We start from the raw sequence: 57,671 nt of genomic DNA on the forward strand, positions 1-57,671 counted from the left end.
GCGCAGGTCCTAGAGATGATGGTGGTATAAAACCAGATATTTCTGCTCCGGGCACCGATGTCTGGATGGCTTCTACAGCAGAAAATACAACAGGAAGTATAACTTGGCAAATTAATAGCGGAACCTCAATGGCAGCCCCTCAGGTAGCTGGGATTATTGGACTTTGGATGCAGATTTATAAATCGTTATTCAACAATGCTCAGCTTATTGCTTCTGCTTCAAAAACTTTAATGGTGCATTCTGCTCTTGAAGCTGGTCAAATAGGTCCAGATCCATGGTACGGCTGGGGATACATTAATGCCAAAAAAGGTGCTGAACTTCTTGTAGGAAAATCCAACAACACCATCATATTTAATGATGAAACATTAAATAATGGTAGTATTAATACTAAAACAGTTAAAGCATCAGGATCTGAACCCTTAAAAGTAACCATATCCTGGATTGATCCGGAATATACCAATATTACGAATCAATGGGATAATTTATACAACAACAGAGTCTCAAGATTAATTAATGATTTAGATGTAAAGATTATCAATACAGCAAACAATACAACATACCTTCCTTGGAAACTGAATGCAAACAATCCTATGTTGCCTGCAACAAAAGGGGATAACACAGTAGACAACGTAGAACAGGTAGTTATTGACAACCCAACACCAGGAGCTGTTTATAGAATTGAAATTTCCCATAAAGGAACATTAAAAAATAACGCTTCCCCAAGTGTTACTTCTCCCCAAAACTACTCTGTCATCGTAACAGGATTTACCGAAGTACTGGGAGCTAAAGAGACCGGATTTGCAATGAATGCTGTAACAGTAGCTCCAACTGTGGTAAAAGACTTTACCAATATATTGAAAGCTCCTAAAAAGTCGACTTTTAATGTTTATGATCTTTCAGGTAAAAAACTAAAAACAGGTATTATTAACAATGATAAAGAAGCAGTAGATTTATCCGCCTACACAAAAGGAATTTACATCATTGAAATAAAAACAGACAAAGATGTTATTTCTAAAAAAGTGATCAAGGAATAACCTTTATAAACAAAGATTTTTCACAAAATACTAACAGTTGTTAGTATTTTGTTTTTTTATGTATATTTGCTTCCTATGGAAAATGCAATTCACGAAAAAGTTTCTCAGGATATATTACTCAAAGCGTATAATCATATGATGCTGGCCAAAGCCATGGCAGACATTTACGAAGAAAACCGAAACGTATGCAAATACGTTCACAGTACTTCCAGAGGTCATGAAGCTATTCAGCTTGCAACAGCTTATCAGCTCAGGAAAGAAGACTGGGTTTCTCCTTATTACAGAGATGAAAGTATTCTTTTGGGAATCGGTTTTGAACCCTATCAGTTAATGCTTCAATTACTGGCTAAAGCAGATGATCCTTTTTCAGGAGGAAGATCTTATTACTCACACCCTTCAAGCAGGGATGAAAATAAACCCAAAATTGTTCACCAGAGTTCTGCTACAGGAATGCAGACCATTCCTACAACAGGAGTAGCACAGGGAATTAAATACATTCAGGATTTTAATCTTCAGGAATTTGAAAACAATCCTGTTGTGGTTTGCAGCCTTGGAGACAATTCCGTTACGGAAGGTGAAGTGAGTGAAGCTTTACAGTTTGCCGCTTTACACCAGCTTCCTATTATCTTCCTGGTTCAGGATAATGAATGGGGAATTTCTGTAACTAAAGACGAAGCAAGAACATGTGACGCTTATGATTTTGTAGCAGGATTCACCGGATTAAGCAGAATGAGAGTAGACGGAACTGATTTTGTGGAAAGTTTCGAAGCCATGAAAAAAGCCGTAGACTTTGTAAGAACAGAAAGAAAACCTTTGGTTGTCTGTGCAAAAACGGTATTGATTGGTCATCACACTTCCGGAGTAAGAAGAGAATTCTATAGAGACGAAGAAGATTTAACAAAACATAGAGCTAAAGATCCGGGAGAAATCCTTAGAAAACATTTACTGGAAACAGGTACTGATGAGGATCTTTTAAAGCAAATCACTAAAAAAGCACGTCTTGAAGCAGAAGAAGCTTTCGAAAAAGCTAAAAATGCTGAAGATCCAAAGCCTGAAAGCGTAATGCAGCACGTTTTCGCTCCTACTCCAATTACAGAGGAAACAGGAACACGCGAGCCTGCCAACGGAGAAAAAATTGTCATGGTAGATGCTGCCATCCACGCTATACAGGAATTGATGTGGAAACATCCGGAAGCGCTTCTTTACGGACAGGATGTAGGAGAAAGAATTGGTGGAGTTTTTCGTGAAACGGTGACGTTAGGAAAAAAATTCGGAAGCAAAAGAGTATTCAATACAGCCATTCAGGAAGCTTATATCATTGGATCTACAGCAGGAATGAGTGCTGTTGGGCTTAAGCCAATTGTTGAGGTTCAGTTTGCAGATTATATTTATCCGGGAATCAACCAGTTAATTACAGAAATCTCAAAATCCAGTTATTTAAGTGGTGGAAAATTCCCTGTAAGCAATATCATCCGTGTTCCTATCGGAGCCTATGGCGGCGGCGGTCCTTATCATAGCGGAAGTGTTGAAAGTATCTTAGCCAATATTAAAGGAATCAAAATAGCATACCCAAGTAACGCTGCCGATTTTAAAGGATTATTAAAAGCAGCATATTATGATCCGAACCCTGTAGTAATGCTGGAACATAAAGGATTATACTGGAGTAAAGTTCCGGGAACTGAAGATGCTAAAACGATAGAACCTGCTGAAGATTATGTTCTTCCATTCGGAAAAGGTAAAGTGATCATTGAAGCTGATAAAGATGAAACTGAAAAAGGCAGAACTTTATTAGTGGTTACTTATGGTATGGGAGTTTACTGGGCTAAAGAAGCAGCCAAAAACTTCAATGGAAGAGTTGAAGTAATTGATTTAAGAACATTAATCCCTCTGGATGAAGAACTTGTTTTTGAAAGAGTGAAAGCCCACGGAAAATGTATCGTTCTAACCGAAGAACAGCTTAACAACTCTTTTGCAGAAGCTTTTGCACACCGTATTTCTAAAAACTGCTTCAAATATCTTGATGCTCCGGTAGAAACAATGGGATCGCTGGATGTACCTGCCGTTCCGATCAATCTGGTGCTGGAAAAAGAAATGCTCCCAAATGCTGAAAAGCTCAGCAGTAAAATCGAAGAAATGCTTAAATATTAATTTTACATAAACTTAAAACCTCTACATATTAGAGGTTTTTTTATGCAATTTTTTCACTACTTTTATTTAAGATTATCAATCTAAATTTTAGTCTATTATAAATCAGCAAAACTCAATTATCCATTATCTGACAGATATACGAAATAGAATTAATCCCAGTTTGGTACTTATTTTGTCTATACACGCAAAACACATCTATCTTTATGATTACAACCAAATACGTCAATTACAAACAGGTTCTCAATTTATCAGGTTTTCATCTTATACTGATTTCTATCTGGTGTACTCTGATAGCTGTCTTATTCTATTTTTTCAATTGGCAGTGGATGACAATTCCATGGGTTCCTGTAGCTCTGATTGGTACAGCAGAAGCATTCCTTGTGGGTTTCAAAAACAACCAGGCCTATGACAGACTTTGGGAAGCCAGAAAAATCTGGGGAGGAATTGTGAATTCCAGCCGCTCATTTGCTTCTATGGTGTATGCTTTTGATACGAAAAATGAAGAAATTGGTGTTTTTGATCTTGAAGACCGTAAAAGAAGAATCGTTTATCGTCATATTGCATGGTTATATACTTTCCGTGAACAGCTTCTGATTCCCACAGAATGGGAACATATCAGTACAGAAAATAATAAATTCGGGAATATCAACCTGCGAAGAAACAGATTGATTAAGGCTGGTTTTCCTGATTATGGGAGAGCGCCAATTTTCCTGCACAAATATCTTTCAGAAGAAGAATACGAGCTAAAAAATGATTATAAAAACTTTGCTACATATCTGATTGCCCAGCAGGCCAAAGATATCAATGAACTGAAAAACATGAATGCCATTACAGAATTCAACCAGACTCAGCTTCAAAACGCTTTGAATGAATTCTACAATTTTCAGGGACAGGCAGAAAGAATCAAGAAATTCCCTTCTCCAAGACAGTTTGCCAGCACAGCCTTTGTTTTCAACATTCTGTTCATTATGCTTCTTCCGCTTGGATTGGTCAATGAATTTGCAAAACTTGGCGATTGGGGAATCTGGACCTCTATTCCGTTTTGCATCATCATCGGATGGATTTACATTATTATGGAGCTGGTAGGAGATTATTCTGAAAATCCTTTTGCAGGATTAATGTTTGATGTTCCGATGCTTTCAATCTGCAGAACGATTGAAATAGACCTCCTTCAGATGAGTGGAGAAACAGAGCTTCCTGATCCTATTGCTTCCAAAAACGGAGTCTTAGTGTAATTTCTGAGTTCATTCTATAAAAAAAGAATTTAAGAATTTCGATAAAAACCAGAAATATTCAGTAAAATATGTTTTAAAGTTCATTGTTTTTCATAATTTAGAAGCATTGAAAGCATAAGCTATATTGATTCATCCGAATTGATTTAGCTTTTACTTTTTTCATCAGCTAATAATTTTATCCTTCCTTTTGTAAACAATGAGATCCAAGCAATTCCTGCAGGCTATGACAATGCTATGTCTTATCCTGTTCTGCTCTAAACTGAAGTCACAGGCTGCCTTCAACAAAGAATTACCTAAAGACTTTACAGACCAATTCACCCAAGAAATTAACGACAGTATTCCTTCCATAGGCTCTTTCATTGTTTCACAAAACAATAAGGTAATTTATGAGCAGTATTTTCATGGAGCCAACAAAGAAACGATCTTCAGTATAAAATCTGTAACCAAAAGTATCGTCTCTGTTCTGGCAGGCATTGCACAGGATAAAAACATCCTTCCCAACCTCAATACTCCGGTTTTAAAAATTCTTCCGGAATATAATGTCTCAAGAAGCAGTTTCAAAAACATTTCCAATATTGAAGGAAAGGCAGCTCATGACTCTATCAGAAATACATTAACGCTAAAAAATCTTCTGACCATGCAGGGTGGTTTTGACTGGATTGAAAATTCAAAAATTTCAACAGCCATGTCTTTTTCCGGTGATCCTGTCAAATTTGTCCTGGATCTTCCTTTTGAAGAATATCCGGGAACCGTATTCAACTATAACAGTGGTGAAACCCATCTTTTCGGAGCTGCTTTGGCAAAGGTGGTAAAGACCAGCCTGAAACAATTTGCAGCTGACAATCTTTTTAAACCATTAAAGATAAATACCCCAAGATGGGACACGGATTCTATGAACAGGAATATTGGCGGTTCGGAAATGTTTATGAAACCTGAAGACATGCTGAAATTTGGTTTGATGATTCTCAATAACGGAAAATTGGGCGGCAAACAGATCGTCTCTTCAAAATGGATTCAGGAATCTACTTTAGAACATGTAAAACTGGATTCCTGGGATGTAATGCCGGATGCCAACGGATACGGCTATTACTGGTGGCGAAGAAAAACAAACGGACATCAGGCTTTCGTAGCCACCGGATATGGCGGACAACTTATCTGCATCATTCCTGACCTAAAAATAGTCATCGTAACAACCTGTTTTTTGAATGATAAAAATAAAGGCAGAACTGAGATTAAAAGACTTCATTATTTTATCGACAAAATGACCAAAAGAAATTGATAACTGATTGAAAATTGATCAATAATCTATAGTACAATCGCTGTCGTATTTTTCACTTCAGAAATCATAAAAGAGCTGTGTGTACTTGCAATGTGCTGAAGCGTCGTAAGTTTCGTCAGCATAAAGCTGCGGTAATCTTCGATATCTTTCACCCCTATTTTAAGGATATAATCATAATCTCCGCTTACATGAAAACACTCTGTTACTTCCTGAAGATCCATCACTTCTTTTTCAAACTGAAGGACAAATTCTTTCTTATGCTGGCTTAGTTTCACATGACACAAAACGATAAAATTTTTCTTAACTTTATTCTTGTCCAGTAAAGCCACATATTTTGAAATAACTCCTGAATTTTCAAGCTTCTTTACACGCTCATAAATTGCTGTAACAGATAAACCAAGCTTGCCGGACAGTTCTTTGGTGGTTTGTTTACAGTCTTCCTGTAAAAAAGACAAAAGTTTCTTATCAGTTTCGTCAAGTTCCATAGATATTTTTTTGGTAAAAGTTTAACAATATCGAAGATACTAAATATTTTTTCTAAATAAACAAAATTTTACAGTTTTATATTCTATAAATTCAAATTTATATTGTAATTATTAGGAAATTAACGCAAATTGGAGCGATAAAATAAAAACAATTTTTATGGAAAACTTTAACGCAGCCAACGAGATCCAGGATCTTCAGTATTTTGGTGAATTCGGAGGAGTGAATCCTTCTATCTCAGACAGCTCTACCTATACGTTCCTTTCTGCAAAGACCATGTTTGATACTTTCGAAGGAAATGCAGAAGGATGCTATCTGTATTCCAGACATTCATCACCAATGAATCTTTATCTGGCGCAGGCTCTTGCCAAGATGGAAAACACAGAATCCGCCAACGTTACAGCATCCGGAATGGGAGCGATCTCTTCTGTTTTGATGCAGGTGTGCAAAAGTGGAGACCATATTATTTCAAGCCGCACCATTTACGGAGGAACTTATGCTTTTCTTAAAAATTTCTTCCCTCAATTCAATGTAGCTACCACTTTTGTTGACATCAACAATTTTGAGTCGATAGAAAAAGCAATCACGCCCACTACTAAAGTTATATACTGCGAAAGTGTGAGCAACCCGCTTCTTGAAGTGGCAGATCTTAGAAAGCTTTCCGAAATCTGTAAAAAACACAACCTGAAACTGATTGTAGACAATACCTTCTCGCCTCTTTCTATCTCTCCGACATTATTCGGGGCTGATGTGGTGATTCACAGTTTGACAAAGTTCATCAACGGAAGCAGTGATACGGTAGGAGGAGTATATTGTGCTACTCAGGCCTTTATTGATGACACCAAAAATGTAAATTCCGGTGCGTGTATGCTTCTTGGCCCAACCATGGACAGTTTACGGTCTTCAAGTATCTTGAAAAACCTGAGAACCTTGCATATCAGAATCAAACAACATAGTCACAATGCCATGTATCTGGCTGAAAGATTCGAAAAAGACGGACTAAAGATCTCTTATCCGGGTTTACCTTCCCATAAAAACCATGAATTAATGAAAAGCATGATTCATGAAGAATACGGATATGGAGGACTACTGACTCTGGATGCCGGAACAACAGAAAAAGCAAACGAACTGATGGAACTGATGCAGGCCGAAAACCTGGGCTATCTTGCCGTAAGCTTAGGGTTTTATAAAACCCTATTCTCATGCTCTGGAAAATCTACCTCATCTGAGATCCCTGAAGAAGAAAGGGCTTCCATAGGCATTTCTGACGGACTGATAAGATTCTCCATTGGTCTTGACCATGATATCAAAAGAACTTACCAAAAAATGAAGGAGTGTATGCTGAAAGTAGGAGTTCTTAACCACCATGAAAACATTTCCATTTCCTAAATTTATTGTAAAAAGGCTGTTTCATTTTCGAGAAACAGCCTTTTTTATTTATCAACCTACCTGTTTTGATATTGATTAACAAATGTTGTGTGTAATCTTTTATATGTTTAGGCTAAAGCCATTGGAAGATTTTATTGATTTGATGAATGGGCTAAAGCCCATTCCTATTGATATTCCTTTACAAATAATTATCCCTGCTATTTCTTATAATAATGATGCGGAAAAGCATCTTCAGGCTTCATTCTGAAAACATTCAGCAGGATCCAGGATTTCAGGAAACCATAACCGTAAGAAAACATCTGAATATAAGTAGAAATAACCGCCATACCGGCAATGCTGATGTTTTTTGTCAGCAATAAAGCATGAAACAGCACTAAAAAAGTATACAATCCATAAAAAGCAAGAATTATCCCTCTTCCCATTATAAAATATTCCAGAAAGCCCATCACATATCCCAGCATAAATAAAGTAGGAAATGCAAAGGAAATTTTCACATAATTCGGGTGTCTCTGATTAAGAATTGGTCTTGCACAGCCAAATTGGTAGACCTGCCTGGAGAACTTTCCAAAATCAACCCTACGTTTATGATATACGGCAATATCATCAAAAAAAGCTGTGGTAAAACCGTTTTCCCAAAGGGTCATGGACAGATCCGGATCCTCTCCTATTCTCATTTCTGAAAATCCACCTACTTTTTCAAAAACAGTTTTTTTCACGCCCATATTAAAACTTCTGGGCTGAAATTTCGAAACGGCTTTCTTACTTCCTCTGATTCCTCCGGTGGTAAAAACAGAAGTCATAGAATATGAAATAGCCTTCTGCATCAGATTAAATCCTTTATGCGCTTTATCTGCTCCTCCAAAAGCATCACAAGGAATGGCCAGGATATCTTTTTTAATATGTTCGATATAATCTTTTTCAACGATGACATCACTGTCTACAAATACCAGCCATTCATTAGTTGCTCTTGCTGCGCCATAATTTCTTGTCAGTCCCGGTCCTGAGTTATCTTTTCTGAAATATTTAATATTCAGGATTCCATCAAAATTTTTAATAACAGGTTTCAGATCGATTAAAGAACCGTCATCCACGATAATCATCTCAAACTCCTTATCTGTTTGCTGAGTAAGGGAAGTCAGCAGCTCAAAAAGTTCGTCTTTTCGGTTGTAAATGGCAACGACAATGGAAATAGTAGGCTTCAAATTAAAAATTTTTCAAAATTACTTATTCGCAGGACAACCTACAAACAGTTTAACAGCTTATTCAGATAAATTAACGATAGAGAATTTTATCTACCTTAATACATGGAGATTACAAATGAAATTCTGAGCCAAGTCATTTGACATTTTAAACAAAATGAACACAAAAAATCCCTCCTAATTTTGCTATAGAAATTTAAACCAATAAAAAATGAAACCTATTATCAACTCATTGCAACAACCTATTCAATCAGGCTTTAATGCTTATTCAACAGCTCAGGAAGTTATTCAAGGAATCAATCTTACCGGAAAAACAGTCATTATTACCGGTGGCTATGCGGGAATTGGTCTTGAAACCACAAAAGTCCTTACTTCAGCCGGAGCCCATGTCATTATTCCCGCCAGAGATATTGAAAAAGCAGGAAAAAACCTTACAGGAATTGAAAATTTTGAACTTGAAAAAATGGATCTTATGAATCCGGCCTCTATTGATGCTTTTGCAGAAAGGTTTATATCATCAAGCAGAAGTCTGGATCTTCTCATTAATAACGCAGGAATCATGTGGGTGCCGCTTCGAAGAGACAAGAGAGGCTTTGAATCTCAGCTGGCAACCAATTACCTTGGGCAGTTTCACCTTACCTCTAAATTATGGCCAGCTCTGAAAAAAGCAAATGGAGCAAGAGTTATCAGTGTTTCCTCTTACGGACATCAGATGGCATCTTTTAATTTTGAAGATCCTAATTTCGAAAAAAGAGATTACGATACCCTTTCCGGATACGGACAATCCAAAACAGCCTGCAATCTGTTTGCCGTAGAACTTGATGAAAGAGGAAAAAAGTTCAATATCAGAGCGTATTCTCTTCACCCAGGATCTGTATACGGAACTGATTTGGGCAGAGAAGAACCTACTGAACTTTTTAAACAATTAGGAACCCATGATGAAAACGGAAACATCAAGCCTGAAGTGGAAGCACGATTGAAAACCATCCCACAAGGCGCTGCTACAACAGCCTGGTGTGCTGTAAGCCCTCAACTTAACGAAATTGGCGGCGTGTATTGCGAAAACTGTGATGTTGCAGAAATAGACAAAGGGCAAATTGAACACACGTTTGATGAACCCGCAACCATCCGAGGAGTACAAGCCTACTCTGTTGATAAAAATAATGCTGAATGCTTATGGAAACTGAGTGAAGAAATGCTGGGATTTCAGTTTGATGCTCAATAACCGTTTTTTAAATACATTTGTAATGAAAACTTTTGACAATGGACTTCCAGATACACTACCTGACACCGGATATCAAAATTTCCAGTTATGACGATAAGCTGTTCAAAACGGAAACGGTTTTTGAATATCATATGCTGGTATGGTTCATATCAGGAGAAACGAAAATTATTCAGGCAGACAAAACCTATCTGTTCAAAGCAGGAGATATTTTTCTGATTCCTAGAAATCATCTTGCCACGATTATCAATTATCCCAAAGACGGACTTCCTCATAAAGCAGTAGTGATGCACCTTACCACACAACGGCTTAAAGAATTTTACAGTTCTGTTGATGAGCAAAAGAAAAACGGGCAGAGAGAATCCACCATTCACAGTTTTAGCAGCCACCCGCTTTTAAAGAGCTTTCTTGCTTCTCTCATTCCTTATTTTGAGATAGAAGGTCCGCTTCCTGAAAATATAGCCCATTTAAAGATTACAGAAGCCATCAGTATTTTAAGGGAAATTGATCCGGATATCGATACTTTACTCGCAGATTTTGATGAGCCGGGAAAAGTGGATCTGATCAATTTTATGGAAAAAAATTATATGTTTAATATGCCATTGGAGCGATTCGGGTATCTTACGGGAAGGAGCTTATCTACATTCAACCGTGATTTCAGAAAAATTTTTCAAACAACACCACAACGCTGGCTTACCCAAAGACGTCTTGAATTGGCTTATTATCATTTATCAGAAAAAAATAAAAAACCTTCCGACGTTTTTCTGGAAGTAGGTTTTGAGGATCTTTCCCATTTTTCGCATGCCTTTAAAAAACAGTATGGTTTTGCCCCTTCTTTAGCACGATAAAACAAAATAGGTTGTACAGTGTGTACAACCTATTTTGTTTTATGATTTTAATTACTCCTAAAGCTATTTTTTCTTTAAAGTATCTAAATCTTTTGATTCTTTCTTTTGAGATATTACATTATGATTTAATGCTTTTCTTTCAGGTTTTGCCTGTGATGACCGTGACGATTTTGATCCAGAACCAAACAAATCCAGTAGATCAAAAATTACATCAAATATGTCAAAAAAATTCCAGAATATTTCTAATATCAGAAGTTATTATTTATGATCCTCCAATTTATAAACTTTCTTCGTTCCTTCATACTATTTTGTCCTATTATATAAAAAATCCCGACCTAAAGTAGATATATAATATTGCCGAAATAAAAAAAACAATTACTGAGCAGCTGAAAAGAATCAGTTTAAAAAGGGTTTTAAAATAATAAAGCTCCAAAACGTGCAAAATAAAAAATACTATAAGTGAAATACCAGTTCCTATTAAAGAAGCTATGACTAAGGTTTGTGTATAATTTTGTACAGGTAAAGGATCTTTAAAAACAATAAAAAAAGAAAATGCGGCCAATACCAAAGCTACAGCACTTACTTTCTCTGTGAAGTATTTTGATCTCTTAGATTCTTTCTTTTGAGGTTTCTCGTCATAATGCAGACTCTTTCTGTCAGCTTTTGAACGTGATGATTCCGAACCACTCTGAAACAGCCCGGATACACTAAATAGAGTGTCTAACAGATCAAAAAAATCCCCTAACAATTTTTATTGCTATTTATGATCCTCCAATTTATGTACTTTCTTCGTTCCTTCATACATTTCGTATTGTAAGAATCTCGTTTCCAGCTTTCCGTTGAAAAGTTTGATCTTTCTTGAAGGACGTAGCCCTATTTTCTTCACCGCTTCCAGATCGGAAGAGATCAGCCAGGCCAGTGTATTGGGGTAATGCGTTTTGAAGGTATCTCCTATTTTCTTATAGAAATCATCATCATTAATGGAAATTCTCTCGTCATAAGGAGGGTTGAATACCATCAACAATGGGAAAAGCTCTTTTTTAGAATCAAAGAAGTTCTGTTTTTTAATCTCGATAACATCTTCCATTTCAGCTGCTTCTACGTTCATTCTTGCAGCATTCAGCATTCTTGCATCAATATCATATCCAACAATTTTCCCATCAAACTGTCTCACTCTATTGATTCTGAATTCTTTGATTTTTGCAAACAGATCAGCATCATAGTTATTCCAGTTCTGGAATCCGAATCTTTTTCTGAAAATCTGAGCCGGAAGATCCATCGCAATCATCGCCGCTTCAATCAGCAATGTTCCAGAGCCACACATGGGATCAAGGAAATTTCCTTTTCCGTCCCAGCCTGCCAGCTGAAGCATTCCGCTCGCCAGCACTTCATTGATAGGAGCCTCGCCCTGTTCTCTTCTGTATCCTCTTTTAAACAAAGGATCTCCTGAAGAATCCATAGAAATCATCACCAATTCTCTGTCAATATGAAGGTGGAATTTGATATCCGGATTTCTCGTTTCTACATTCGGGCGTCTTTTGAATTTTTCCTGAAAATAATCCACAATAGCATCCTTCATTTTTAAAGTCACAAACTGAGAATGTTTGAATGTTTCGGAATTCACCGTTGAATCAATAGAGAAAGACTGGTCAACATCCATGAAGTTTTCCCATTCAAACTTAAATAATCTGTCATAAAACTGATGTTGATTAAAAGCTTTGAATTCATGGATGGGTACCAGAATTTTCAATGCTGTTCTCGCAGAATAGTTGATTTTATAAAGAAAGCCAAGATCTCCTTCACAATTTACTGCTCTGTTTTTAATTTCAACATTTCTTCCGCCTAATTTCTTGATTTCTTCTGCCAGAATCTGCTCCAATCCGAAGAATGTCTTTATCTGTATTTTAATATTTTCTGTATCCATAAGTTTGAATTAAAAGATTTAAAGCTTTAAAAATTAAAAGATTAGCTATCCAAATTCTTACCTAATTGAATTTTTCAATCTCTTAATGTTGTAAAATACTTTGCTTTTAACCGCACAAATTTAGTTATTTTTGCATTATGGAATGGTTTGAATCTTGGTTTGATACCCCTTATTATCATTTGCTTTATAGCAACAGAGACTATACTGAAGCAGAAAACTTCATTACAAAGCTCACAGCGGACCTTCAGTTGCCGCCTCAGTCGAAAATCATAGATCTTGCCTGCGGAAAGGGAAGACACTCTGTTTTCCTTAATAAATTAGGATATGATGTTTTGGGACTTGATCTTTCAAGACAAAGTATTGAATCTGACAAGCAATATGAAAATCAAACGCTGCTTTTTGAAGTTCATGATATGAGAAACCCGATTGATGCAGATCCTATGGATGCGGTATTCAACTTATTTACAAGTTTCGGGTATTTTGATAATGAAAGTGACGATAAAAAAGTATTCCAATCTGTTTACAACGTGCTGAAGCCCGGAGGATATTTTGTACTGGATTATCTGAATGAAGAATTTGTAAGAAATACTTTAGTTCCTGAAACTACCATCACCCGTGGTGATATTGATTTTAAGATCCTGAAAAAGATTGAGGGCAGACACGTTATCAAAGACATCCGTTTTGAAGCAGACGGTAAACCGTTTCATTTCTTTGAAAAGGTAAAGCTTCACACACTGGAAGCTATTCACAATTATGCTTCCGAATGTGGTTTTGAAAGAATAAAAATCTGGGGAGATTATCAGCTGAATGAATTTAAAAAAGAAAACTCCCCGCGTTGCATCAATTTATTTAAGAAAAAATAATGACAACAGTACTTTTACTGATTTTAAGTGTTGTAACAGGAGTATTCCTTGGGAAACACTTTGGTAAAAAAGAAAAGCTGGCCAAAAATCTACTGATATTAAGTGCCGGTTTTTTGATTACGATCTGTCTCAATGAGGTCTTTCCACAGGTTTACACCTCTGCAGGAAGCAGCAGTCTTGGGATATTCGTCATCGGGGGAGTTCTTCTGCAGATGATTCTGGAAGTCCTTACCAAAGGCTTTGAACATGGCCACTTCCATCATCACAGTGAACATAATATCCTTCCCGTTGCTTTAATGGTGGGGTTATTCATCCATGCTTTTATTGAAGGAATTCCTCTAGCCAATGAAACACACGAGATGTCACCTTACCTTTGGGGAATTGTATTTCATAATCTTCCCATTTCATTTATTCTGGGAGCATTTTTATTTAACAGAAAAGGAGAATCCAAAAGTTCTTCATCCTATCCATCTATTCTCATTGTAGCCTTATTTGCATTGGCTTCTCCAATGGGAATGCTATTAGGTAATTATTTCAATCCCGATCTTCAGCCTTATTTTCTGGCTATCGTAGGAGGAATTTTCCTTCATATTTCATCCGTAATCATTTTTGAAAGCAATAAAAATCACAATATAGACTGGATAAAAATCGGGATGGTTATTTTGGGAGTTTCACTTGCATTGATGATGCATGTTGTCCATCAACATCCCACTGCTCATTCTCACTAAATACAAAAAAGCTTCGAAATCCGGAGCTTTTTTATTTCCATTTTGTATTAATGGCCATGTTTTCCACGATCATTATCCTTAATCTTCACTCATAACACTTTAGACAAATAAGTTAAAATTCATTTTTTTAAAAATATTTTACATACAAAAATAAATAAAAATTAAATGTTTACGTCATAAAATAAAATTAAACATTTTGTTTAACATTTTTTAACATATATGTAACAACCATACATTGTTTTTTGTACATTAGCCACATTACCATCACTTAAAAATGTATGAAAAGACAAAAAAGATTTACAACATCAGTCTGTTTTTTTTTGATGACCGGTTTTATAGCGGCTCAGACCACGAAGAAAACAGATTCTTTAGAAGAAAAAAAAATTGATGACATTGTAATTATCGGTTACAAGGCACAGAAAAAATCCAGCCTTACAGCTGCTGTTTCTGTTATTTCCGACAAAAAACTCCAGGATTCCAATACCCCAAGCGTATCCGGTCTTCTGCAGGGAAAAGCTGCCGGAGTTCAGGTTTTGCCTGGCGGAGGTGCTGCAGGTTCTGTAGCTACTGTAAAAATCAGGGGTACTTCTACTATCAATGGTCCCAGTTCTGCCCTCTGGGTGGTGGATGGTGTAGTAATGCCCTATGCCCCCAACCTGGATCCTAATCAGATTGAAAGTATCAATATCTTAAAAGACGCTGCCTCTACAGCCTTGTATGGATCCAAAGCCGCCAATGGTATTGTACAGGTGTTTACCAAATCGGGAAATTCAGGAAAAGGAACATTAAGTGTTTCTCTTACTAATTCTTTTAATGTGTTTAACAACGGGCGCTTCAAACTTATGAACGGAACGCAGCTCTATGATTATTTCACCTCATTAAAAGACGCACCGAAAATCCCTGAAACACTTAGAAACGATGGCTACAACTGGCTGAAAGATGGCACACAAACAGGAGCGGTACAAAGTTATACTATTGATTTCAAAGGTGGGTCAGATCATTCCAAAACCTATATTTCAGGAAATTATTATAATGAAACCGGAACAGTGAAAGGAGATGAATATAACAGGCTCTCGTTCAGAATCAATCATGAACAGACCATAAAACCGTGGCTGATACTGAAACCCAAAGTCAGCTTATCCTATACCACAGGAAAAGACACTCAGGCTTCACTGTATCAAATGTACCTTAATATGCCATGGGACAATCCCAGAGATGCCAATGGAAATCTGATCGGGGTGGATGAGGATTACACAGATTGGTATGGAAGGGACAAAAGTAATTATCTTTATGACCTTCAATGGAACTATGGTAAAAGCAACCGGCTGGATCTCATAGGAAATCTGGATGCCGAAATCAGGTTTACCGATTATCTCAAATTCATCACTACGAACAATGTTACCTACAAAAACTATGATGACATGTACTATACCGATCCCAGATCGATCAGTGGAACAAGTAATAAAGGGAAACTAACAGAAAATTACCAAAAAGATATCAGCAAATTTTTCAATCAGATGCTGAGATTTGATAAAGATTTTGGAAGTCATAACATCAATGCATTAGCTGCGTATGAATATACCGACAGATTCTATAAGGAATCAAAAGCAGGTGTTTACGGTGTAGTACCTGATACAGAAATTTTTAATACCGGAGCCACCACAGGAGAAAAACCCAAGGGAAGAAAGCTTGACCGCGCCTATAATGCTTTCCTGTTTAACGCCGAATATGTATATAACAAAAAATATTTTATCCAGGGATCTTTAAGAAGCGAATCATCTTCTGCATTCGGTGCCAGCAAAAGAAACGGCTTATTCTATGCATATAGTGTAGGATGGAATATTCATAAAGAAAAATTTTTCAAAGTAAAGCCTGTTAACGAGTGGAAATTACGAGCAAGCAGGGGACTTGTAGGAAACACCCCATATCCGGATTACGGATGGCAGGACCTATACAGACTTACAGAGAAATATAACGGACAGATAGGAGCAACATGGTACCAGCTGGGTAACTCTGAACTAACCTGGGAATCTATCTATCAGAATAATATCGGGACGGATATCAGAGCGTTTAACAACAGGCTGACTTTAAACATTGATTATTTTAGTAATAAAACGAAAAACTTACTGATGCTTGTTCCTTTATCCTCACTGACAGGTGTTGACAAACAGTACCTGAATATAGGTGATGTTAAAAACCAAGGCTGGGAGTTCAATGTAAATTATTCCATTATCCGCTCAAAAGATGTCAGCTGGGATTTGGGATTCAATATCAGCACTTATAAAAACCACGTGCTTTCAACCCGAAACAACGGTACACAGATATTGGACAACTACCAAGTAGCAATGCCCGGATATGATGTATCCTCTTTCTATATGAGAAAGTGGCTGGGGGTAAATCCGGACAATGGCGAAGGCCAGTGGGAAGTGATAAATCCGGACGGAAGCAGAAGTGCAACTTCAAAATACAATCTGGCTACCATACAGGTAGTAGGAGCTACCACACCGGATTATTATGGTTCTGTAAGCACCAATCTGAATGTTAAAAATTTCTATCTTGCCGCGAATCTTTATTTCTCACAGGGCGGGCAGGTATATAACTCGTACAGGGAATTGTTTGATTCAGATGGCGCCTATCCTTATTATAACCAGATGGAATTACAGAATGGATGGACAAGATGGGAAAAGCCGGGAGATATCGCAACCCATCCGACTGCTGTATATAACAATAACTCATTAACCAATAAGACTTCGTCACGTTATCTGGAAGATGCCAGCTTCGTCAAATTAAGATCCCTCAGAATAGGATATAATTTACCGGCATCCCTAACAGAAAAGATGAAAATAAAATCAGCGAATATCTATATTATGGGTGAGAATTTGTTTACCATCACCAAATTCTCCGGTGTGGATCCGGAAATTGGTAATGCAGATGATCAAAACAGCTATTCCGGCAATGCAGGAGCCATATATCCTATCCCAAGAAGATTTTCCTTAGGCTTAAACTTTTCTTTTTAAAAAATAATTATGAAAAAAATACTTATTCCCCTTCTCATAGTAGCATTGACGGCATGTAATATAGACCGCTCACCATATGATTCAAAAGAATCTGATGTTATCCTGGCGGATGCAACAGGACTGAAGACCATCACATTAGGAAATTATGCATTGCTTAAAGGTGATGCCGACGGCGGTGGCTTTTACAACAACCTCTATAGAATCAGTGAATATGGAGGTGATAATATTAATATCAGCGGAACCACCAGTGATTCATTCTTTTATTATTACAACTATAAAAGTATTAAAAACAATGACCGTACCAATATCATCTGGAACTCAGGGTATAAAGCTATCATTGGCTGCAACAGAGTTATTTCAAAGACCACTGAGGGAAAAGATGCACAAACAGATCACCTCATAGGCGAAAACTATTTCCTGAGAGCCTATGTATACTTTTCTATGGTCAATGTATTCGGAAGACCTTATAATCAGGGGACAGGCAATGCCGGAATACCTCTAAAATTATCTGATGACGTCAACGATTTGCCTGCCAGAGCCACTGTGGGAGAAATATACAATCAGGTAATAAGCGACCTTCTGAAGGCTGAGAAACTCATGACAGTTGATAAAGCCAATATCTATGGATCAAAAGAAACAGCACAGGCTTTACTTTCCAGGGTCTATCTTTACATGGAAAATAATGATAAAGCGATAGAATATGCAGATAAAGTTATCAATTCCGGGAGATACGCACTTCTGTCTAAAGCTGAACTGCCTTCTTATGCTACCAAAACACCAGAAAACAATAAAGAAACCATTTTTGCATTTAAATATAATAAAGATGGTGACTACAGCAATGGCTGGTACACTATAGGCTCTATGTATGCCACCATACAGAATGTAGGCTGGGGTGAAATGTACGCTTCTTCCACTTATCTGGATCTTATCAATCAGAATCCTGAGGATGCAAGACTGAAGTTTATTTCTCCAAAATACAGCAGTCCGGCAGTTCCTGTAGCATACTGGGTACAAAAAGGAATCAGCTCATCAGGTTCCGCAACCTACAGCTATCAATTCCAAAATACTTTCCAGCAGAACGGAAATACTTATTTCACGATGAATAATATCAATTACCTGGTACAATCTGAGGCAGCGCCCAATAAAACAAACTATTATTTCGTTAACGCAGCCGGTGAAAAAACTTATGTATATCTGGATAATGACATGGATAAAAGAAACGGCTATCCTAAATTTTATGTTTTAAAATGTTCATTACAGGAAGGTGTTCCGCAATTGTGGTCTCCGGTCATTATAAGACTGGCCGAAATATATCTGAACAGAGCCGAAGCCTATGCGAAAAAAGGAAATATAGCTTCTGCACTTGCAGATGTAAATACCATCAGAACAAGAGCCGGAATACCTGTATATAATTCAGTTCCTGCAGGACAGACCATTCTGGACGCTGTTCTACAGGAAAGAAGGCTGGAAATGGCTTTTGAAGGACATAGAAGATACGATGTCTTCCGAAATAAACTGGATCTGGACAGACAATATCCCGGCACCCATTTAAGCGGAAATAACGCCTTTTATACGGTACCTTATACCCATAACAGAGTGGTAGAATATATTCCTGAGCAGCAGATCCAGATCCAGCCAAATCTTGTGCAAAATCCGGATTAAAAAATGGATATACATATATTTTTATTGTATATGAACATGAGACAAAATCAACAAAGAACAGGCTGTCCAAAATTTTAGGACAGCCTGTTTGTATATTTGATATTTTTAAAGCATCAGACTAGAATTTCCATCCTAAAGTAAGGAAGAAATTATTTCTGTTGTTTTTCACATTACTTACAGCATAATCCGGACTTTCAATAATTTTACTCGAAGAATAATATGATGAATCAAAATTATCTCCCATATATCCTCTCATAAAAGGATTTACATATTTGGAAGAGATATTCTGATAAGATGCATCGATATAGAATGATTTGAAATCATATCCAATACCGAAAGAAAGTGTATTTCTGTCACTTAGCATAAGATTGTCGTAAGACTCATCTCCCACAGTGCCTGCATCATTAAATCTACTGATTGTAAGGGCATCAAAAGGACTTGATTGGTAAGAGTATCCTCCTCTCAGTCTGAACTGCTGTACTCTGTACTCAGCTCCCACTCTTACTTCTGAAAGATTCTTGTAGTTTTCTTTGAAGAAATCATTCAACTCTCTTTCTGCTCCTCCATATACTTTATAATCAGGTTTTGTAAGTCCAAGGGTATAATCAACATTCAATGAGAAGTTTTTACTTGCTACGAAGGCAGCACTCACCGTTGCTTTAAGCGGTGAAGTAAACTTTCTATTCTCAGCTCCTATATCATCTCCGTAAACAGCATCATTATAGAAATAATAATTTCTGTCTATCGTCCAGAAAGTAGGAGTTTCAAGAGAAGCTCCGACTCTGAAGTTAGGACTCAACTTTCCGATCACCCCTAATGAAGCAGAAAAACCAGAAGATCTTTCTGAGTACGGAGTATCCTGCTTACTGAATGCTTCTGTAGAACCATTGGCAATGTTTCGGTACAATAAAGTATCATACTGATCCAATGAAGCATTGAAAAAATTGAAACCTGCTCCTAAATATAAATTATGATTATAGTTCGCTCCAACCCCAAAACTCATCTTTGACAAGTTACCATATCTTTCATACATATGCCCCGCTAATGCAGCATCTTTGGTAATATCATCCTTGTCAAAAGCATAAACAATATTATTATTTCCCGGAGACTGGATTACATTATCCAGTGTCTGGTTAGAAAAATTAATACCAATATTGATAAACTTCCATCCGGTTTCTGTCATCAAAGGAAAAGCAATTACACCTCCTGCATTCCCAAGGTCTCCTCTGGTTTTGCTATAATCTATTGTAGATCCTCCTAAAGTACTTTTGTTTTTATTTCCTAAAATAGATAAAGTTCCTGAAACCTCACCTGAAATAGCTACTCCTAAACCTGCCGGGTTCGTAAGCAAAGAGTTTGCATCACCACCCAGCGCACCATTAGCTCCAGCCATCGCATTAAACTTAGCTGATCCCACCATAGGAGTACTTGAATAAACCTCTACCGTATTTCTTATGACAGAAACATCCTGAGCCTGCGCATAAAATGCAGCAGAAATGCTCATTAATACTAAAGATTTTTTTAACATTATTTTTTAATAGTTTATTAATTTAAGAAATTATCTGAAGCCACCTCTGCCTCCGCCGCCGGATCTCATTCCGCCGCCTGAAGAACCACCTCTGAAGCCGCCGCCACCGGAGTTGAAGCCGCCACTAGATCTGAAACCTCCTGAATCATTAGATCTGAAGCCTCCGTTATTATTGTTATATCTTGGCTGTGGCTGCTGATAATTGTAATTAGGTCTTGTTTGTGGCGCAGAGTTACGGAATCCGCCGTTAGATTGTGTATTTCTGAAACCTCCTGAATTACCGTTTCTAAAGCCTCCTGAATTGCTGTTTCTGAATCCGCCGTTACTGTTTCTGAAACCACCATTTGAGTTAGAATCTCTGAAACCACCGTTATTATTAGTGTTTCTGAAGCCTCCATTATTATTTCTGAAACCTGAGTTAGCAGTATTAGTCCTGTAAACTGCATTGGCTACGCCTGTATTCTGGAATCCGCCTCCGCTGATACCGCTTCTTCTGTAAACAGGTCTGTTGTAGTAGCCACCACCCCAGTAACCTCCTCCGTATCCCCAATATGGGTTTCCGTAGTATCCGCCCCAGAATGGATCATAATATCCTCCATAACCATATCCCCAGTATGGGCTTCCCCATCCGTAAGAGCCTCCCCAGCCCCATCCGAATGATCCGCCCCAACCCCAGGACATGCTTGCTCCCCAGCCCCAGCCACGGTTCATACCCCAACCCCAATATGGGCTGTAACCACCATACCATCCCCAAGGAGAACCCCATCCCCATGAGTTATCATAGTAGTTCGTCTGAGAACCTGCATAAAGTCCCCAATCTGAGTCTGTAGCATTGGTATTCCAGTTTGTATTGGTACCACTCCAGTCGTTATATCTGTTTTCCTGCTCTCTGGAATTCGTTTGTGCATTCTGAATTACATTGGAATCCTGATAGTAGTCATAATATTCTCCTACTCTGTTTCCGCTATCATTAATGATAACTCCTTCAGGTAGCGTATCCTTATTGGGGTCGTAATACACCCCGTCTGTCTCGCTATACCCTCCCATCTGAGCACCACAAGACACAAGCAATAATCCGCCTGATATGGCTAATATCCCTTTGGATCTTAGCAGACCAAGCAAATTTTTATGTATATTTCTTTTCATGATAACGTAAAAATTTTTAATTTAAATTATATTTGCAATCTGTACCAAAAATGTACCAAAATACTGGTAAAAAAATCTATCAAAAATAGATTTTTATTTTTAGATAACAATAATGTACAAAAGTTAAAAAAATTTAAAAAAATAATGGCAAAATTAACCTCAAGAAGCGAAGATTACAGCAAATGGTATAATGAGCTGGTTGTAAAAGCTGATTTAGCTGAAAACTCAGGCGTGCGTGGATGTATGGTGATCAAACCGTATGGCTATGCAATCTGGGAAAAAATGCGTGATGAAATGGATAAAAAGTTCAAAGAAACAGGTCACGTTAACGCATACTTCCCGCTTTTTGTGCCCAAAAGCTTGTTTGAGGCTGAGGAAAAAAATGCAGAAGGTTTTGCAAAAGAATGTGCTGTTGTTACCCACTACAGGTTAAAAACCGATCCGGACAATCCATCCAAACTGATTGTTGATCCGGATGCGAAACTGGAAGAAGAACTTATTGTTCGCCCTACTTCAGAAGCAATTATCTGGAATACCTATAAAAACTGGATTCAGTCTTACAGAGACTTACCGATACTAATCAACCAATGGGCGAATGTAGTTCGTTGGGAAATGAGAACACGCCTTTTCCTGAGAACTGCAGAATTCTTATGGCAGGAAGGACACACTGCTCACGCTACAAAAGATGAAGCAATTGAAGAAGCAGAAAAGATGAATAAAGTATATGCAGATTTTGCAGAAAACTTTATGGCTATTCCTGTGATTCAAGGGTTGAAAACTCCTTCTGAAAGATTTGCAGGAGCTGATGAAACTTATTGTATTGAAGCATTAATGCAGGACGGAAAAGCTTTACAGGCCGGAACATCTCACTTCTTAGGTCAGAATTTTGCAAAAGCATTTGACGTAAAATTCACCAACAAAGAAGGAAAAATAGAACATGCATGGGCTACATCATGGGGAACTTCTACCCGTCTGATGGGTGCTTTAATTATGACGCACTCTGATGATTTCGGATTGGTATTGCCTCCTACCCTTGCCCCAATTCAGGTGGTGATTGTTCCTATCTTTAAAGGAGAAGAGCAACTGGAACAAATCAGTGAAGTGGCTTTAGATATTCAGGCTAAACTGAGAGCAAAAGGAATTTCAGTGAAGTTTGACAATGATACCCAGAACAAACCAGGATGGAAATTTGCAGAATATGAATTGAAAGGAGTTCCTGTAAGAATCGCAATGGGACCAAGAGACCTTGAAAATAAATCTGTAGAAATTGCGAGAAGAGACAACCTGACTAAAGAAGTTCGTTCTATTGAAGGAATTGATTCTTATATCGAAGATCTATTGAAAACGATTCAGCAGGATATTTATAACAAAGCATTTGAATTCAGAAAAAATAATATCACGAAAGTGGATACTTATGAAGAATTCAAAAAAGTTCTGGAAGAGAAAGGTGGCTTCATCTATGCTCACTGGGATGGTACTGCTGAAGAAGAGGAGCAAATCAAGGATGAAACAAAGGCAACCATCAGATGTATTCCTTTAGATGATGACATAGAAGAAGGAATTTCATTGATCTCAGGAAAACCATCTAAGAGACGTGTATTATTTGCAAAAGCTTATTAAACTTTTTAATGATTTAGAAAAAAATCGTTAATTTTTAAAGAAATATTCAAAAAAAAATGACATTTGGACAGATTTTTGTTTAAATTTATATCAACATTAATCAAAAAAATTTATTTATTATGTCTTTAAATGTCATTGATTTAATTAAAGGACAATTAGGTCCCGCTTTGGTTTCACAGGCTGCATCGCAGTTTGGAGAAAGTGAATCCGGTATTTCTAAAGCAATTGGCGGATTATTACCTGCTGTAGTAGGTGGATTAGCCAATAACGCAGATAAGCCTGGCGTTGTGGATGCTATTACACAAGCCTCTTCAAGTGGAATTTTAGGAAATTTATTAGGCAGCTCGTCTAGCAATCCTATTATTTCAAACTTGTTATCTTCCATTTTTGGGGATAAAGTAAGTGCATTAGTCAATTCCATTGCCAGTTTTTCAGGAGTCAGCAATACGTCTGCTGGTTCTTTGTTAAACCTGGTAACTGGGGCTACAGTAGGTACTGTTGGAAAATATGCCGCAGACAATAATTTGGGTGCTTCAGGTATTTCCAGCTTACTGAATGATCAGAAAGGCATTATTTCTTCTTTATTGCCGGCAGGTCTTTCTTTGGCTTCCTTCGGATTAGGAGCTGAAAATTGGTTTGGTCAGGCAAAAGAAACAGTTGCTTCAGTAACTTCTACTGCTAAAGATAACATCGCTGAAGGTGTTGCTACTGCAAGAGAAAATGTTTCAGAAGGAGCCAGAGAAGTAAGAGAAAGATTTGAAAATAATAACAATAATAATCAAGGCGGAGGTTCAATCTGGAAATGGTTGCTTCCGCTTTTATTATTGATTGCTGCTGCTTATTTCTTATGGAAACAGTGCGAGAAAAAACAGACTACTACAACCACTACCACTACATCTGACTCAGCAGCAATGGGTTCAACTGCAGATACAGCTGCTACAACAGGAACAGCAACCCCTGCTCCTGCAACAGCTAAAACAGATGAAGATATTGAGCTTAATGGGGTAATGTTAAAAGGTTACAAAGGAGGAATGGAAGATCAGATGATTACCTTCCTGAAATCCGGTGGTTACAAAAATGCTGCTGATGATTCTGCATTGAAAGATAAGTGGTACGATTTCGATCACGTAAATTTCAAAATGGGAAGTTCTACTGAGCTTGAAGCAGGTTCACAAGGACAATTGGATAACTTAGTGGCTATCCTTAAAGCTTTCCCTGAAGCAAAAATCAAAGTTGGAGGTTACACTGATAAAACAGGAAACGAAGCTTCTAACGTAAAATTATCAAAAGCAAGAGCTGAATTTATCAAAGCTGCTTTAGCTAAAGCTGGCGTTGGCGCACAGGTAATTGCTGCTGACGGTTACGGAAGTCAATTTGCTAAAGTAGATGCAAAAGCTTCCGACGCTGAAAGAGCTGCTGACAGAAAAATGTCTATCAGATTTGCGAAATAATTTTTAGACTTAATAAAAATTAGATCCCGGGAATGAATTTCCGGGATTTTTTTGTGTCATGATTTTTCTGTTTACATTTATTTAATTAAATTTGTTAGTCATTCCTAACATTTATGAGTTTCAATATAAAAAGCGCCTGGCGAAAAGATAAAACAAACCATTCCTTATCAGAGGTTTATTCATCAATCAAAGTACCTAAAAATGCAACTTTCTGGAGAAAATATCTTGCCTTTGCAGGACCAGGTCTGATGATTGCCGTAGGATATATGGATCCGGGAAACTGGGCAACAGATATTGCCGGAGGAGCTCAATTCGGGTATACACTCCTTTCAGTTATCCTTATTTCCAATATTTTCGCAATGGTTTTACAACACTTATCTGTGAAACTGGGAGTGGTTGCAGAAAGAGACCTTGCGCAAGCCTGTAGAGATCACTTCAGTCCTACCACTAATTTTATTCTCTGGATATTCTGTGAAATCGCGATTGCCGCCTGTGACCTCGCTGAAGTCATCGGATCAGCCATTGCACTTAATCTATTATTCCATATCCCGTTGACGTGGGGCATTGTCATAACCACAGTAGATGTTCTGATTATCCTTTTACTTCAGGCTAAAGGTTTCCGATGGATTGAGAGTATTGTAGGTGGCCTTATATTTATCATTCTGGCTTGTTTCGTGTATGAAATTGTCATTTCTCAACCTGCTTTTAATGAAATTCTCGGAGGTTTGGTTCCTCAAAAAGAAATTATTCAGAATCCTGCTATGCTTTACATTGCAATCGGGATCCTGGGGGCTACCGTAATGCCGCACAACCTATATCTGCACAGCAGTATAGTACAGACCAGAGATTATACCCGTGATACCCAAGGAAAAAAAGAAGCCATAAAATTTGCCACCATAGACAGTACCGTTTCATTAATGCTGGCATTCTTCATCAATGCTGCAATCCTTATTCTGGCTGCTGCTACATTCCATACAACAGGAAACGAACATGTTGCAGACATTCATGATGCTTATAAAATGCTGACACCTATTTTAGGAGCTTCCATGGCAAGTATTGCGTTTGCTATTGCTTTATTGGCATCCGGACAAAACTCTACGCTGACAGGAACTCTTGCCGGGCAGATCGTAATGGAAGGATTCCTGAACATCAGATTAAAACCATGGCTGAGAAGATTAATTACCAGACTTATTGCTGTAATCCCGGCACTTATTGTCGCTATTCTTTATGGCGAACAGGGAACCACTGAATTATTAGTTTTAAGCCAGGTAATTCTATCCATGCAGCTGAGTTTTGCTGTTGTTCCGCTGGTAATGTTTACCAATGATAAAGCCAAAATGGGTGATTTTGTCAACAAGCCGTTCCTGAAAATCTGTGTATGGATTATTTCCATCATTATCATTGTTTTAAATCTGTATCTGTTGTATCAGACATTTACGGGAGAATAAAAAATACAACTATAGTTTTTTAAATGGACTATTGGACATTATTAAATGAATGGTGAATAGTCAATTTTTTTGCTTCGCAAAGTCAATGTTTAAAATTACACACCTACAAATTCGCAAGCGAGGCGGATTGATTTATTCACTATTCAATGCTATCTATTTTTCTGCCTTAATGTCCAGATTTTGGATTTGGCAGGCTCTTTGTCAAACAATCAGTAAATAAATATTGAATTATGGAAAACCAGGATATTAACGAAGAAAGCATCAATAATCAGCAAGAAAACAATGTTCAGAATGACGCATCGTCTCAAGACAATGTGACAGTTGCTCCTTCTCCAGAGGAACTTTTGGCAGAAGAAAAAGACCGTTACATCAGATTGTATGCTGAATTCGAAAATTATAAAAAAAGAACGAGCAAAGAGAAGATGGAATTCTTCCAGTATGCCAACCAGGAAATGATGGTTTCAATGTTAGGAGTTTTGGATGATTTTGAAAGAGCTTTAAAAGAAATCGCTAAAAACGGAAATCCAGCTGACCTGCAAGGTGTAGAACTTATCTATCAGAAATTCAAGAATAAACTTACCGAAAAAGGCTTACAAACAATGGAAGTAAAGGCTGGTGACAGCTTTAATGTTGATTTCCATGAAGCGATTACTCAGATCCCTGCTCCAACGGAAGATTTGAAAGGAAAAATCGTAGACGTTATTGAAACAGGATACACTTTGAATGATAAGGTAATCCGTTTTGCAAAAGTAGTAACAGGAAATTAAAATTCATAAATGATAAATGATGAGTGATAATTGAATGTTTCACTTATTAGCTTTAGAATATCTTTTATCATTTATCAACAATCAATTATAAAATTGTCATGTCAAAAAGAGATTATTACGAGGTTCTTGAGATCAGCAAATCTGCATCTGCCGACGAAATAAAGAAAGCATACCGTAAAATGGCCATCAAATTTCACCCGGATAAAAACCCAGGGGATAAAGAGGCTGAAGAAAAATTTAAAGAAGCAGCTGAGGCTTATGAAGTTCTGAGCGACGATCAGAAACGTGCCAGATACGACCAGTTCGGACATGCCGGAATGGGAGGAAATGGTGGTTTCGGAGGCGGTGGCTTCGGAGGCGGAATGAACATGGAAGATATTTTCAGCCAGTTTGGAGATATTTTCGGTGGTGGTTTCGGAGGATTCGGCGGCGGTGGTGGTGGCCGCCAGCAGGTGAAAGGTTCTAATTTAAGAATCAGAATCAAGCTGAACCTTGAGGAAATGGTAAATGGTACTCAGAAAACCATAAAAGTTAAAAAAATGAAGATGGCAGAAGGTGCCACTTCAAAAACATGTCCTACCTGTAACGGTTCCGGTGTTCAGTTAAAAGTAATGAATACCATGTTTGGTCAGATGCAGACCCAAACTACCTGTGGTACCTGTCAGGGAATTGGAAAAGTTGCTGACAAAATTCCGGCAGGAGCTAATGCACAAGGCCTTATTAAAGACGAAGAGGAAATTGCCATCAATATTCCGGCAGGAGCAAGAGACGGTATCCAGCTTAATGTGAGAGGAAAAGGAAATGATGCTCCGTTTGGTGGAATTCCGGGGGATTTATTGGTGATCATTGAAGAGGAAGTAGACCAAACGATCAAGAGAGAAGGTGATAATCTTCATCAGGAGCTGTATGTTTCATTTGCTGAAGCTGCTTTAGGAACGAAAAAAGAAATTCCTACCGTAGGCGGAAAAGTAAAAATTACCGTTGATCCGGGAACTCAATCCGGAAAAATCTTAAGATTGGCAGGAAAAGGACTTCCAAGCATCGACAGTTATGGTAAGGGAGACATGTTCATCCACATCAATGTATGGACACCACAGAAACTTACTAAAGACCAGAAAGAGTTCTTTGAAAAGCAGATGTCCAGCGGAGAAATGGTTGCAGAACCATCCGGAAAGGAAAAAACTTTTTTTGATAAAGTAAAAGATTTATTCAATTAATATAAAAAAAGAGGCTGTCTCAAAAGTGTCATTCTGAACGAAATGAAATGTAGTGAAGAATCTCATATGTTTGGTTATCAATGAGATTCTTCCTTCGTCAGAATGACAAAAGCCAGATTGTTTGACTTTTGAGACAGCCTCTTTTTTCCTTTGAAGAAAGCTCCACTTTTGTGGCAATGAAAGTAAATAATGGCAACTTTGTCACTGAAAAAGCCTTATAAACAAACGTATGCTTAAAGGAAATCAATTGATTTGATTTCAATTTTTTTTAGCTTTCCTTTTAGTAGCAATAGCTTCGACAGGCTCAGCCTGACAATGCTTATAAATTTCGGTTGGTATTCGGGTTATCCCCTGAGCCTGTCGAAGGGTTATCATGTTAATTATTAATCTCGAGTATTAATTAAAGGGATAAGCCCATCAACTTTAATTGATTTAACAAAAGATATTGAATGAATTCTTTACGTTAAACAAAATTTCATAGATATCAATTATAGCCAATATCAAGCGCTGAAATATCGAATAAACCTGTAAAAAAGTCCTGTACTCTCTCGAATACAGGACTTTTTTGGTTATTTAATTCTAATTCTGTTTATTTTTTGGTGGCTAAAGAATAAATTCCTTTTCCTAAAGTAAAAACGGCAACTGCTGCCAACCCACCAACAACACCAAGGGTAAGCTCTTTCAAAACATCCGGCCAAGTTGGAAGTATACCATGGAAAAATTCAATCCTATGTAGAAAAATTCCGCCAGCAACCATTATTAAAGCAATTGTTCCTACTACTGCTAATATTTTAATAACAATAGGTAAAGCCTTCACTAATACATGTCCAAGCCTCCCGAAAAAACCTTTATCGTTACTTTTCTTTATTAATTTAAACCCTGCATCGTCCATTCTTACAATCAAAGCTACAATTCCATAGACTCCAACAGTAGCGATAAATGCAACCAGGCTCGTTACTAAAATCTGCGTAATGAAAGGATGACTTTCTTCCAATACGGTTCCTAAAGCAATAATAACGATCTCTATTGATAAAATAAAGTCAGTTGTAATTGCAGATTTCACTTTCTCTTTTTCAATTTCTTCAGAACTCTTTTGGTCTTCTTCAATTTCCTCTATAACTTCATGACCTTTTTTTTCACGGTGAAAAAGAAATTCTATGACTTTCTCAACGCCTTCAAAAGCCAGATAGAATCCTCCAAGGATCAAGACATAATTAATAGCCGGAGCATACAACCAATTGAGTAAAAAAACGATAGGCAGAATGATCAGTTTGTTGATAAAAGAACCTTTTGTAATTGCCCATAAAACCGGAATTTCCCTGGAAGAAAGAAAGCCAGTGGCTTTTTCTGCATTTACAGCCAGGTCGTCTCCTAAAATTCCTGCTGTCTTTTGTGTAGCGATCTTACTGGTAACTGCTACATCATCCATCAATGCTGCAATATCATCCAAAATAGCAAAAAAGCCTGATGCCATATTTTAATAATTTTTTAATCTTTGTTAAGTTCAGCAAAAATAATTATTTAATTCCGTTTTTGTATTCTCAATATGACAATAATTTTGAAAATTATAAGAATCATTAAACGGATCTTCACTTTTAATATTTTATATCTTTGTTGAAAACCTATTCAATGGTTTAAAACTGGGAAGACCAATTACAAAGCATATGGCTAAAACCTGGAACAATAAACAATGAAGCGTTTATTCAGCAAATTAAAGATCATGTAGAGTTACTTACCGGTAACAATTCCCAGACTATTGCTGATTTTGAAAGTCTATTTCACCGGATATGAAAAAGAAGAGCAAGAATCCAGCTGGTAATCACCCTAAGAAATAATGGAAAAACAGAAGAAAGCATTCATATTTTAAGGGAAGAAAAACCCCATTATTCTGATGAACTGAACGATGCGGTAGATTCTTTTTTAGCCCTGTCACTTTCTTCAGCAGGAAAATACGGGGAAGCATTATCATTAAGCTTAAAAGCAATGTCCCGCCATTTGTCCAGATACAACTGATCTGTCTACAATTATGCCAATGATCTGTATAAGGAATTGTAATAATATTTTTTTATTTTTACTCTATGAAAAAGCTCGTTCTCCGGTATCATTTTTTCGCTATGGGATGTGTTGGCTTCGTGCTGCAGTCCTGTAATACTAAATTCAGGGTTTGGGTCGGTACCGGAGGCCAGCAGAAGATTTACAATCTGAAATATGGTGAACATAAGAGGCAAAAAATGGATGTCTTTCTTCCCAAAGATTATGATGAAAATTCTCCTGTTGTGCTGATTGTACATGGCGGAGCCTGGACTTTAGGCAGAAAAGAACATATGATCCAGGTTCAGAAAATGCTTTTTGAAAACAGAATTCCCAGTATCAATATGAATTACAGACTGGTTTCTGCAAAGGAGAAAATCACTTATAAACAACAGCTTGATGATATTGCGCTGGCCATTGAAAAATTCAACTCTTTAGCAGAAAAAGCCGAGCTTCAGCCTAACAATTACATTCTTCTGGGAGAAAGTGCCGGCGGACACCTTGCCTTACTTTACGGATACCAGCATCCTGAACAGATCAAAAAAATTATCTCTTTAAGCGGACCAACAGATTTTTACAGCTCAGAATATCTTAAATCGTTTTATTCTAAATATACTTCTCCCACTTTTCAAAAAGTAGTGGGAACTAAGTTTGACCGGAACAATGTTTCTGAAGCCTTTAAAGAAGCCAGCCCTATTGCCAATATTACCAATGTTCCTACCTTGCTGTTTCAGGGAAACAATGATATACTGGTCAACCAGCATCAGGGAATCGCCATGGATTCGGCACTTACGAATATGAATATTCCTCACAAATTCATTTTCATGAAAGGAGCCGGGCATGCACCCAGATTTTTCAGTAAAAGAAAAAGAGACAGCATTATCTACCCGAATATTCTGGAATGGGTCAGAAAATAGAAGTTTATAACTTTTTCTATTAAACGCTAAGGATAAATAATCCACTGTTTTATCTTCAAGGAGGCAAAGAGAAGTGACTTTGTCACTGATGAAGCTGATAAATATACATTCGCTCAGAAAGAATCAATTACAGTAATTCCCTACTTTGCTTTCTTACAATAATACTCTATCAAAATTAATCTTTGTGTTAAGAAAAAGCTTATCTATCCATAAGCAAAAAAAAAGCCATCTCATTATTGAGACAGCTGCATATTTTTTGATTGGATTCTTTCTTATTCAGAATCATTGTTTTCATATTTTGAGAAATCATCCTTTTTCCCGAAAACAAACTTAATAATCACAGGAAGTGTAGTTACCAAAACAATAACAATAATGATATATTCCAGTTTTTCTTTCAGATTGATACCAAACTGCTCCATAAAAAGCTTGTCCAGATAATGTCCTGCAAATATCAGAATGAATGACCACAATACAGCACCAATAATATTATCTCTTAAAAACTCTTTTTTATCCATTTTTACAATACCTGCTACAATGGGAGTAAAAGTTCTTACAACCGGTAAAAATCTTGCCATAATAACAGCTAATGCTCCATGTTTTTCAAAGAAATCGTGTGCCTGATAAAGATATTTTTTTTTGAAAAGCATTGAATCCGGTCTTTTATACAAAGCTGGGCCTGCTTTTCTTCCGAAATAGTAGCCTACTTCATTTCCAACAATAGCAGCAAGAGCTACTCCGGAAGCCAGTAAGGTGGTATCTAAGAAATCGCTCCCTGTAGAGCCAAAAGTCTCTTTGATGATTTCAACGGCATAAATTCCCGAAACGAACAGTAGTGAATCCCCAGGTAGAAAAAATCCTACAAAAAGGCCTGTTTCAGCAAAAACAATAAACAAAATCAGCCAAAACCCTCCCATTTTTATATAAAACTCCGGGTTTAATAAATCCTTCCAGCTATTGAAATCTTCCATAAATATCGATGAACAACAAAAGTAAGCCTAAAATGTCTGAAACAAAAATTAATTATAAGATTTTAACTAAAATTCAAACATGATTTTTATAAGTCGGGATCATCATCGGAAACTGCCGTTCCGTCGGCCATTAAGAATGCTTTAAGGAAAGGAGTGATATTACCGTTCATTACCGCATCCACATCTGAGGTTTCATGACCTGAGCGCACATCTTTTACCAATTTATATGGATGCATAACGTAATTTCTGATCTGGCTTCCCCATTCGATCTTCATTTTGTTGGCTTCAATCTCGTTTCTGGCTTTCATACGTTCTTCCAGTTCCATTTCGTAAAGTCTTGAACGAAGAAGCTGCATTGCCTTTTCTTTGTTCTGAAGCTGAGAACGGGATTCTGAGTTTTCAATGATAATTCCTGTTGGTGCGTGACGAAGACGTACAGCAGTTTCTACCTTGTTTACGTTCTGTCCTCCTGCTCCGGAAGATCTCATCGTTTCGAAACTGATATCAGCAGGATTGATATTAATTTCAATGGTATCATCTACTAAAGGATAGACATATACTGAAACAAAACTGGTATGACGTTTTGCATTACTGTCAAAAGGCGAAATTCTAACCAGTCTGTGTACTCCGTTTTCACCTCTTAAATATCCAAAAGCAAATTCGCCTTCAATTTCCAGGGTAACAGTCTTCACTCCGGCTACATCACCTTCCTGAAAGTTCAGTTCACGGATTTTATAGCCTTGCTTATCTGCCCACATGGTATACATTCTCATCAGCATGGATGCCCAGTCGCAACTTTCCGTTCCTCCTGCTCCTGCTGTGATCTGCAGTACTGCAGAAAGTTCATCTCCTTCATTGGAAAGCATATTTTTAAATTCCAGGTCTTCAATTTTCTCCACCAATTGCGGAAATGTTTCGTCCAGTTCTTTTTCAGAATCCGGATCTTCTTTAGCAAAATCAGCCAAGACCTGAAGGTCTTCAAACTGTGTCTGAATTTCATCATAGCTTTCTACCCACTTTTTCTTGGAACGAAGCTGTTTTAAAAATGCTTCAGCCGTTTTTGGATTATCCCAAAATTCGGGTGCCGCAGTTTTTTCATCATCATTGGCAATTTCAATCTTCTTTTTTTCAATCTGAAGGTATCTGTGTAAGTCTTCAATTCTGGATTGAACTTCTTTTATCTGGTCGTTGCTTATCACGAATGTTTCTTTTTTGCAAAAATAAGGAATTCTTTTAGAGTGGAGAGATGCGGATTTAAAGTTCCGGGATTAAAGTTTTTGGGTTCGAGATACGGATTTGTGAGTTTAAGAATAAGAGGGTTTTAGAGGGTATGGGTTTAGGGTGTGTATTTAACTTCCAACCTCCAGCTTCTAGCTTCCAGCCTATAATTTCTAAAATCATATATCAAATCATCTCTGCTATCATTTCTCCAACCTTCGGAGCTAAGGCAACTCCCATTCCAGAAAGCCTTACGGCACAAAACTGTTTCTCCGAAACTTGTTTTACAATAGGTGACTTTTCTTCACCCATAGCCATTATTCCTGACCAGCGAAGGGCAATGGTAAAATCATTATCAGGAAGGATCACTTCTTTTAAAAAGTTTTCCAGATGGTGCTGCAGAAATTCTGTGGTTTCAAATGCGGTTGTTTCTTCTTTTTTAAAATCCTGATTTCTTCCACCGCCCAGCAATATTCTGTTTCCTACATTTCTGAAATAATAATAGCCTTCGTCATAATGAAACGTTCCTTTAAGTTTTAAACCATCTATAGGCTCAGTGAGAAGAATTTGTCCACGGGCCGGAATAATATTTTCATTTTCCAGAAACTTTGATGTGAACGCATTGGTACAATAGATAAGCTGATCTGCTTTTACAGAAAGGCCGGCGGAAAGATGAACCTCAACGTTGTCTGCTTCTTCAATATGCTGAACTTCCGTTCCAAATAAAAATTCGATTTTCAGTTCATGACACTTTTCTAAAAGCTTTTGTAATAACTTTCCTGAATGCAGACTTCCTTCACAGGGATTTTCAATCAGGAATGCAGATTTTCCAAGTCCGAATTCCTGTATTTTGTTCTGTTTCAGAGTATAGGTCTGATTCAGACCAGTTATTGTTTTCAGTTTTTCATTGGCAGCATCCATCTGGGCTAAAAGCTCTTCATGGTTTACAATTTCATAGCCTCCGTTAAGTTGAAAATCAATTTCATTCTTTTTAAAATACTGCTGAATTTTCTGAAGTCCCTCAAATCTCATGGTAACGAGTTCCAATGTTTTTTCCCAACCCATTTTCTGCGAATCGGCAATGACTTCTGTAAAACTTCCAAAGCACGCAAACCCGGCATTTCTTGTGGAAGCCCCCAATGGAATGGCGTTCCGTTCAATAATCAAAACGGATTTTTCAGGATATTTTTCTTTGATGGATATAGCAGTCCACAGCCCGGAAAACCCCGCACCAATAATGATGATGTCTCTTTTTCTGTAGAAAGTATCCAGTTCCCAGATGCTGTTCATGAGTATTTTTGTAAAATGTATAAAGTAGTAATGTATGATACAGTGCAACCTTAATTCTTAAATCGTAGTCACTATCCTTTATCTTCCTCATTATTATGTGAAAACCCGATTGCTCTTCTTGGTTCTTCTACAATTCTATAGGTTTCCAGCTCATTCTTCAATGCCTGGATTCTAAACTGAAAATCATCAAAATTATTAATAATGGCATCCGCGAGAAAACGTGCTACCTGATCAAGATATTCTTCAGTAAGCTTTGATCCTGCATCCCTTAATGCCCTGTCTAAAAGTTTCTGATCTATTTTCAGCTTTTCGTTTCTGGTTCTCTGGTAAAGATTTTTAATTCTTTTCTTTAAGCTTTGGGTAAAGTCTATCAGCATGGTGTTGCTGAATGCTTTCATTTTTGAAGAGATTTCGTGCCAGAAAGGTATTTTATCTGCTTTATTGTTTTTAAGTATTTTGTAGAGTAAAGAATCTTCTTCCAATCCTCTGGTCATGGCGTAAAGAATGATTTCCGAACGCTCAGAAGCATTGGGGGGAAAGACCGGAATCATCACATCGAATCTTCCGGGAGCAAGAATCTCTTCGTCAATTTCTGAAACAGAATTGGCAGAACCTACCATGAGGACACCTTCTTTTTCAAATTTTCCGATGTAGTGAAGAATAAGTTCCTGAGCTTCGAGATTACGGGAAGCTACATCTGTTTCTGCTCTTCTCTGCATCATAATTTCATCAAAATCATCCATGAAAAGCAGCATTTTGTTTTCCTTCATCATGTTCAGCAGAAAATCACTGAAGTTGATTTCATTTCCGTCAATCAATGAAGTTCCCAAATAATGCTTTTTCACTTCTTTAAACTGATATCCAATAATTTCAGCAATTTTGTTAGCCCAGAAGATCTTGCCGCTTCCCGGAGGTCCATACAGAATAATTCCTGCAGGTTTGTTGATTCCCCAGTCTTTGATCTGCTGTGGATTCAGGAAGGGTTCCAAAACTGTGGAGGTATAAAAGAAAAGGTCTCTATATCCTATAAAATCTCTTTGCTGAAGGCTGGTTTTATGCCCGAAATAATCATAGACAAACTGATAATTGCCGCCCAGTTTGTTATCAATTCCGTAGCTTGAAATGGAGGATTTGAAAAAGCCGTTATCAAAAATATTGAGATTATGATCTTTAATCACCTCCTCTACTTTATCTTTAGGCTGATTGATAACTTCAGCAATCTGCTCCAGTGTTTTATTTTTATCAAGATCTTTTTCGTATAACCTTAAAAAATCTACATTTTCGCGGGCAAATTTTTCAAAATCTTCTTTTACCTCAAAATTGGTACTGACACAGTGTACCAGTTCAAGATCAAAATCCTGGATAAACTGTTTGATGGCTTCTGCAGAAACATTTAATTCTTCTGCCAGTTCAATTAGCTTCATAACTGTTGATTAATACTATCAAATTTAATGTATTTGTTCATAAATTAATATTGATTTATGATAATTCTGTAACATTATCTAATTTATATAGACTACTACTATGTAAAACAAATTACATGGAAAAGATTTTATCAGTAAAAAATTTGACAAAGAAATTCAAAAGAGTTGTGGTCAACAATATTTCTTTTGATGTCGAAAGAGGAAATGTTTATGGCCTTTTAGGTCCGAACGGAAGTGGAAAATCCACTACTTTCGGAATGCTGCTGTCAACCATCAATCCTACCAGTGGAGACTGGTTCTGGTTTGGAAAAAAGGGAACAGATCCGGAAACGTTGAAAAAGATCGGGGCGATTATCGAACAGCCTAACTTTTACCCTTATCTCAGTGCAGAAACCAATCTTAAGATTGTCGCTGAAATTAAGCAAACCCCCTATTCAAGGATTGACGAAGTCCTGAAGACCGTTAATCTGTATGAAAGGAGAAAAGATACTTTCAAAACCTTTTCTTTGGGAATGAAACAGCGTCTTGCCATTGCTTCGGCGATGCTGAACAATCCTGAAGTAATGATATTGGATGAGCCGACCAACGGACTGGATCCTGAAGGAATCATTCAGATCAGAGAAATCATCAGTGATATTGCAAAACAAGGTATCACGATTATCATCGCCAGCCATCTTCTTGATGAAATTGAAAAAATCTGCAGCCATGTAATTGTACTCAAAGAAGGAAATTCCATTTACTGTGGAAGAGTGGATGAAATGACTTCCAACAACGGATATTTTGAACTGAAAGCAGATAATAACACATTGCTGTTAAATACCCTTAACGAGCTTCAGTGGTTCTCTTCCATCCATCAGGAAGGTGATCTTATCAAAGCCCAGATCCGTGATGATGCTTCTGTTTCAGCTTCGGCAATGAATCAGAAACTGGCAGAGAAAGGAATCTATCTTTCCCATTTGACCAAGAAAAAAATGTCTCTTGAATCTCAATTTCTTGAACTTGTAAAAAACACCCATTAATCATGATCAAATTATTAAAACTGGAATACTATAAAAACCTGAACTACAAACCGTTCAAAGTTTTCACAATACTCTATTTCGCCATTCTTATTGCTTTACTTTTCATTGGATTGATTGACTTTGATGTTTTCGGAGGAACGATCAATTTAAAGGAAGAAGGAATTTATAATTTCCCTGAAATCTGGAATTTCACCACATGGATTGTTGCTTTGCTGAAAATTTTCCTGGGGCTGATCATTGTTTTCTCTATTTCACAGGAATTCAGCAACAGAATGTTCAAGCAGAATACGATTGATGGATTGAGCAGAAAAGAGTTCATCACTTCAAAACTTTTAACGATAAGTATTTTCACAATTGTTTCTACAGTGATTGTATTCGGGATTACTATTTTCCTTGGATATCAATATTCTAATACAAAAGAATCTGCAAAGGTTTTTGCTGAGATTTTCTTCATTGGAAATTACTTTGTGAAGCTATTTACATTCTTTTGCTTCTTAATGTTCCTTTCCATTTTACTGAGAAAATCTGTTTTTGTTTTTCTTGCCCTTTTCGTTTTGTGGATTGGCGAAGGAATTTTAACCGCTCTTGAAACGTATTCAAAAGTAAAGGGAATGCAGGGACCACAAAGAAACGAGGTTCTTCAGAACGATTTTTTCCTAACGCATCTTTTACCGCTGGAAAGTATGTCCAACCTTATTCCTAATCCGATGATGAGATTAAATATGGCTAAAATGATCGGCTTAAAATATGAATTTCACTACCCTACGGAAAGTCTTATCGCCTGTCTGGTGTGGTGTGCTATTTTTATATTCGGATCGTACTGGATTCTGAGAAAAAGAGATTGGTAGATGTCTATATTTAGAATTTAAAAGTTGTTTTTAAAGTGGTTCGTTTTCGGATCACTTTTTTTGGCTTAAAATTTTCATTCAGCATTGTCAAAAAACAGCCATGAAAAAAATATATTACTTTCCAGGATTGATTATATAACAATAAAAAGGCTGCCAGATGGCAGCCTTCCTTTCATATTACTTTTTATCTAACAACGGAAGATATTTTCCGTATCCTTTTGTTTCCATTTCAGCTTTCGGAATAAACTTCAGAGAAGCACTGTTGATACAGTAACGAAGTCCTCCTTTATCCTGCGGTCCGTCTGTGAAAACGTGTCCTAAATGGGCATCACCGGTTTTACTTCTTACTTCTACTCTGTCCATACCATGGGAACGGTCCAGCTTTTCATCAATCAAACCTTTGGTAATCGGTTTTGAGAAACTTGGCCATCCACATCCGGATTCAAATTTGTCGGTAGAGACAAATAAAGGTTCTCCGGTGGTAATATCTACATAAATTCCTTCACGGGTTTCATTCCAGTATTCGTTCTGGAAAGGTCTTTCCGTACCGTTTTCCTGGGTAACATTATATTGTTCTGCAGTTAATTTTTCTTTTAAAACTTTTTTATCCTGTTTTTGATAAGCCGGTTTTGGAAGCGGATTGGCTTTTTTCGCCATTTCAAAAAGTCCCGGTTCAATATGACAGTAACCGCCCGGATTTTTATCCAGATAATCCTGGTGATAATCTTCTGCTCTGTAGAAATTTTTCAATGGAATAGTTTCTACGACTACTGGTTTATTATAATTCTTTGCCAGCTTCTGAACTTCATCTTTTACCACCGCTTCATCTGTTTTATTGGTGAAATAAATTCCGGTTCTGTATTGGTTTCCTCTGTCATTTCCCTGCTGATCCTTGCTTGTAGGATCAATGGTTTTAAAATAAAGATCAATCAACAGTTTCAGATCTACCTGTTCAGGATCATATTTTACTTTTACGGTTTCTGCAAAACCTGTTGTATGACTTACCACCTCTTCATACGTAGGATTTTGGGTATTTCCGTTGGCATAGCCTACTTCTGTTCCTACCACTCCACGAATCTGTTGAAAAAAATGTTCTGTCCCCCAGAAACATCCACCTGCAAAATAAATCTCTCTAACGTTTTTGTTATCCATAATTTTCTCATTTTCTTTTTTTATTTCCACTACATCAGGCTTGTTTTTTTTAAAAAGCCCGGATCCCGCAGCAAATACTGCTATACCCAGAATGATTCCGAGTACAATTAATATATTTTTCATTTTATCCTTTTTATTCATTACTTATTATTTTGAACAATCATGAATCCAAATCCTAAAAGCATAAGGTCTTTCAGAATAAAGAAATCCGTCACAGGCACTCCGTCTACTATTTTCCAGATTCCCGGTGTTGTAAATAAATAGCTTAATGTTACCAGAAAAGTTACGATCATTCCTATACCTGCATACTTTTTCAGTACTGCAAATTTCGCACTAAATATCAGGAGTAATGCAATGATAATTTCTATCGTTCCGATAAGATTTGACACTGCCTGGACGCTTATAATTTTATATACGAAAAAAGTTAAGAAATGGTTTTCCACCAAAGGTTTTATGGCTGCTGCTTCTGTGGGAGTAAATTTGAAGATACCAATCCACAGAAAAATAAGCGCTGCTCCGAATAGGGAAATGTAATACCCGGTTCGGGATAATAGATTTTTAGATTTTTGTGCTGTTCCGACCATGTTTTTAAGATTTTAAATGAATACTTTATTGTTTTCAAAAGTATAGTCGGAGCTATTTTACAATCCTGACAGAAATTTTCTTAGAAATTTAATTTATCGATCATTTTATTTTTAAAGTCCTGAATTTCAGATTCATTTATTTCCGTTTTTTGTTCAGAAAATTTCTTTTTAAACACTTTATCCAGAATTGCCAGCTTTTCATTGTACATTCTGCACCATTTGCAGATCATAAGGTGCATGCTGAGCATCCTGTTTTCTCTGGAAGAAATAGATTGGGCATTCCTTTTTTCCATCAGTAAAGTGGCTTCACTGCATGGTAAAAATAATTTATGTAGTATTCTTCTTATCATTTCACTTATGATTTTGAAAACCAGTTAAACTCCAGACATTCTCTCAACTGCATTCGGCTTCTTTGCAGAATCTTCCAAAGATTAGTCGTAGAAACTTCTAATTCCTGACTGACTTCCGGTGCTTTTTTTTCTTCGATATAATACATTTTAAGCAAAATCTTCCATTTGGAGGGCAATTCTTCAATACATTCTTCTAATGTTTTATTAAAATCTGCACTGTCTAAAAGCTCATCTCCATCGCCAGAAACATTCCAGTCGTTTAAAACATCATTATTTTTCCATGATCCGGTTTCATCAAAAAAATGATCAAGTCGGATATTGGGTTCGGATTTATATTTTTTCCGGTAAAAATCTGCAACTTTTCTATTGAGAATAGCCATCAGCCACGTAAGCGCATTGCTTTTCCCTTCAAAAGAATCATAGGCAGAATAGGCTGCAAGAAAAACTTCCTGAACCACATCCTGTGCATCTTCTTTATTGGAAAGTACATACAGTGCTCTCTTCAAAAGTGGTCCTGAATATTGTTCTATCCAGTCTTTCAGCTCTTCATCTTTTGTCATTGGAAGGATTTTTTGTCTTTTTTTCAGATCACAACGAAGGTAGTAAGTTAAACGGAAAATTGCAAAATTAGATAGACTATTATTGATTACAGTCATTACAAAACTGCTATTACAAGCCTTACAGGTTTTGAAAACCTATAAGGTTTACCACATATCCGTTAGCCAAACTCGTTATCATTCAAAACATAGCATAAAATTATTACAAATCGCTTAAAAATCTTAAATTTGCATCTTATCAAAAATTTGATATTTAAAAAAGCAAAAGCAATACTATGACATCACAAGAAATACGTCAAAAATTTTTAGACTATTTTAAAAGTAAAGGGCACCTTATAGTTCCTTCAGCTCCTATTGTGCTGAAAGACGACCCTACCCTTATGTTTTCCAACTCCGGAATGACGCAGTTCAAGGATTTTTTCCTTGGCTACAAAACACCTACCGCCCCTAGAATTGCCGATACCCAAAAGTGTCTTAGAGTTTCAGGGAAGCACAATGACCTGGATGATGTAGGCAGAGATACTTACCACCATACCATGTTTGAGATGTTAGGAAACTGGTCTTTCGGGGATTACTTCAAAAAAGAGGCTATTGCTTTTGCCTGGGAATTACTGACTGAAGTATACGGAATTCCAAAAGAAAATTTATATGTAACGATTTTTGAGGGTGATGCTTCAGAAAATCTTGACAGAGACCAGGATGCATATGATTTCTGGAAATCTCATATTTCCGAAGACAGAATCATCAATGGAAATAAAAAAGATAACTTCTGGGAAATGGGTGAAAGCGGACCGTGCGGACCGTGTTCAGAAATCCATGTTGACTTAAGAACACCGGAAGAGAAAGCGAAAGTTTCTGGACTTGAATTGGTGAATAATGACCACCCTCAAGTAGTTGAAGTATGGAATCTGGTTTTCATGGAATTCAACAGAAAGGCAGATAAATCTTTAGAGAAGCTTCCTGCTCAGCACGTAGATACAGGAATGGGATTTGAACGTCTTTGTATGGCGCTTCAAGGGAAGTCTTCCAACTATGATACGGATGTTTTCACTCCGCTTATTGCTAAAGTTGAGGAACTTTCAGGTAAAAAATACACCGGAATTTTAGAAGACGAGAAAGATATTGCGATCCGTGTTGTGGTAGACCACATCAGAGCGGTTTCTTTTGCTATTGCAGACGGACAATTGCCATCCAATGGAGGTGCCGGTTATGTAATCAGAAGAATCTTAAGAAGAGGAATTTCTTATTCTTACAGATTCCTTGATATGAAAGAACCTTTCCTTTACAAATTGGTGGCTGTGCTGCAGGAGCAGATGGGAGCATTCTTTCCTGAGCTTGAAAAACAGGGAAAACTGGTTGCTGAAGTGATCAAAAGTGAAGAAGACTCATTCTTAAAAACCATTGAAAACGGTCTGATCAGAGTTGAAAAACTGATCCAGCAGACAATTGGCAATAACCAGAAAGTATTACCAAGCGAAGAAGTTTTTGAGTTGTATGATACGTACGGTTTCCCTGATGATTTAACAAGAATTATTGCTGAAGAAAAAGGATTAACGATTGATGAAGCAGGCTTCAAAGCTGAAATGGAGAAACAAAAGCTTCGTTCAAAAGCAGATTCTGCTCAAAAAGTATATGACTGGGTAACTCTTGAATCAAAACCTGAAACCTTTGTAGGATATGACCAGACTGAGTCTGAAACCTATATTACAAGATACAGAAAGGTAGAAAATAAAGACGGAGAATTCTATCAGGTGGTATTAAGCAGTTCTCCTTTCTATCCTGAAGGAGGTGGACAGGTTGGAGACAAAGGTGTTCTTGAAAATGCTGTTGAAAGTTTTGAAGTGCTGGAAACTAAAAAAGAAAACGGATTAATTATTTCATTAATCAACGGTCTTCCAAAAGATGCAGGTGCTGTTTTCTATGCTAAAGTAAATGCTTCTGAGAGAAAAAATTCTCAGGCTAACCACTCTGTGACTCACCTTCTGCATGAAGCTTTAAGAGAGGTGTTAGGAACTCACGTAGAACAGAAAGGTTCTTATGTTGGGCCGGATTATCTTCGTTTCGACTTCTCTCATTTCAACAAAATGACTGAGGAAGAATTAGCATTAATTGAAGAAAAAGTAAATAAAAAGATCAAAGAAAGTATTGCTTTACAGGAATTCAGAAATATTCCGATTCAGGAAGCTCTGGAAAAAGGAGCAATGGCTTTATTTGGTGAAAAATATGGTGACAGTGTGAGAATGATCCAGTTTGGAAGTTCAAAAGAACTTTGCGGGGGAACTCACGTAAAAAACACCAGCGAAATCGGTCATTTCAAAATTACTTCTGAAGGTTCTGCTGCAGCGGGTATCAGAAGAATAGAGGCTATTTCAGGAGATAAATCTGAAGAATATTTCCACAATCTTGAAAAACAGATCATTGAACTTTCTCAATTATTAAAATCTAAAGATGTGGTAAGATCTATTGAAAAACTGATCGAAGAAAATACCTCATTGAAGGCTGAAGTAGATGCTCTTAAAAAGGAAAAGGCAAAAGGAGAAATCGGAGAATGGAAGAATGCATATGAGCAGAAAGGCAACAAGCAGCTTCTTGTAAAGAAAACGTCTCTGGATGCAGGTTCTGTAAAGGATATTGTATTCCAATTGAAGAAAGAAATTCCGGCTTCAGTTACCATCATTCTTTCTGATGCAGACGGAAAACCAATGATTACTGTTGGGGTTTCTGATGATCTTGCAGCAGATTATCAGGCTGGAGCTATCGTAAAAGACCTTGCAAAAGAAATCCAAGGTGGTGGTGGCGGAAACCCTGGCTTTGCAACAGCTGGTGGTAAAAACCTTGAAGGTTTGGAAAATGCTTACCAAAAAGCTTTGACTCTCTAAAATAGAAACCTCTATTATAAATTTTAGCCCCGGCTGTCTCAGAATTAAGACAGCCGGGGTTGTTTTTAGTGCATATCATATTATTTTAACACAAAGTCTTTTCTATAATACTTTATAATTTCAGGAGGCAAAGAATGGAATCAACTTCATTGATTCTGACTAAGTGTGTGTACTATTCTTACTTCTCACAGATGAAAGAGATTACGCAGATTTTCCACAAGCATCTGCATAATCTGTGAAATCACCGAGAGATAAAAATGAACTTGGAAGGTTATATAAGCTGGATATATGTTTTATTTAACGCCAGGATCGCCAAGAAATTCTCATGCTATCATCAATATTTTCGTTCCACTCCGCTATGAAATGTTTGCGTACTCTGCGCTATAACATACTATTCTTTATTACTAAGATTTCATCAAAGTCTTTTTTATTTATATCCGTTCTAATTATTGACCTTATCTTAACAAATCATCACCGAATCTTAAACTATTTGTTTTGTCTTCTTAAAACTCAGTTAACACCAGACCTTTAGTTTTGCCATAATCGAAATTCAAAAAATGTAATTATGAAAATTAATAAAACTATTGGAGCTCTTCTGCTTGCTTCCCTTATATTTCAAGGCTGCAACGATGACAACAACGGGAACTCCGATACTCCTGTCAATGACAAAATCAAACTTGAAAATTTTTCTAAAGAACCCGCTTTCGTTTATGGAATGCAAGGTTTTGAAAATTTAAATATTACCACCCTTATTTCCAGCTCGGATGTACTTCCAGGTTCTCCTGACTTTGTTTTCGGAGGACAGCCGGACGGAATGGGGCTTATGAAAGATCCTAACTCTGAGGGTTACCTGATGATCACCAACCATGAGATCAAGCAATCTGTATCAAGAGTATACCTCGACAAAACGTTTAAGCCTGTAAAAGGAGAATATATCTTAAACGGAACCGGAGGAATGACAAGATTGTGTTCCGCTACATTGGCAACACCTGAAATTCATGGTTTCAGTGCATTCCTTACTGCCGGAGAATCGGGTGAAGAAAGTATGGTTCACGCTTTAAATCCTTTAGCACCGACATCTCAGGCTACTGATAAAACAAGGGTAAAACCAGCTTTAGGAAAGGCTTCCATGGAAAATGCAGTTCCGCTTCCTAAAGATGTATCTAACGGAAAAACCTATATTGTCATTGGTGAAGACCAGTCTTACTCTTCTTCCCATCAGTCTGCAGGGCAATTAATCATGTACGTAGCTGATACACAAGGTGACCTTGATAACGGTAAGTTGTATTCTTTAAAAAGAACCAACAGCAACTATACTGAAACGGATATGACGAAAGGAAGCAGTTATGATGTAGAATTCGTAGAAATTCCGAACGCTAAAAATCTTACAGGAGCTCAGATCAATCAGAAAAACATTGACAATAATGCGATCCGTTTTTCAAGAGTGGAAGATGTAGATTACAGAAAAGGAGCAGGAAAAGGTAGAGAAATCTACTTTACTGCTACCGGAGAATCTTCTGACGGTATCAATCCGAAAGCTGGATTAACAATGTGGGGAAGAGTTTACAAGCTTGTTCTTAACGCCAATAATATGCTGACAGGAAAACTGGAAGTGGTTGCAGAAGGTGATTCTAATCCTGGAAATAATCTGATCAATCCGGATAATCTGTGTGTGACTGAAAACTTCGTATACATCCAGGAAGACGGAGATTCCTATTACAAAAATGCAAAACATGATTCTTATATCTGGCAGCTGAATATTGCTACGAAACAATACAAACCGTGGCTGAATATGAGGCACAACAGAAATGATACGGCATGGCAGACGGCTTACAACCAATCCGGAGATCTTCAGAAATTCGGTTCATGGGAATTTGGAGCAATGGTTGATATTTCAGACATCATCGGAATTCCGAATACTTTCTCTGTGAATATCCATTCTCACACATGGCAGCTGGATAAATTCAAAAATCCTGACGGTTCCGGAATCAACACCAACAAAGAAGGTGGCCAGATTGTTATCATCAGAAACGTAGAAAAATAGTTTTAATTCCTTCATATCAAATTCAATTAAAGTATCAATAGAAAACCTCTGTTGATACTTTTTCATACTCATGAATAAACTTTCAAAATACCCTATACTTCTTTTCTTATACTGTGCTGCCGCACTTTTTACGCTTTATTATTGCAAAAATGAAAAGCCGCAGCCCGTATATGAAGATCTTGGCTCTGTAAAAAACAGGATTACCAAAACCAATGCTGATTTTGAAAAACAAATCAACGAACTGAAAACCATGGTTTCTAAAAATTCTGATGAAAAACTTCTTCAGGAAAAATTTCAGGACATCCGAAAAACTTACAAAAAAATGGAATGGGCTGTAGAATACTTCCTTCCTCACTCCGCCAGGTTTATCAACGGACCTGCCCTTCCGGAAATAGAAATGGATGAGCATACAGAAATAGAACCCGAAGGACTGCAGGTTTTGGAAGAAATGCTCTACCCTTACAATAAAGAAAATCAAGAAGAAATGATCAGAATGCTCAATAAGCTGATCAATAAAAGCAACACTATAGAAACCAACTTTCAGGTCATTACCATCAGTAAAGATCAGGTTTTTGATGCATTGAGACAGGAAGCTTTCAGAATTTCCAGCTTGGGAATCTCAGGTTTTGACACTCCGGTTTCTGGAACATTTTTGCAGGAAATGCCTTTTTCACTGGAAGGAATTAAAGAAACGTTAGAACAAATCTCCACTGAACGTTCAAAAGATAAAGCTTTAAAAAGCATTGTTGCAGAGATCAGTTCAACCATTGCAGTTCTGAAGAAAAGTTCAGACAAAAATACGTTTGATTATGTCAATTTTATTCCGGATCATTTAAACAAGATCACAGCTCTGATGTTGGATTTTAAAAATCAGGAAAACATTCCGGACGTTGACGTAACTACTGCTCTAAACAAAAATGCGGCTACTTTTTTTTCTAAAAATGCTTTTAATCCTAATGCTTTCACTCCCGGAAAAGAATATGCCTACACTGAAGAAAAGGCAGCACTAGGGCATCAGCTTTTTAATGACAAAATACTATCCAACAGCAATAGCCGAAGCTGTGCAACCTGTCATATTCCAGAAAAAGCTTTTACAGACGGACTGGCCAGAGCAATGTCTCTTGAAAACTCAGAATTGGCGAGAAATACACCTTCTCTCAATTATGCAGGATATCAGCATGGTCAGTTTTGGGATATGAGAAAGGATGATCTGGAAGGACAAAGCTCAGATGTGATTTCCAATAAAGAAGAGATGCATGGTGACCTGAATGTGATCCTTGCCAAAATCAATCAGGATAAAAATTATCAGGCTGCATTCAAAAAAATCTATCACTCCCCAAAAACCGAAGTATGGCAGCTGCAGAATGTGCTGGCAAGCTATATTCGTTCTCTGGCGAAATTCGATTCTGCTTTTGATGAATATATGAGAGGAAACAAATCTGCAATGACAGAAAATCAAAAACTTGGTTTCAATCTTTTTGTGGGAAAAGCTCAGTGTGCTATCTGTCATTTTATTCCTTTATTCAACGGGACAGTTCCTCCGAACTTCAAGAAAACCGAGCAGGAAATTCTGGGTGTTGCTGTGAATGCAGAGAATAAAACATTTGACGCTGATCCGGGAAGAGGAAAATTCCACGAAACGGTTTCTTCATTACAGCATTCTTTCAAAACCCCCACTCTTAGAAATATTCAAAAGACAGCTCCTTATATGCACAACGGAGGCTATAAAACCCTGAAAGAAGTGATGAATTTCTATAACAAAGGCGGTGGAAAAGCTTTTGGATTTAAAGTAGAAAACCAGACACTTTCTGATGCTCCACTCCAGCTTACTGATAAGGAAATTGACAATATTATTGAGTTTATGAAAGCTCTTGATGATCAATAAATTACGATTCCGGAACACAAAAACAGCGAAAAACAATTAAAATTCCTGAAACTTAACGGCAAAGAAGTTTTTTTATTTAAAAATCCCATTAAGATACAGAAAGATTATCTGTCAATTTCTTCATGGGGCTTTGTTCTTGCAAAGTTCATGAAAACATTAGATTAAATCAATATTATACTCTGTTAAAAACTTTTCTACAATAATAAATATCATTATTTTTGACGTAGTTTTTTTACATGAAAAGGGGTTTACTGTTATTATTTTTTATGATCTGCTTTTTGGGGTATTCACAAACAAAAATTAAGGTTGTGGATGACGCCAGTCAAAAACCTGTCTTTAAAGCAAAGGTATCCTGTGATAATTCAGTTATCGGATATACAAATGAACAAGGTATTCTGGAATTTAAAACAGGATGTAAAAACATTGATGTGGATGCTGATTCTTATCAAAAAGAAACCGTTACAGTAGAAAGCAGTATGGAAGTTTCCCTGCTAAAAAAAACAAACAAAACTACCGATATTGAAACCGTAGTTATTGAGGACAAAAGTGATCCCAGGGCTCTGGAAATCCTTAGAAAAGTTAATAAGCTCTTCAAAGAAAACTCCCCGAAAAGCTTAGGGTCTTACTCTTACAAATCTTACGAAAAAATATCTCTGGATATTGATGAAGACAGTCTTTCTGAATTTAATCAGTATTTCAATGATCTCAATATTTTCAAGAAAAAAAGAGAAAAAGACTCCCTGAATAATAGTAACGCAAGAAAAATATTTTCAAAAAGCAAACTTTTCCTTTGGGAAAGAGCTCAGGAGTTTTTATATTCCAAAAAGTACGGGGAAAAGATCAATATTCTGGACAACAGAATCTCCGGCCTGAAGCAGCCTATTTACGAAATGATTGCGCTCCAGCAAAGTAACAGAGATGTTGTTCCGGAGCAGTTGAAACCTGAAAACAGAGGTCTTTACCGGTTCTTTCTTTCAGATACCATTACCCTTGACGGCAGGAAAAACTTTGTGATCCGCTTCCGTGAGGTGAATTACAAAAAGCCGGACAGAAAACGAAAGTATAATGGTGCTATCTATGTAGATACTGAAACTTACGGAGTCAAAAAAATTGAAAATTTCAGTAAAAACAAAAACGAAGGAATTATCACCAGTACCTGGGTATTTTATAATAACAAATGGTTTCTTGCCCACGAAAAAGCGAAGCTTAAAATGGGTAAAATGGCTATGGATGACAAAGTGCATGCTGATGATAAGAAAGATAAAAAAAGCTTTGGCACTTACGCTTTTCTTACCTCAAAATATTTTGATTTTGAAGCTCCTATTGAAGAGAATCCAAAAGACTTCAAAGGCTATACTTTCTCTGTAAAGAATATCGACGGGCATTCTCTGGACCAATATAGAACGGAACCTCTTACCGAGAGGGAACAAAATACCTATAAAACCATCGACAGTTTAGGAAAAAAGTATAAAATTGACACCAAAGCCCAGATTTTATCAGGATTACTGAACGGACAGATCAGAGTAGGTTCCGTAGATTTTGCTGTAGATGAAATTGTTAATTATAACTCCTATGAAGGTTTCAGATTAGGTTTAAAAGCCAAGCTGAATGAAAACTTCAATCCTTATTTTTCACCAGATTACTACTTCGCATATGGTGTAAAAGACAGAAAATGGAAGTACGGAATGGGGCTTGATATGAGAACCACACTGGAGAAAAACTCCTTTTTCAGATTTGAAGTCTATGATGATGTAACGGCCTCAGGAGAATTCAACAGAAAGCTGTGGAATTTTAAGATGAGGATGATGAATTTCGGAAATAATCTGAATAACGACAGATATTTTCACTTTAAAGGAGTGTCATTATCTTATCTGAACGATGTCACCAACGGACTTACTGTTGCCCTTGCCGTAAGAAGAAATACGGAAGAGGCTGAATTCGATTATCAGTTCAGGGACAGAGGAACTTCATACAGAAACTTCAATACCCTTTTTACCTTAAAATATTCCCCGAATTCCACCAATATTATGACGCCACAGGGAAAATCTCTGATTGATCAGAAATACCCTGAACTCTATTTTAATTATGAGCAAAGTTACAAAATACTGCAGGGAGATTTTAATTATTCCCGTTTTGATGCCTTGTTTGTTCATAATTTCAAAACACCAATCGGGACTACAGGTTTCAGATTATACGGAGGTCTTGTTCTGGGTGGAGCGCCTATCTGGAAAAACTTTACGATGAACGGACTGGCTTCTCCGGGTAAAGATTTTAATTTTAACCTTACTTCTTACCTTGGATTCGCAACACTGGAGGGAGGAAAATACTATAACGACAGATTCGTCGCGTACTACTTTACCCATAAGCTTCCCTGGTATTTCAAAAGTTTCGGCCATAATGTTTCCAGCTTTGATTTTGTCTTAAGAGGAACTATCGGAGATATGAAACATCCGGAATACCACCAGTTTAAGTTCAGAAAACTGGATCATCTGTATCAGGAAGTAGGTTTGGAATGGAACAATTTCCTTTCCAGTTATTTTAATCTTGGGTTATTCTACAGAGTGGGTTATTATGCGACACCCCATTTCAGAGAAAATTTTGCCATCCAGTTTAAGCTGAAGTTTCTGGAGTTTTAACACCTCGTGAAATACAAAATCTTTATTTTTGAATCAGAATTCAGAAATATTCAACGATAATATATATAAAAAGAACATGCAGAAAATCGAAATCAAAGCAGAACAGTTTTTTGAATTATTAAAATTAAAAGACACTCCAATGTGGGAGATTTTCTCACAAATGATTGATGGAAATGAGAAGGAAATTATCTTTTTAGACCATGAAGACAAGATCCTGTTTAATTATATTTTACCTTCTACAAAGGAAAAACTGGAAGAAGACAGAATAGAGTTTTCAAAACAGTTTTCAGATAAACTGGCCAACTTCAATTAAGAGCTACCATGAATAAAAATTATGTTTTTTCTCTGCTTGGACTCTTCATACTTGCCTTTGGAAATGCTCAGAATTATAAGAAGCCTTTGGTTTCTGCCATCAAAGAAGCAGATCTACGCACCGATATGTATCAGCTGGCTGCAGACCAGTTCTGGGGACGTGAAGCCGGAACCCTGGATGAATTGAAAGTGTCTATGTGGCTGGCCGACAAAGCCAAAGAAGCAGGAATGAAACCTGCCGGAGATAACGGAACTTTTTTCCAGTTCTTTGATATGTACAGACATCAGGTGATCCCGCAAAGTACCCTTAAAATTGGAGATAACAGTTTAAAATTATGGAAAGATTTTCTGGTGGCAGAACCTGTAAATGCCTCTTTAGACGCTGAAATTGTATATGCCGGAAACACAGAGCCTGAAGATCTTGCGAAATTGAATATCCAAGGTAAAATTCTTGCTATAAACGCTTCTGACAAAAATATCCCGAAAGATATGACCCTTTTTGTAAGAAGATATCCTGGATTTGTAAGAAATAAATACTACAATAAAGCTTCTGAATTGGGAGCGAAAGCTATTATTTTCATTACTGATGATATTTCTGAACAAAGCTGGGTGGAAGTATTGCCTCAAATGACAAGAGGAAGCTATGGCGTAGAAGGATTAAGAGAAAAAATCACCAATAATATTCCTGTTCTGTGGATCAAAAGAGAAAATGCCGGCTGGGTAAAAAATAACCCTAAAGCTTCTCTGAGTCTGATTACTGAAACTTACCAATATCCTTCAGTGAATATCATAGGAAAAATAGAAGGTACAGATCCTGTTCTTAAAAATGAATATGTGTTATTGAGCGGACACCAGGATCATGACGGGATAAGACATCCTGTAAAGAATGACACTATCTACAATGGTGCTGATGATAATGCGAGTACCTGTGTGGCAATGCTTGCAATGGCGAGGGCTTACAAAAAACAGCCGGGAAAAAGAAGTATTTTGTTTGTTTTCCATGGCGCTGAAGAAAGAGGATTGCTGGGATCAAGATGGCATGCAGCACATCCTGTTGTTCCGAAAGAGAACATTGTAGCCGTTCTGAATGGTGATATGATCGGGAGAAATGAAAACAATGAAGCCGCTTTATTAGGAGGAAATTCCCCTCACAAAAATTCTGAAGAACTTGTAAAAATGGCTGAAGATGCCAATAATGAAAGTACAAAATTCAAATACCTGAAAGATTGGGATTCTCCAAGCCATGCTGAATATTTCTATTTCAGAAGTGATCATCTTCCGTATGCTAAGATTGGAATTCCTGCGATATTCTTCACCAGCGTGCTGCATGATCAGTATCATACCCCACAGGATGAATCTGAAAATATCAATTACAAAAAGCTTTTCAAAATGACCGAATGGATGTACAGAACATCCTGGAAAGTAGCTAATGAAACGGTACGTCCAAAAGTAATTTCTAATTTTTCGCTTGAAAGATAAAAATAAAAGCTTCACAGATTGTGAAGCTTCTTTCATCATTGTGTTTTTAGAATCTGCGAAAAAAAATATCTTTACGATTCTTTTACTTTGAAGCAAAAGAACCCAACATTCAAGACTTGCAAACTTCCGCGTTAAAATGAAATCTGTTCTCTAACATTCTAGTTTGTACGGAAACATTCTATATTGAGGATTATATATTAGCCCACATTCAAACAGTAGAGTTTTTTTAATGTTCACAGAATTCATTTTCTTAACGCTTCAGGTTGTTATGTCGTTTTTTAATTTCATCAAAAAAATATTTTTCTTTTTTCATCTAAAGTCTTTTAAATAAGAAGGTTCATCAGCGAAGGATCATTGTTCAGATAGTTGACAAAGAAATCATATTGTTTCATCTTATTGATCAATGGGTTGAAATCTTTGTTTTGCTTCAGAGCAATTCCTACAACTGCAATTCCCTTTTCTTTTGAATTTTTTTGGGTGTACTCAAAATAGGTAATATCATCATCAGGACCCAGCACATCTATCACAAAGGTTTTCAATGCTCCGGGACGCTGTGGAAATCTGACCAGGAAATAATGCTTTAATCCTGCATAAAGCAATGCTTTTTCCTTGATCTCTTCCATACGGGTAATATCATTATTACTTCCGCTGATGATACACACTACGTTTTTACCTTTTATTTCTTCTCTATATTTTTCCAATACGGCTACTGAAAGTGCGCCCGCAGGTTCTACTACGATAGCATCTTTATTGTAGAGTGACAGTATGGTTTCACAGACAAGTCCTTCATCTACCGTAGCCATATCATACAGGATATTTTTACAGCATTCAAAAGTGAGATCTCCCACTTGTTGTACGGCGGCTCCATCTACAAAACGGCTTATCTTTTCAAGAAGAACAGGTTTTCCCTTTTCCAGGGCTTTTTTCATGCTTGCTGCTGCGGAGGGTTCTACTCCAATAATCTTTGTTTGTGGAGACAAATGCTGAAATACAGTACAAACTCCTGCTGCCAGTCCACCACCGCCTATTGGAACAAAAAGATAGTCGACAATACCTTCTGCCTGTTCCAGAATCTCCAATGCTGTTGTCGCTTGTCCTTCAATAATTGCCGGATCATCAAAAGGATGAATAAATGCGCTGTTATGATCTTTGCAAAACCTCATTGCAGCATCTTTTGCCGCATCAAAAGTATCTCCATAAAGTATAACATCTATGTATTCTCCTCCGAACATCTTTACCTGTTCAAGCTTTTGTCCGGGTGTTGGCAAAGGCATAAAAATGGTGCCTTTCACCTTCATTGTCTGACATGCAAATGCAACACCCTGCGCATGATTTCCGGCACTGGCACAAACAACTCCATTTGAAAGTTCTTTTTCAGACATGGTTGCCATCTTATTATAGGCACCTCTTATTTTATAGGATCTTACCCTTTGAAGATCTTCTCTTTTAAAACGAATATTCGCATTGTAAATAGCTGACAGATTATTATTGACAGCCAAAGGTGTTTTTACCACTACATTTCTTAATCGTTCCTCCGCTTTATAGACATTCTCTAAAACGGAGGAACTTACTCCCTCTTTCATCATTTGTTTAGTAATTAATTGTTTTCAGGTCTCAGGCTTCGTACCGTCTTACCCGCTTTCCACATTTCGCTTTCTCTCAACTCAGTAAGTTCGGCTTCTAATTTTTCACGATAATCCGGTTTGCTGTTACTGTCGATAGAACGTTGTGCTTCGTTTCCTTTCGCAACATTGTCATACAGTTCTTCAAACAAAGGTGAAGTAGCATCTCTGAAACGCTTCCACCAGTCTAAAGCTCCTCTCTGGGCTGTTGTACTGCAATTGGCATACATCCAGTCCATTCCGTTTTCTGCAACTAAAGGCATTAATGACTGAGTGAGCTCTTCTACGGTTTCGTTAAATGCTTCGGAAGGGCTGTGTCCGTTTTTTCTCAATACATCGTACTGGGCAGCAAATATTCCCTGTACAGCTCCCATCAGTGTTCCACGTTCTCCTGCAAGGTCACTGTATACTTCTTTTTTAAAGTCGGTTTCAAAAAGATACCCGCTTCCGATTGCGATCCCCAATGCTGTTACCCTTTCTCTGGCTTTTCCGGTAGCATCCTGATATACGGCAAAACTGCTGTTCAGACCTCTATCCTGCAAAAACATTCTTCTCAAGGATGTTCCTGAACCTTTTGGTGCTACCAGAAATACGTCTACATCAGCTGGAGGAACAATTCCCGTACGTTCACTGAACGTTATTCCGAAGCCATGAGAAAAGTATAATGCTTTTCCTGGGGTAAGATGCTGTTTTACTTTTGGCCAGTATTCAATTTGTGCAGCATCACTTAAAAGATAACAGATAACAGTTCCTTTTTCCAATGCTTCTTCAATTTCAAATAAGGTTTCTCCCGGTACAAATCCGTCTGCTACCGCTTTATCCCATGATTTAGAATTCTTTCTCTGCCCTACAATGACATTAATTCCGTTATCTTTTTGATTCAAAGCCTGTCCCGGTCCCTGTACTCCATATCCGATTACTGCTACTACTTCATTTTTTAATACTTCCTGAGCTTTTTCCAATGGAAATTCTTCTCTTGTTACTACATTTTCCTCTACTCCTCCGAAATTTAATTTTGCCATTTTATTTATTTTATTGATTATTGATTATGATGTTTAGTTTTATGCTTAGCTTGCGTGTTCTACTGCTGTCAGATATGGAGTTCTGTGATAATGTACTTCAAGAACATCTACCTGTTTTTCCATTTGTCTGCTGATCTTCTGAACAGAGTCTTCTGTTTCTCTGATTACAATAACAAACTTTTTTACCTTTTCAATTTCCGAAGGGCCTACATTGAAGGTCACCATAGAAATTCTTCTTCTTGAAAAAATAGCATTGATGCGGCTGATCAACCCTAAATAGTCTTCTGTATACGCTGTGATGGTATATTCTTTATAATCTGTTTTCATCTTTTTATTTTTACATTTTATTATTTAATACAATCTCCGAAACACTTTTTCCCTGGGGAATCATCGGAAATACATTGTGTTCTTTTCCTGTCATTACTTCAAGCAGGAAAGATCCTTTATGATCAAGCATTTCACGGAGTGCCCGTTTTAGTTCTTTCCTCTCGGATACTCTCTTTCCAGATATATTGTAGCCTTTTGCTACCTGAACAAAATCCGGACTCTGAATATCTACTGAGGAATATCTTTCTTCGTGAAACAATTCCTGCCACTGCCTTACCATTCCCAGATAGCAATTATTAAGAATTAAAATCTTTACTTCCGGGTGGTACTGCATTATAGTTCCCAGTTCCTGAATATTCATCTGCGCTCCCCCATCACCCATTACTGCAATCACAGGGCGATTGGTCTCTGCATAAGAAGCTCCTATCGCGGCGGGCAGACAGAATCCCATTGTTCCCAGCCCTCCGCTTGTTACATTGGTTCGGGAATGCTTGAAATGAGAGTAACGGCAAGTCGTCATCTGGTGCTGTCCTACATCTGTTACAATAATTGCTTCACCTTCTGTCATCTCATTCAGATGACGGATAACTTCCCCCATTGTAATCTCACCTTCTTCAGGGTACAGCTCTGTATTAATCAGATTGATAGTTTCAATTTCATGACATTTTTTAAATCTTTTATGCCAGTGATGATGTTCTCTTTTTATAATCCTTTCCGTAAGAAGAGGAAGAGTATGTTTGCAGTTCCCAAGAACCGGAACATCCACTTTTACGTTTTTATTAATCTCAGCATGATCAATATCAAAGTGAATAATCTTTGCCTGTTTTGCATACTGATCCAGTCTTCCGGTAACACGGTCATCAAACCTCATCCCGACAGCAATAAGAACATCACATTCGTTGGTTAATATATTCGGGCCATAGTTTCCGTGCATGCCTACCATTCCTACAGCTTGCGGATGATTGGTTGGGATAGCGCTCATTCCTAAAACAGTCCATGCTACCGGAATTCCCGATTTTTCAGCAAACTGTAAAAACTCTTTTTCTGCTTTCCCCAGCATAATCCCCTGCCCTGCAATGATGAATGGCTTTTCTCCACTATTGATAAGCTCTGCAGCTTTTTCGATACTATTAAAACATGGATCAGGATCCGGTTTATAACTCCTCAATGAATAACATGGAGAATATCCTTTATAAGCAACAGACTGCAACTGGGCATTTTTAGTCACATCAATCAATACAGGACCGGGACGACCCGATTTTGCAATGTAAAATGCTTTTGCCAATACTTCGGAAAGCTCATTGGCATCAGTAACCTGATAATTCCATTTGGTAACCGGACTTGTAACGTTGATTACATCTATCTCCTGAAAGGCATCGGTTCCGAGAAGGTGTTCAAAAACCTGTCCTGTGATACATACCAAAGGAGTATTATCAAGTAGAGCATCTGCCAAACCTGTTACAAGATTAGTTGCTCCGGGTCCACTGGTTGCCAATACAACACCAACTTCTCCTGAGACTCTGGCTAAACCCTGCGCCGCATGTACAGCTGCCTGCTCATGGCGTACAAGTATATGTTTCAGATTTTCCTGATAGTCGTAAAGGGCATCATAAATAGGGATAATAGCACCTCCCGGATATCCGAAAACGGTTTTCACCCCTTCCTGCAGAAATGTTTCAAGAATGATACGGCTTCCGCTAAGTTGTATTTCTGTTGATGTATTAAGGTTTTCCATATTTTTTATTGAGTGATTTCGTCTGTTACACAGCCTTCTGCCGCTGATGATACTGTTAATGCATATTTATAAAGCAATCCTTTCTGTACTTTAAGGGGGGGCTTTTGCCATCCTTTCTTTCTTCTTTCTATTTCTTCTTCCGAAACTTTGAGCTGTATGGTATTGTTTACGGCATCAATTTCAATCAGGTCATCATTGTTTACAAAGGCGATCAGACCTCCTTCATGAGCTTCCGGAGTAATATGTCCTACTACAAAACCATGAGTTCCTCCGCTAAATCTTCCGTCTGTAATCAAGGCAACACTGCTTCCCAGTCCTGCTCCTATCAGCGCGCTGGTAGGTTTCAGCATTTCCGGCATTCCGGGAGCTCCTTTCGGACCTTCATGACGAATGACAATGACATCACCATGCTGTACAGTTCCATCCTGAATTCCTCTGATCAGATTTTTTTCACCATCAAATACACGGGCTTTGCCTACGAAGCGTTCCCCCTCTTTCCCTGTAATCTTTGCAACACTTCCCTTTTCAGCAAGATTTCCATATAATATTCTCAGATGTCCTGTCTCTTTTACGGGTTCTGATAATGGTTTAATAATTTTTTGAGCATTAAAATCAAGATCAGGAACATTTTCTAAATTTTCGGCTACTGTTTTCCCGGTTACTGTTAAGCAATCACCGTGTAATAATCCCTGATTTAAAAGGTATTTCATTACTGACGGTATTCCTCCGTGTTCATACAGATCCTGCATCAGATATTTTCCGCTTGGCTTCAGGTCTGCCAGTACCGGAGTTTTATCACTCATCTTCTGGAAATCATCCTGAGTAAGCGGTACTCCAACACTTTTTGCCATAGCTATAAAATGTAAAACCGCATTGGTACTTCCTCCAAGAATAACAATCATACGAAGAGCGTTCTCAAAAGCTTTGCGGGTCATGATATCCGAAGGTTTAATATCTTTTTCCAATAATACTTTCAGATATTTTCCTGCTTCAAGACATTCTTCCTGTTTTTCTTTACTTAAAGCCGGGTTGGAAGAAGAATACGGAAGACTCATTCCTAAAGCCTCTATCGCGGAAGCCATTGTATTGGCTGTATACATTCCGCCACATGCGCCTGCCCCCGGACATGAATTCTTTACAACCCCATCAAAATCTTCTTCAGTG

General features: G+C 37.4%; 44 protein-coding genes and 1 pseudogene (2 of these 45 cut by a window edge). 26 read left to right on the plus strand and 19 right to left on the minus strand.

Features of this window, described 5'->3' with window-relative positions; translation table 11 throughout:
- From EK417_RS07880 to EK417_RS07895, 4 genes are all read left to right on the plus strand, one after another.
- On the plus strand, nt 1-1,034 hold the final stretch of the coding sequence (locus EK417_RS07880) for a S8 family peptidase (RefSeq protein ID WP_136521835.1). It extends 1,090 nt beyond the left edge of the window; the window shows 1,034 of its 2,124 coding nt (coding positions 1,091-2,124); its start codon lies off the left edge, out of view; its stop codon occupies nt 1,032-1,034.
- A 75-nt stretch (nt 1,035-1,109) separates the two neighbouring features.
- The gene (locus EK417_RS07885) at nt 1,110-3,182 is read left to right on the plus strand and encodes an alpha-ketoacid dehydrogenase subunit alpha/beta (RefSeq protein ID WP_136521836.1); all 2,073 of its coding nucleotides are present in this window, start codon (nt 1,110-1,112) and stop codon (nt 3,180-3,182) included.
- A 203-nt stretch (nt 3,183-3,385) separates the two neighbouring features.
- Nucleotides 3,386-4,417, plus strand: a complete 1,032-nt coding sequence (locus EK417_RS07890; RefSeq protein WP_136521837.1) for a bestrophin family protein — start codon at nt 3,386-3,388, stop codon at nt 4,415-4,417.
- A 196-nt stretch (nt 4,418-4,613) separates the two neighbouring features.
- Nucleotides 4,614-5,696: a serine hydrolase domain-containing protein gene (locus EK417_RS07895; RefSeq protein WP_136521838.1), complete on the plus strand. Its 1,083-nt coding sequence runs from the start codon at nt 4,614-4,616 to the stop codon at nt 5,694-5,696.
- A gap of 26 nt (nt 5,697-5,722) precedes the next feature.
- Here EK417_RS07895 and EK417_RS07900 read toward each other — a convergent pair whose 3' ends face one another.
- Nucleotides 5,723-6,181, minus strand: a complete 459-nt coding sequence (locus tag EK417_RS07900; protein WP_076595685.1) for an Lrp/AsnC family transcriptional regulator — start codon at nt 6,179-6,181, stop codon at nt 5,723-5,725.
- 157 nt (nt 6,182-6,338) lie between these two features.
- Between EK417_RS07900 and EK417_RS07905 the strand changes: the two genes are divergently transcribed.
- On the plus strand, nt 6,339-7,568 hold the full coding sequence (locus tag EK417_RS07905; RefSeq protein ID WP_136521839.1) for an aminotransferase class I/II-fold pyridoxal phosphate-dependent enzyme: 1,230 nt from the start codon (nt 6,339-6,341) through the stop codon (nt 7,566-7,568).
- A 197-nt stretch (nt 7,569-7,765) separates the two neighbouring features.
- Here the strand turns inward: EK417_RS07905 and EK417_RS07910 are convergent, their stop codons facing one another.
- Nucleotides 7,766-8,770 (minus strand): glycosyltransferase family 2 protein, encoded by a 1,005-nt coding sequence (locus EK417_RS07910; protein WP_136521840.1) that lies wholly within the window; start codon nt 8,768-8,770, stop codon nt 7,766-7,768.
- Nucleotides 8,771-8,978: 208 nt separating this feature from the next.
- Here EK417_RS07910 and EK417_RS07915 point away from each other — a divergent pair, with 208 nt between their 5' ends.
- Together EK417_RS07915 and EK417_RS07920 are read left to right on the plus strand one after the other, a co-directional pair.
- A complete protein-coding gene (locus EK417_RS07915; RefSeq protein WP_136521841.1) occupies nt 8,979-9,992 on the plus strand; it encodes an SDR family NAD(P)-dependent oxidoreductase in 1,014 nt (337 codons plus the stop codon).
- A gap of 38 nt (nt 9,993-10,030) precedes the next feature.
- Nucleotides 10,031-10,837: a helix-turn-helix domain-containing protein gene (locus tag EK417_RS07920; RefSeq protein WP_110367584.1), complete on the plus strand. Its 807-nt coding sequence runs from the start codon at nt 10,031-10,033 to the stop codon at nt 10,835-10,837.
- Nucleotides 10,838-11,594: 757 nt separating this feature from the next.
- On the opposite strand, the gene EK417_RS07930 is transcribed toward EK417_RS07920, so the two are convergent.
- Nucleotides 11,595-12,761, minus strand: a complete 1,167-nt coding sequence (locus EK417_RS07930; protein ID WP_136521842.1) for a THUMP domain-containing class I SAM-dependent RNA methyltransferase — start codon at nt 12,759-12,761, stop codon at nt 11,595-11,597.
- Nucleotides 12,762-12,898: 137 nt separating this feature from the next.
- Between EK417_RS07930 and EK417_RS07935 the strand changes: the two genes are divergently transcribed.
- The 4 genes from EK417_RS07935 (at nt 12,899) to EK417_RS07950 (ending at nt 19,031) form a co-directional block, all read left to right on the plus strand.
- Nucleotides 12,899-13,624 (plus strand): class I SAM-dependent DNA methyltransferase, encoded by a 726-nt coding sequence (locus tag EK417_RS07935; RefSeq protein WP_136521843.1) that lies wholly within the window; start codon nt 12,899-12,901, stop codon nt 13,622-13,624.
- Nucleotides 13,624-14,352 (plus strand): ZIP family metal transporter, encoded by a 729-nt coding sequence (locus EK417_RS07940; protein ID WP_076595699.1) that lies wholly within the window; start codon nt 13,624-13,626, stop codon nt 14,350-14,352. The genes EK417_RS07935 and EK417_RS07940 overlap by 1 nt, the downstream gene beginning before the upstream one ends.
- Nucleotides 14,353-14,630: 278 nt before the next feature.
- A complete protein-coding gene (locus tag EK417_RS07945) occupies nt 14,631-17,369 on the plus strand; it encodes a SusC/RagA family TonB-linked outer membrane protein (RefSeq protein ID WP_136521844.1) in 2,739 nt (912 codons plus the stop codon).
- Between the two features lie 9 nt (nt 17,370-17,378).
- Nucleotides 17,379-19,031, plus strand: coding sequence for a RagB/SusD family nutrient uptake outer membrane protein (locus tag EK417_RS07950; RefSeq protein ID WP_136521845.1), 1,653 nt, complete (start codon nt 17,379-17,381; stop codon nt 19,029-19,031).
- 118 nt (nt 19,032-19,149) lie between these two features.
- On the opposite strand, the gene EK417_RS07955 is transcribed toward EK417_RS07950, so the two are convergent.
- Nucleotides 19,150-20,535 carry an OmpP1/FadL family transporter gene (locus tag EK417_RS07955; RefSeq protein WP_228408028.1) on the minus strand — a complete coding sequence of 462 codons (1,386 nt, stop codon included), beginning with the start codon at nt 20,533-20,535 and terminating at the stop codon, nt 19,150-19,152.
- A 54-nt stretch (nt 20,536-20,589) separates the two neighbouring features.
- Nucleotides 20,590-21,705 (minus strand): prolyl-tRNA synthetase, encoded by a 1,116-nt coding sequence (locus tag EK417_RS07960; RefSeq protein WP_168801951.1) that lies wholly within the window; start codon nt 21,703-21,705, stop codon nt 20,590-20,592.
- Nucleotides 21,706-21,849: 144 nt separating this feature from the next.
- On the opposite strand from EK417_RS07960, the gene proS reads away from it, so the two are divergent.
- The 5 genes from proS (at nt 21,850) to dnaJ (ending at nt 28,208) form a co-directional block, all read left to right on the plus strand.
- Nucleotides 21,850-23,325 carry a proline--tRNA ligase gene (gene proS / locus EK417_RS07965; RefSeq protein WP_076595777.1) on the plus strand — a complete coding sequence of 492 codons (1,476 nt, stop codon included), beginning with the start codon at nt 21,850-21,852 and terminating at the stop codon, nt 23,323-23,325.
- A gap of 119 nt (nt 23,326-23,444) precedes the next feature.
- Nucleotides 23,445-24,776 (plus strand): OmpA family protein, encoded by a 1,332-nt coding sequence (locus EK417_RS07970; RefSeq protein ID WP_076595704.1) that lies wholly within the window; start codon nt 23,445-23,447, stop codon nt 24,774-24,776.
- 113 nt (nt 24,777-24,889) lie between these two features.
- Nucleotides 24,890-26,224: an Nramp family divalent metal transporter gene (locus EK417_RS07975; RefSeq protein WP_110367577.1), complete on the plus strand. Its 1,335-nt coding sequence runs from the start codon at nt 24,890-24,892 to the stop codon at nt 26,222-26,224.
- A 230-nt stretch (nt 26,225-26,454) separates the two neighbouring features.
- Nucleotides 26,455-26,991, plus strand: a complete 537-nt coding sequence (locus EK417_RS07980) for a nucleotide exchange factor GrpE (RefSeq protein WP_136521846.1) — start codon at nt 26,455-26,457, stop codon at nt 26,989-26,991.
- Nucleotides 26,992-27,089: 98 nt separating this feature from the next.
- On the plus strand, nt 27,090-28,208 hold the full coding sequence (gene dnaJ / locus EK417_RS07985) for a molecular chaperone DnaJ (RefSeq protein WP_076595707.1): 1,119 nt from the start codon (nt 27,090-27,092) through the stop codon (nt 28,206-28,208).
- Between the two features lie 589 nt (nt 28,209-28,797).
- Here the strand turns inward: dnaJ and EK417_RS07990 are convergent.
- Nucleotides 28,798-29,682 carry a DUF808 domain-containing protein gene (locus tag EK417_RS07990; protein WP_076595708.1) on the minus strand — a complete coding sequence of 295 codons (885 nt, stop codon included), beginning with the start codon at nt 29,680-29,682 and terminating at the stop codon, nt 28,798-28,800.
- Between the two features lie 329 nt (nt 29,683-30,011).
- Here EK417_RS07990 and EK417_RS21395 point away from each other — a divergent pair.
- Together EK417_RS21395 and EK417_RS08000 are read left to right on the plus strand one after the other, a co-directional pair.
- Nucleotides 30,012-30,221: pseudogene (locus EK417_RS21395) on the plus strand (tetratricopeptide repeat protein); the annotation flags it as partial.
- A 65-nt stretch (nt 30,222-30,286) separates the two neighbouring features.
- Entirely contained in the window at nt 30,287-31,156 is an 870-nt protein-coding gene (locus tag EK417_RS08000) for an alpha/beta hydrolase (RefSeq protein ID WP_136521847.1), read from the plus strand.
- Between the two features lie 272 nt (nt 31,157-31,428).
- Here the strand turns inward: EK417_RS08000 and EK417_RS08005 are convergent, their stop codons facing one another.
- From EK417_RS08005 to EK417_RS08020, 4 genes are all read right to left on the minus strand, one after another.
- Complete coding sequence (locus tag EK417_RS08005) at nt 31,429-32,124, minus strand: DedA family protein (protein ID WP_076595710.1); 696 nt, start codon at nt 32,122-32,124, stop codon at nt 31,429-31,431.
- Between the two features lie 86 nt (nt 32,125-32,210).
- Nucleotides 32,211-33,323 (minus strand): peptide chain release factor 2, encoded by a 1,113-nt coding sequence (gene prfB, locus EK417_RS08010; protein ID WP_076595778.1) that lies wholly within the window; start codon nt 33,321-33,323, stop codon nt 32,211-32,213.
- A gap of 205 nt (nt 33,324-33,528) precedes the next feature.
- Entirely contained in the window at nt 33,529-34,632 is a 1,104-nt protein-coding gene (locus tag EK417_RS08015; RefSeq protein ID WP_136521848.1) for an NAD(P)/FAD-dependent oxidoreductase, read from the minus strand.
- A gap of 71 nt (nt 34,633-34,703) precedes the next feature.
- Nucleotides 34,704-36,056 carry an AAA family ATPase gene (locus EK417_RS08020; RefSeq protein ID WP_136521849.1) on the minus strand — a complete coding sequence of 451 codons (1,353 nt, stop codon included), beginning with the start codon at nt 36,054-36,056 and terminating at the stop codon, nt 34,704-34,706.
- Between the two features lie 116 nt (nt 36,057-36,172).
- On the opposite strand from EK417_RS08020, the gene EK417_RS08025 reads away from it, so the two are divergent.
- Nucleotides 36,173-37,075, plus strand: coding sequence for an ABC transporter ATP-binding protein (locus EK417_RS08025; protein ID WP_076595713.1), 903 nt, complete (start codon nt 36,173-36,175; stop codon nt 37,073-37,075).
- 2 nt (nt 37,076-37,077) lie between these two features.
- Nucleotides 37,078-37,923, plus strand: a complete 846-nt coding sequence (locus EK417_RS08030) for an ABC transporter permease (RefSeq protein ID WP_110367572.1) — start codon at nt 37,078-37,080, stop codon at nt 37,921-37,923.
- A gap of 177 nt (nt 37,924-38,100) precedes the next feature.
- Here EK417_RS08030 and msrB read toward each other — a convergent pair whose 3' ends face one another.
- From msrB to EK417_RS08050, 4 genes are all read right to left on the minus strand, one after another.
- Entirely contained in the window at nt 38,101-39,198 is a 1,098-nt protein-coding gene (gene msrB / locus EK417_RS08035) for a peptide-methionine (R)-S-oxide reductase MsrB (RefSeq protein ID WP_110367616.1), read from the minus strand.
- Nucleotides 39,199-39,215: 17 nt separating this feature from the next.
- Entirely contained in the window at nt 39,216-39,659 is a 444-nt protein-coding gene (locus EK417_RS08040; RefSeq protein WP_076595716.1) for a DUF417 family protein, read from the minus strand.
- A gap of 80 nt (nt 39,660-39,739) precedes the next feature.
- Nucleotides 39,740-40,009, minus strand: coding sequence for a hypothetical protein (locus tag EK417_RS08045; RefSeq protein ID WP_136521850.1), 270 nt, complete (start codon nt 40,007-40,009; stop codon nt 39,740-39,742).
- A gap of 5 nt (nt 40,010-40,014) precedes the next feature.
- On the minus strand, nt 40,015-40,569 hold the full coding sequence (locus EK417_RS08050; RefSeq protein ID WP_136521851.1) for a sigma-70 family RNA polymerase sigma factor: 555 nt from the start codon (nt 40,567-40,569) through the stop codon (nt 40,015-40,017).
- A gap of 272 nt (nt 40,570-40,841) precedes the next feature.
- Here EK417_RS08050 and alaS point away from each other — a divergent pair, with 272 nt between their 5' ends.
- The 6 genes from alaS to EK417_RS08080 all read left to right on the plus strand — a co-directional run bounded on the left by alaS (nt 40,842) and on the right by EK417_RS08080 (nt 51,801).
- Nucleotides 40,842-43,445 carry an alanine--tRNA ligase gene (gene alaS, locus EK417_RS08055; RefSeq protein ID WP_136521852.1) on the plus strand — a complete coding sequence of 868 codons (2,604 nt, stop codon included), beginning with the start codon at nt 40,842-40,844 and terminating at the stop codon, nt 43,443-43,445.
- Between the two features lie 565 nt (nt 43,446-44,010).
- On the plus strand, nt 44,011-45,489 hold the full coding sequence (locus EK417_RS08060; RefSeq protein ID WP_136521853.1) for a PhoX family protein: 1,479 nt from the start codon (nt 44,011-44,013) through the stop codon (nt 45,487-45,489).
- Between the two features lie 70 nt (nt 45,490-45,559).
- Nucleotides 45,560-47,374: a cytochrome-c peroxidase gene (locus EK417_RS08065; RefSeq protein WP_136521854.1), complete on the plus strand. Its 1,815-nt coding sequence runs from the start codon at nt 45,560-45,562 to the stop codon at nt 47,372-47,374.
- Nucleotides 47,375-47,682: 308 nt separating this feature from the next.
- A complete protein-coding gene (locus EK417_RS08070; RefSeq protein ID WP_228408027.1) occupies nt 47,683-50,010 on the plus strand; it encodes a DUF5686 family protein in 2,328 nt (775 codons plus the stop codon).
- Between the two features lie 76 nt (nt 50,011-50,086).
- Nucleotides 50,087-50,323 carry a hypothetical protein gene (locus EK417_RS08075; RefSeq protein WP_136521855.1) on the plus strand — a complete coding sequence of 79 codons (237 nt, stop codon included), beginning with the start codon at nt 50,087-50,089 and terminating at the stop codon, nt 50,321-50,323.
- 8 nt (nt 50,324-50,331) lie between these two features.
- Nucleotides 50,332-51,801, plus strand: coding sequence for a M20/M25/M40 family metallo-hydrolase (locus EK417_RS08080; protein ID WP_136521856.1), 1,470 nt, complete (start codon nt 50,332-50,334; stop codon nt 51,799-51,801).
- A 323-nt stretch (nt 51,802-52,124) separates the two neighbouring features.
- On the opposite strand, the gene ilvA is transcribed toward EK417_RS08080, so the two are convergent.
- The 5 genes in view from ilvA to ilvD are tightly spaced (at most 45 nt apart) and all read right to left on the minus strand, a layout consistent with a single transcriptional unit that may run on beyond the window.
- The gene (ilvA, locus tag EK417_RS08085; protein ID WP_076595723.1) at nt 52,125-53,387 is read right to left on the minus strand and encodes a threonine ammonia-lyase; all 1,263 of its coding nucleotides are present in this window, start codon (nt 53,385-53,387) and stop codon (nt 52,125-52,127) included.
- A gap of 11 nt (nt 53,388-53,398) precedes the next feature.
- Nucleotides 53,399-54,445, minus strand: a complete 1,047-nt coding sequence (gene ilvC, locus EK417_RS08090; RefSeq protein WP_034692308.1) for a ketol-acid reductoisomerase — start codon at nt 54,443-54,445, stop codon at nt 53,399-53,401.
- Between the two features lie 45 nt (nt 54,446-54,490).
- On the minus strand, nt 54,491-54,772 hold the full coding sequence (locus EK417_RS08095; RefSeq protein ID WP_076595724.1) for an ACT domain-containing protein: 282 nt from the start codon (nt 54,770-54,772) through the stop codon (nt 54,491-54,493).
- A 10-nt stretch (nt 54,773-54,782) separates the two neighbouring features.
- Nucleotides 54,783-56,507, minus strand: a complete 1,725-nt coding sequence (gene ilvB, locus EK417_RS08100; protein ID WP_136521857.1) for a biosynthetic-type acetolactate synthase large subunit — start codon at nt 56,505-56,507, stop codon at nt 54,783-54,785.
- Nucleotides 56,508-56,512: 5 nt separating this feature from the next.
- Nucleotides 56,513-57,671: the 3' portion of a dihydroxy-acid dehydratase gene (ilvD, locus tag EK417_RS08105; protein ID WP_136521858.1), read on the minus strand. 524 nt of this gene lie beyond the right edge of the window; 1,159 of the gene's 1,683 nt are visible here — the last part of the coding sequence; its start codon lies beyond the right edge, outside the window; it ends in the stop codon at nt 56,513-56,515.

This window comes from Chryseobacterium candidae, from assembly GCF_004916905.1.
In the GTDB taxonomy this organism is placed as follows: domain Bacteria; phylum Bacteroidota; class Bacteroidia; order Flavobacteriales; family Weeksellaceae; genus Chryseobacterium; species Chryseobacterium candidae.

Coding starts and splice junctions, on each gene's coding strand:
- EK417_RS07885 (WP_136521836.1), top strand. CDS start 1,110: ATGGAAAATGCAATTCACGAAAAAGTTTCTCAGGATATATTACTCAAA.
- EK417_RS07890 (WP_136521837.1), top strand. CDS start 3,386: ATGATTACAACCAAATACGTCAATTACAAACAGGTTCTCAATTTATCA.
- EK417_RS07895 (WP_136521838.1), top strand. CDS start 4,614: ATGAGATCCAAGCAATTCCTGCAGGCTATGACAATGCTATGTCTTATC.
- EK417_RS07900 (WP_076595685.1), bottom strand. CDS start 6,181: ATGGAACTTGACGAAACTGATAAGAAACTTTTGTCTTTTTTACAGGAA.
- EK417_RS07905 (WP_136521839.1), top strand. CDS start 6,339: ATGGAAAACTTTAACGCAGCCAACGAGATCCAGGATCTTCAGTATTTT.
- EK417_RS07915 (WP_136521841.1), top strand. CDS start 8,979: ATGAAACCTATTATCAACTCATTGCAACAACCTATTCAATCAGGCTTT.
- EK417_RS07920 (WP_110367584.1), top strand. CDS start 10,031: ATGGACTTCCAGATACACTACCTGACACCGGATATCAAAATTTCCAGT.
- EK417_RS07930 (WP_136521842.1), bottom strand. CDS start 12,761: ATGGATACAGAAAATATTAAAATACAGATAAAGACATTCTTCGGATTG.
- EK417_RS07935 (WP_136521843.1), top strand. CDS start 12,899: ATGGAATGGTTTGAATCTTGGTTTGATACCCCTTATTATCATTTGCTT.
- EK417_RS07940 (WP_076595699.1), top strand. CDS start 13,624: ATGACAACAGTACTTTTACTGATTTTAAGTGTTGTAACAGGAGTATTC.
- EK417_RS07945 (WP_136521844.1), top strand. CDS start 14,631: ATGAAAAGACAAAAAAGATTTACAACATCAGTCTGTTTTTTTTTGATG.
- EK417_RS07950 (WP_136521845.1), top strand. CDS start 17,379: ATGAAAAAAATACTTATTCCCCTTCTCATAGTAGCATTGACGGCATGT.
- EK417_RS07955 (WP_228408028.1), bottom strand. CDS start 20,535: ATGAGCATTTCTGCTGCATTTTATGCGCAGGCTCAGGATGTTTCTGTC.
- EK417_RS07960 (WP_168801951.1), bottom strand. CDS start 21,705: ATGAAAAGAAATATACATAAAAATTTGCTTGGTCTGCTAAGATCCAAA.
- proS (WP_076595777.1), top strand. CDS start 21,850: ATGGCAAAATTAACCTCAAGAAGCGAAGATTACAGCAAATGGTATAAT.
- EK417_RS07970 (WP_076595704.1), top strand. CDS start 23,445: ATGTCTTTAAATGTCATTGATTTAATTAAAGGACAATTAGGTCCCGCT.
- EK417_RS07975 (WP_110367577.1), top strand. CDS start 24,890: ATGAGTTTCAATATAAAAAGCGCCTGGCGAAAAGATAAAACAAACCAT.
- EK417_RS07980 (WP_136521846.1), top strand. CDS start 26,455: ATGGAAAACCAGGATATTAACGAAGAAAGCATCAATAATCAGCAAGAA.
- dnaJ (WP_076595707.1), top strand. CDS start 27,090: ATGTCAAAAAGAGATTATTACGAGGTTCTTGAGATCAGCAAATCTGCA.
- EK417_RS07990 (WP_076595708.1), bottom strand. CDS start 29,682: ATGGCATCAGGCTTTTTTGCTATTTTGGATGATATTGCAGCATTGATG.
- EK417_RS08000 (WP_136521847.1), top strand. CDS start 30,287: ATGAAAAAGCTCGTTCTCCGGTATCATTTTTTCGCTATGGGATGTGTT.
- EK417_RS08005 (WP_076595710.1), bottom strand. CDS start 32,124: ATGGAAGATTTCAATAGCTGGAAGGATTTATTAAACCCGGAGTTTTAT.
- EK417_RS08015 (WP_136521848.1), bottom strand. CDS start 34,632: ATGAACAGCATCTGGGAACTGGATACTTTCTACAGAAAAAGAGACATC.
- EK417_RS08020 (WP_136521849.1), bottom strand. CDS start 36,056: ATGAAGCTAATTGAACTGGCAGAAGAATTAAATGTTTCTGCAGAAGCC.
- EK417_RS08025 (WP_076595713.1), top strand. CDS start 36,173: ATGGAAAAGATTTTATCAGTAAAAAATTTGACAAAGAAATTCAAAAGA.
- EK417_RS08030 (WP_110367572.1), top strand. CDS start 37,078: ATGATCAAATTATTAAAACTGGAATACTATAAAAACCTGAACTACAAA.
- msrB (WP_110367616.1), bottom strand. CDS start 39,198: ATGAAAAATATATTAATTGTACTCGGAATCATTCTGGGTATAGCAGTA.
- EK417_RS08040 (WP_076595716.1), bottom strand. CDS start 39,659: ATGGTCGGAACAGCACAAAAATCTAAAAATCTATTATCCCGAACCGGG.
- EK417_RS08045 (WP_136521850.1), bottom strand. CDS start 40,009: ATGATAAGAAGAATACTACATAAATTATTTTTACCATGCAGTGAAGCC.
- EK417_RS08050 (WP_136521851.1), bottom strand. CDS start 40,569: ATGACAAAAGATGAAGAGCTGAAAGACTGGATAGAACAATATTCAGGA.
- alaS (WP_136521852.1), top strand. CDS start 40,842: ATGACATCACAAGAAATACGTCAAAAATTTTTAGACTATTTTAAAAGT.
- EK417_RS08060 (WP_136521853.1), top strand. CDS start 44,011: ATGAAAATTAATAAAACTATTGGAGCTCTTCTGCTTGCTTCCCTTATA.
- EK417_RS08065 (WP_136521854.1), top strand. CDS start 45,560: ATGAATAAACTTTCAAAATACCCTATACTTCTTTTCTTATACTGTGCT.
- EK417_RS08075 (WP_136521855.1), top strand. CDS start 50,087: ATGCAGAAAATCGAAATCAAAGCAGAACAGTTTTTTGAATTATTAAAA.
- EK417_RS08080 (WP_136521856.1), top strand. CDS start 50,332: ATGAATAAAAATTATGTTTTTTCTCTGCTTGGACTCTTCATACTTGCC.
- ilvA (WP_076595723.1), bottom strand. CDS start 53,387: ATGATGAAAGAGGGAGTAAGTTCCTCCGTTTTAGAGAATGTCTATAAA.
- ilvC (WP_034692308.1), bottom strand. CDS start 54,445: ATGGCAAAATTAAATTTCGGAGGAGTAGAGGAAAATGTAGTAACAAGA.
- EK417_RS08095 (WP_076595724.1), bottom strand. CDS start 54,772: ATGAAAACAGATTATAAAGAATATACCATCACAGCGTATACAGAAGAC.
- ilvB (WP_136521857.1), bottom strand. CDS start 56,507: ATGGAAAACCTTAATACATCAACAGAAATACAACTTAGCGGAAGCCGT.